Here is a 53,999-nt window from a genome sequence, read left to right as displayed (position 1 = left end):
CGCGGCGCTTGTTCTGGCCGGCGAAGTCGTAGAAGCTGGCCTTGCCGGTCTGGGTGTCCTGGAACCACACCGCCTGATGGGTGCGGCCGGCATTGACGAACTCGGCCGCCAGCACGCGGCCCTGACCCCAGGGCACGGGCTCACCATCGGCGGTCAGGCTTTCGAACACCAGGGTGAAGCGGTCGCCCTTGCGCAGGTCGCGGTGGAAGTCGATCTCGCCGGCAAACATGTCGGCCATCTGCGAGGCCGCGCTGTCGGGCAGGCCAACTTCATCGGTGGCGGCGAACAGCGAGCTCTGGATGCTGCCGCTGGCCAGGCGCACCTGCGGCTCCAGCCGGCCCAGTTCGACGCGGGCGCTGAGCACGCCGGATTCGCTGCGGTCGACGATCAGGCGGTTGAAGTGCGTGCCGGCCACTTCGCTGGTGCCATTGGGATAGCGCGCAATCAGCTGCTGGACCTTGCCCTCGGCGTCGGCGCTCAGCTCCACGCGCTTGCCGGCGCGGCCGCTCAGCAGCTGGCGCGCGGTGCCGTCCTGGCGCAGGAAGGCGGCGAACTCGGGGTCGAAGGCGCCCAGGCGGCCGAGCAGGCTGTCGACGGTGTCGCCGCTGCGGGTGGTTTCGAAGCGGCGCAGCGCCTGGCTGTGGGCGGCCAGGGCATTGAGCTGGTCTTCCAGCGCCAGTGCGGGCAGCGCCTCGACGACGGCGTTCTTCGGCAGCTCGTTCGGATTCGGCACCAAGGGGGCGATACCGAAGGCCGTCACCGCAAAGCCGCCCAGCAGGGCCAGCACGCTGCCGGTGAGCGCCCGCGGGTAGCGGGCGGCAAAGTTTTCCAAGGGCTGGAGCAGGGGCGCCAGCCGGGTCATCCAATTCATGCCAGAACCACGAGGTGTGGGGCGCGGTCGCCTTGTGGGCAGCGCAGCCACCAGGGGTTGCAGGGGTCGGCCTCCCGGGCCAACGGCGGTCGGGGGCTTGGCCTCGGGTCGCGTGCTCGACCGGCCGTGCAAGCCGGGAGCGCGCCGGGGGCGGTCACCTAGAATTCCGGCCTTTCGCCGTTGGCGCCGCTGCTGGGCAGACGGGCCGGCGGGGCCGGAACGAAGGCGCGATTCTATCGGCGGGGTGCTGCCGTGGCAGCCGGGAAACTCCGGGCAATCTCCCGTTACAGATCCAGTTTCAAGGGTAAACCCTTGACTTAGGCCACCCATGAGCCCCACCGAACACCCGATCACCGACGCCGTGCGCGAGGCCATGGCCATCAGCCTGCGTGGCGCGCAGGAACTCTTGCCCGAGGATGCCTGGCTCAAGAAGCTGGCCCGTTCGGCCGCCACCGGCCAGCCGCTGCGCATCAAGCTGGGCCTGGACCCGACGGCACCGGACATCCACATCGGCCACACCGTGGTGCTGAACAAGATGCGCCAGCTGCAGGACCTGGGCCATCAGGTGATCTTCCTGATCGGCGACTTCACCAGCCTGATCGGTGACCCCAGCGGCCGCAACAGCACCCGCCCGCCGTTGACGCCCGAGCAGATCAAGGCCAATGCCGAGACCTATTACAAGCAGGCCAGCCTGGTGCTGGACCCGAGCAAGACCGAGATTCGTTACAACTCCGAATGGTCGATCGCCCTGGGCAGCATGGGCCTGATCCAGCTCTCGGCCAAGACCACGGTGGCGCGCATGCTGGAGCGCGACGATTTCACCAAGCGCTATGCGGCGCAGACGCCGATCTCGCTGCACGAGTTCCTCTACCCGCTGATGCAGGGCTATGACTCGGTGGCGCTGAAGAGCGATCTGGAGCTGGGTGGCACCGATCAGAAGTTCAACCTGCTGATGGGGCGCCAGCTGCAGCAGGAATACGGCCAGGAGCCGCAGTGCATCCTGACCATGCCCCTGCTCGAGGGCCTGGACGGCGTCGAGAAGATGTCGAAGAGCAAGAACAACTACATCGGCATCACCGAGCCGGCCAACACCATGTATGCCAAGGTGCTGTCGATCTCGGACGAGCTGATGTGGCGCTGGTACGAGCTTTTGAGCTTTGAGTCCCTGGCCGCCATTGCCAAGCTCAAGGCCGAGGTGGAAGCCGGCCGCAACCCCAAGGACGCCAAGGTGGCGCTGGCGCGCGAGATCACCACGCGCTTCCACGGCGCGGCGGCGGCCGAGGCCGCGCAGGAAGACTTCGAGCGCCGCGCTCGTGGCGGCATTCCCGATGAAATCCCCGAAGTGACCGTGCACGGCGCCCCCATGGGTATCGGCGCGCTGCTGAAGTCCGCCGGCCTGGTGCCTTCGAATGGCGAGGGCCTGCGCAAGGTCGAGCAGGGTGGTGTGCGCGTGGACGGCGTGGTCATCAGCGACAAGGGCCTCAAGCTGGAGCCGGGCACCTATGTGCTGCAGGTCGGCAAGCGCCAGTTCGCGCGGGTGAGCCTGCATGCGGCCTGAAGCCCGCTTCACCGCCAAGCATCCGCGCAGCGCGCTGCGCCATGGCTGGTGGGCGCTGCCGCTGCTGGTGGGCTTGATCCTGCTGATCCTGCGCCCCTGGGACGCCGCCACGCCCCTGGTGTTTCGCCTCAAGCCCATGCCGGCGGCCTCGGCGCCGGCGGCGAAGGCCTCCGGCCCGCAGCCGATCGATGTGCGCATCATCCCGGCGCGGCCGGCCAGCGCGCCCGCCTCACGCTGATTCACCCCGTTCGGGGCGCTGCTGCGTACAAGGGTTCAAGGTCTGCCAGCCCGGCGGGCCAGAACCCCTGACCAGGAGAGCCTCATGACCCGCACCCGCCGCACCTTTTTGCTGGCCGCCGCCCTGCTCGGCAGCCTGAGTTCGGGCTGTGCCCAGGCCATCAGCCCGCCGCCGGCGCCGCTGGACTGGCAGCTGATCGACCGCGCCAGCGGCCAGGCCCTGCCGCGCCATTGGCACCGCGGGCGCGGCTACAGCGCCGGCGAGCCCGGTTCGCGCTACGCCATCCGCCTGCACAACCGCGGGGGCGAACGCTTGCTGGTGGTGCTCTCGGTCGATGGCGTCAATGTGGTCAGCGGCGAAACCGCGGCCTGGCACCAGACCGGCTATGTGCTGGACCCCGGTCAGGTGGCCGACATCGCCGGCTGGCGCAAGAGCGACAGCCAGGTGGCGGCCTTCGAGTTCGCCGCCCTGCGCGACAGCTATGCCGCGCGCACCGGCCGGCCCGACCATGTGGGCGTGATCGGCGTGGCGGTGTTCCAGGAAGCCTTGCCCGAACCGCCGCCGCTGCCTGCACCGCAGGTCAACGCGGCGCCCGCGGCGGAAGCGGCAGCGCGCGACCAACTCGCCAGCCAGGCCGCCGGCAAGTCAGGCGATGCCCGCGCCGAGCGCCGCGAGCGCCTGGGCACGGCGCATGGCCAGCGCGAGTGGTCGCCCGTCAGCCGCACCGACTTCGAGCGCCGCAGCGCCCAGCCCGCCTGGGTGCAGCAGCTCTGGTACGACAGCCGCGCCAACCTCGTCGCCCAAGGCGTGCTGCCGCGCCCGCCGGTGGCGCAGTGGACGCCGAACGCCTTCCCGGCCAGCCCCGGCTATGTGCCCGACCCGCCCGCACGCGGCTGGTGACACACTGCCGCGATGGAGGAGCCCAGCGATGCCGAACTGCTACGCCGTCACAGTGCCGGCGACGCCCAGGCCTTCGCGCGGCTCTACGACCGCCATGACCGCAAGAGCTTCGACTACCTGCGCCGCCTGCTGCACCCTGCCGACGCCGCCACCGCCGAAGACCTGCACCAGGAGGTCTGGCTGGCGGTGGCGCGGGCGGCCGCGCAGTACGACGAGTCCAAGGCCCGCTTCGTGACCTGGCTGTTCACCATCGCCCGCAACCGCGTGCTCGACTGGCAACGCCAGCAGGGCCGCGCCGGCTGGGAACTGCTGGAGAGCGCCGAAGCCCTGCCCGATGCGCCGCGCCTGCAGCCGCCCGAGCGGGTGGAGGCTGGGCGCATGGCCGAGGCGGTGGTCGAGGCCGTTGAGGCCCTGCCGATCGCCCAGCGCGAGGCCTTCGTGCTGTTCAGCTTTGACGAGCTCAGCCTGCAGGAGATTGCGGCGCTGACGAAGGTGCCGCTGGAAACCGCCAAGACCCGGCTGCGCTACGCCCGCGATGCGCTGCGCCAGCGCCTGCAGGCCTGGAGGACGGCCGATGTCTGATCCGCGCCGCGAGCTGCCCCCCGAGTTGGAAGGCCTGGACGAATGGGGCCAGGCCTACCGCGAACAGGTGCAGGCCGAACCCGAGGCCGCGCGTGCGGCGCGCCGAGCGCGGCTGCTGGCGGCCCTGCCGGCGCCGCAGGCCCAGGCCGAGCCGGTGTTGCAGGCCGCCGGGCCGCACCCGGCGCCGCGGGGGCACGGCCGCTCGCTGCTGCCTCTGGCGCTGGGGGCGGGGCTACTGATCGGCGTGCTCTGGGTCCTGGCGCCCTGGCGCGCGGGCGCGCCGGCGGCCGACTGGCGCCTCGCCGAGCAGAAGGCGCCGGCCAACCGACCCGAGCCGGCCTCGGCCGTGGAGATCGCCCAGGCGAATGTCGAACCCCTGCCGTCAGCCGCGCCGGCGGAACGCGCTGACGCGGTGCGCAGCGGGGCGGAGCCGGCGGCCGGCCCCACCCCGCCCGCCCGCTCGGCCGAGGCGCAGCCCGAGGCGTTCCCGGCCAAGCCGCCCGTCGTGGCCGCTGTACCGGCCCCGGTGGTCGAGGAACGCCCGGTGGTCGTGGCCGCGGCACCGCCTGCCGTGATGGCGCCCCCCGCACCGGCCGCACCCGCGGCGCAGGCCGGACCCGCGGCCGACCAGGTGGCGGAGCGGGTGGCGCTGGCCGAACCCATGGCCAAGAAGGCCGAGGCCCGAGACCGCCAGGCGCCGAGCATCGCCAGCACGATGCCGGCCCCGCCGCCAGCCGCGCGCGGCGACCTGGGCCTGGCTGCCGGCTTGGCGAGCCAGCCGCTGGACCGGCCCGACGCCCAGGGCCGCACGGCCCTGATGCGGGCCGCGCTGCTGGGCCATGTCGACGCGGTGGAGGCGCTGCTGCGCCAGGGCGCGAACCCCAGGCTGCGCGACCGTGAGGGCTTGGACGCCGCCGCGCTGGCGGAGCGCGCAGGCCACAAGGCCTTGGCCGTCAGCCTGCGCGCGGCGGTGGCTTCCGCCCCTCAGCCTTGATTCGAGATGCCGGCGGCCACATGGCCGCTGGGCACATGCTGGCTGGCGTGGGTGATGTGGCCCAGCTGGTCGTCGAAGAAGAAGTCGGGCTCGAACTCGCGCAGGAATTCTCCTTTGGGCAGGCCGCCCAGGAACATCGCCTCGTCGATCTCGATCTTCCAGCTCATCAAGGTGCGGATGGCGCGCTCATGCGCCGGGGCGCTGCGTGCGGTGACCAGCGCGGTGCGCACGCGCACGGCCTGGTTGCGCTGCTGCTGCAGGCCGTGCAGGGCCAGCAGCAGGGGTTTGAAGGGGCCGGGCGGCAGGGGCTCGAGCGCGTGGTGGGTTTCGTGGCGCTGGAATGCGTCCAGGCCTTCGGACTGGAACACGCGCTCGGCTTCGTCGCTGAACAGCACGGCGTCGCCGTCGAAGGCGATGCGCAGCTCGTCCGGGTGGGCGTCGCTGGCGCGCGCGCTGGTCGGGTAGACGCGCGCCGCCGGCACGCCGGCGTCGAGCGCGGCGCGCACATCGGCCTCGTTGGCGCTCAGGAAGAGTTGGGCGTGCAGGGGTTTCAGAAAGCGCCAGGGCTCGCGCCCGCGCGTGAACACGCCGCGCTGGATGGGCAGACCATAGGCCTGGGCCGAGCGGTAGACGCGCAGGCCCGACACCGGGTCGTTGCGGCTCAGCACCACCACCTCCACGCGCGGCGCCTCGCCGGCCTCGTTGAAGCCCAGCAGCTTCTTCACCAGCGAGAAGGCCACGCCCGGCTTGGCGGGTACGTCCAGGCGCTGCTGCTGCAGGGCCATGTAGGCGTGGTCGTCGCGGGCCTCGAAGAGCTGGTTCTCCTCCTCGAAATCGAACAGCGCGCGCGAGGAGATCGCGACGACCAGGCAACCGTCGAGTGAAGCCGGCATCTCAGGGCTTCAATCCAAGCGCCTTCCAGCCTTCGATCCCCAGCTTTTCCAGCGTCTCCATGTTCGCCTCGAAGATGGACTCGGCCTCGGGGAAGGCGGCCACGGCGCGGTCGATCGAGTCCTCGCGCAGCAGATGCAGCGTGGGGTAGGGCGAGCGGTTGCTGTAGTTGGTGATGTCGTCGGGCGCGGTGCCCTCGAACTGGTACTGGGGGTGGAAGCTGGCGACCTGCAGCACGCCTTCCAGGCCGATGTCGGCCACCAGGGCGTCGGCGGCTTCGAGGAAGTCGTTGTAGTCCAGGAAGTCCGTCAGCACCTGGGGGTGGATCAGCAAGGTGGTGTCGGTCTCTTCGGGCGGCGTATCCACCAGACGGTTCAGCTCATTGGCCAGTTCGTAGAGCAGGTCCTCGACCTTCGTGGCCTGGCTCACCACATAGCGCACCTGGCCCTTGACCTGCACCTGCTTGGCAAAGGGGCAGAGGTTCAGGCCGATGACGGCCTTGTCCACCCAGGCACGCGTCTCAGCGATGACTTGGTCCTCGTTCATGCCTGCTGCTCCTTGAACCAGGCCTCGACCAGATTCACCCACATCGAGCCGCCGACCGGAATCAGCTGGTCGTTGAAGTCGTAGCTGGGGTTGTGCAGGGTGCAGGGCCCCAGGCCATGGCCGCCCTCGCGGTGCTGGCCCTCGCCATTGCCGATCAGGAAGTAGCAGCCGGGCTTGTCCAGCAGGTAGTAGCTGAAGTCCTCGGCGCCCATGGTGGGCTCGAAGCGCTCCACCTTGGCGCCCATGCCCTCCAGCGTGCGGCGCACGAACTCGGTTTCGCGGGCGTGGTTCACCGTGGGCGGGTAGTTGCGGCGGAACTGGAACTCGCACTGCAGCTCGAAGCCGGCAGCCAGGTTCTCGCTCAGCTCCTTCATGCGGCGCTCGATCAGGTCCAGCACCGCCACGGTGAAGGTGCGCACCGTGCCTTCCAGCGTCACCGTCTCGGGGATGACGTTGGTGGCCTCGCCGGCGTGGATCATGGTGACGGAGATGACACCGGTGTCGATCGGCCGCTTGTTGCGGTTGATGATGGTCTGGAAAGCCTGCACCAGCTGGCAGGCGGCCGGCACCGGGTCCAGGCCGAGGTGGGGCATGGCGCCATGCGCGCCCTTGCCCTTGAGCACGATCTTGAACTCGTTGCTGCTGGCGAACACCGGGCCGCTGGCCAGCGAGAAGGTGCCGGCCGGCATGCCGGGCCAGTTGTGGATGCCGAACACGGCGTCCATCGGGCAGCGCTGCCACAGCCCGTCCTTGATCATTTCGCGCGCACCGCCGCCGCCTTCCTCGGCGGGCTGGAAGATCAGGTAGACCGTGCCGTCGAAATTGCGGTGCTGGGCCAGGTGCTTGGCCGCGGCCAGCAGCATGGTGGTGTGGCCGTCGTGCCCGCAGGCGTGCATCTTGCCGGGGTGCACGCTGGCATGCGGGAAGTGGTTGTGCTCGGTCATCGGCAGGGCGTCGATGTCGGCCCGCAGGCCGATGGCGCGCGGGCTGTCGCCGCCCTTGACGACGCCGACGACGCCGGTGGTGCCGAGGCCGCGGATCACCGGAATGCCCCAGGCCTCCAGCTGCTGGGCAATCAGGTCCGAGGTGCGCTGCTCCTGGAAGCAGAGTTCGGGGTGCTGGTGGATGTCGCGGCGGATGCGGGTCAGGTCTTCGCCGGCGGCGAGCAGGGTGTCAAGCAGCTTCATCGTCAATCGTCCAGGTCAGTCCTGCGTCGTGCAGCAGGGGCAGGGCCTCGGGCCCGAAAGCGGCGCCGGGGCTGAGCACGCCGGCGCGGCCGCGGCCCAGGCGCCCCTCGGCCAAGGCCAGGCCCACGGCCGCCATCATCTCAGGGGTGGAGCGGTAGCCCGGGTGGCCGCGGGCGCTGAGCTTGCCGCTCAGCGCGGTGCCGGCCTCGCCGCGAGCCTGCCAATGCAGCTCGTAGCCCATGGCGTCCAGCGCGGCGTCCGAAGGGCCTTCGCCGGGCTTGGGGCCGAAGCGCTCCAGCAGGGTCTGCAGGGCCTGGCGCGCGGCGTCGGACTGCGTGGCCGAGGCAAAGGCCGCCAGCGGCGCAGCGATGGCCGCTGCGGCCGACCACTGCGCCGCCAGGCTGGCGCCGCCCAGGCCGGCCAGGGTCCAGCGCGCCAGCAGGCTGTCGCTGTCCGGGGCGTGGCGGCTGAAGGGGGCGAGCAGGCGCTCGGCCAGGTCGCGCATCGCCAGGCCCTCGCGGTAGCGGAAGCTGGGCGCAAAGCGCGCGGGCGCCAGCGCGGCCGAGCGCAGCAGCAGCGGCGGGTTGACGAAGGGCGCGGGCAGGGTGGGCGCCAGCACGGAGCCGGCGGCGTCGTCCCACCAGGGCGAGAGCGGCGCGGCATTGGCCAGGGCCACGGCGTTCGCGTTCCAGCCCTCGGGCAGGTCTTCGGGCAGCAGGCAGTCCATGCGCTGCAGGCTGTTGCCGTGGTCGTGCGCCAGCACCATGCGCATCGAAGCCAGGGTGCCGCCGCTGATGGCGTCGCCCAGGCGAGCCAGCTGCGGACCGGTGAAGTGCACGGCGATGTTCAGGCCGGCCAGGCGCTCGCCGCCGCGGTCTTGCAGGGCCTGGGCCGCGCCCTGGGCGCAGAGGTCGAAGGGCAGGGCCTCGTAGCCGCAGCTGTGCACGGCCAGGGTCTTGCGGCGCAGCGCCAGCGCGTGGTGGCGCTGCACCATGCGGCGCATCCAGAAGGTCTCGCCGCTCAGGTCCAGGTGATGGCAGTTGGCCTGCAGGCAGGCCAGCAGCACGGCCTCGCCGCGTTCGGCATACGGCCCGGCCAGGTTCAGCAGCACGCGGCCGCGGCGCGCCAGGGCTTCGATGGATTCGGGCTGGTCCAGGTCGGCCGGCAGGGCGGCGAAGTCGGCACCGGCCAGTTCGGCCAGGGCCTCGGGGCGGCGCCCGGCCAAGGCGAGCTTCAGCCCGCGGCCGGCGGCCTGGCGGCGCAAGGCCCGCACCAGCTGGCGCCCGGTAAAGCCGGTGGCGCCGAGAACAATCAGATCAAAACGTGACTTGGGCATGGAGAAAACCTTCTCTGCCATCATGCCCGCATGAATGCGAGTCCCGATGTGCGCGTGGTCAATGGCGCCTGCCCCCACGATTGTCCCGACACCTGCGCGCTGCAGGTGCATGTGCAGGCCGGCAAGGTCATCAAGGTGCAGGGCCGGGCGGACCACCCCAGCACCCATGGCGCGCTGTGCACCAAGGTCAGCCGCTACCCCGAGCGCACCCACCATGCCGAGCGTTTGCTCTCGCCGCTCAAGCGCGTCAGTGCCAAGACGGAGCCGCCGCGTTTCGAGCCGGTCAGCTGGGAGGCCGCATTGGCTGACATCGCCGCGCGCCTGGGCGCCATCGCCGCGCGCGACCCGCAGCGTATCCAGCCTTACTCCTACGCCGGCACCATGGGCCTGCTGCAGGGCGGCTCGATGGCCGACCGGCTCTGGAACCGCCTGGGCGCGGCGCGCCTGGATCGCACCATCTGCGCCAGCGCCGGCGCCACCGCGCTGAACCTGACCTATGGCTCGCGCGTGGGCATGCACCTGCGCTTCTTTGCCGAAAGCAAGCTGATCCTGATCTGGGGCAGCAACAGCATCGCCAGCAATCTGCATTTCTGGACCTACGCCAACCAAGCCAAGCGCAACGGCGCCAAGCTGATCTGCATCGACCCGCGCCGCACCGAAACCGCCGACAAATGCCACGAGCACCTGGCCCTGCGCCCGGGCAGCGACGGCGCGCTGGCGCTGGCGCTGATACATGAGCTGATCCGCCACGACTGGCTGGACCATGACTACCTGGAGCGCTGCGTGGACGGCTGGCCCGAGCTGCGCGAGCGTGCGTTGCAGTGGTCGCCCGAGCGGGCGGCGCCGCTCACCGGCCTGACGGTCGAGCAGATCCAGAACCTGGCGCGCGACTACGGCACGACGGCCCCGGCGGCCATCCGCCTGAACTACGGCATGCAGCGTGTGCGCGGTGGCGGCAATGCGGTGCGCCTGATTGCGCTGCTGCCCTGCCTGATCGGCGCCTGGAAGCACCGGGCCGGCGGCCTGCTGCTTTCCACCTCCGGCTACGCCGCGCCCTACAAGAACAACGACGCCCTGGAGCGCCCGGACCTGCTGGGCGACCGCGCGCCGCGCTTGGTGAACATGAGCGCCATCGGCGACGCGCTGCTGCGCGCCGATCCACCCATCGAGGCTCTCGTCGTCTACAACAGCAATCCGGCGGCGGTGGCGCCCGAGAACGGCCAGGTGGTGCGCGGCCTGCAGCGGCCGGACCTGTTCACGGTGGTGATCGAGCAGTTCATGACCGACACGGCCGACCTGGCCGACTACGTGCTGCCGGCCACCACGCAGATGGAGCACCTGGACGTGCACACCAGCTACGGCCACACCGATGTGCTGATCAACGAGCCGGCCATCGCGCCGCTGGGCCAGGCCAAGCCGAACACGCAGATCTTTCGCGAACTGGCTGCCGCCATGGGCTTTGGCGCGGAGGCCTGGGCGCAGGAGGACGACGAATCGCTCGCCCGCTCGGCGCTCAGGGGCATCGACTTCGAGCAACTGCGCGCCAACGGCTTCGTGCCCTTGCCGCTGCCCGAGGCGCCCTTCGCCGCGGGCGGCTGGCCCACGCCGCATGGCAAGGTCTGGGCCGACCACCCCGAGATCGGCCTGCCCGACTTCGTGCCCAATTTGGAGAGCGCCGAAACCGCCCCGGCCCTGGCCACGCGCTACCCGCTGGCCATGATCTCGCCGCCGGCGCGCAACTTCCTCAACAGCAGCTTCGTGAACGTGCAGAGCTTGCGCGACATCGAGCGCGAGCCGGTGTTGGAGATGCATGCCAGTGACGCCGCCGCACGCGGCCTGAGCGACGGCGCCTGGGCCCGCGTGTTCAACGCCCGTGGCGAGCAGCGCCTGCGCGTGGCCCTGAACGGCCGCGCCCGCCCTGGCGTCGTCAACGGCCTGGGCGTGTGGTGGCGCAAGTTCGGCGTGGACGGCAAGAACGTCAACGAACTGACCCACCAGGGCCTGACCGACCTGGGCGGCGGGGCCAGCTTCTACGACTGCCTGGTCGAGGTCGAAGCCGTACCCGCATGAAGCGGCGCGCGCTGCTGGCCCTGCCCCTGCTGGGAGGCTGTGCCGAGTGGCGTTACCGCGCGAATGCCTTGGGCAGCCACCTGGACCTGCTGAAGCAGGCCCGGCCGATTGACGACTGGCTGGCCGACACCAGCACCCCGGCCGCGCTGCGCGAGCGCCTGGCCCAGGCCCAGCGCCTGCGCGCCTTTGCCAGCCAGGCCCTGGCCCTGCCGGACAACGCCAGCTACCGCCGCTATGTGGAGCTGCCGCAACCGGCCGTGGTGTGGAACGTGGTGGCCGCGCCGGTGTTCGCCATCGAGCTCAAGCGCTGGTGCTTCCCGGTGATGGGCTGCGTGGGCTACCGCGGGTACCCGAACAAGGCCGAGGCCGAGACGCTGGCCGCGCAACTGAAGGCCGAGGGCTGGGATGTCTACAGCTACGGCGTGCCGGCCTACTCCACCCTGGGCTACAGCAACTGGCTGGGTGGCGACCCGCTGCTGTCCACCTTCCTGCGCGGCGGCCTGGCCGAGACGGCGCGCCTGATCTTCCACGAGCTGGCGCATCAGGCCGCCTACGCCGCCGACGACAGTGGCTTCAACGAGGCCTACGCCACCGCCGTGGAGCGCCTGGGTCTGCAGGCCTGGTGGGCCGCCCACCCCGACGCGCAGCTGCAGGCGCTGGACGAGGCGCGCGAACAGCGCCGCGCCCGCTGGCAGGCGCTGGCCGTGCAGGCGCGCGACGAATTGCGCGCGATCTATGCCGACGACCGCCAGGATCGAGCGCGCGCCAAGGCGGAGCGCTTCACCCAACTGCGCGAGCAGATCGACGCCCTGGCCGCGCAGGATCCGGGTTACTCGGGTTACCGCGCCTGGGCGCAGGCTGCCAACAATGCGCATCTGGCCCTGCTGGCCACCTACCACCAGCGCGTGCCGGCCTTCGAAGCCCTGTTTGATCGATTGGGGCGGCGCTGGCCGGATTTCCACGCCGAAGTGGCCCGGTTGGCCCGCCTTCCCCGCGCCGAGCGCGATGCCTTGCTACCCTGAACACCATGTCCACCATCCACATCCACCGCGATCACCACCTCGGCATGGAGCGCGCCCGCGAAGTGGCCTGGCAATGGGCCGAAGACGCCGAAGCGCGCCTCGGCATGGAGTGCACGGTCTACGAAGGCGACGACAGCGACACCATCGAGTTCACCCGCAGCGGCGTCAAGGGCGAGCTGGTGGTGACGGCCGACACCTTCGAGCTCAAGGCCAAGCTGGGCCTGCTGCTGGGTGCGCTGCGCGGCACGATCGAGGGCGAGATCGAGAAGGAACTCGACAAGCTGCTGGCGGCCAAAGCCAAGGCGCCCAAGAAAAAGAAGTGAGCGTGGCCATGCCGGATGGCATGTCCTGCGAGTGCCGAGCGAAGCGAGGCCGCAGGGTGGGCAGCTCCGTTCATGTCCGCCGCCCTGCGGGCTCCCCCTTGACTTCACTGCGCTGCCCACCCTACGCCCGCGCTCCACACGACCGGGCGTGACGGAGAAGGAGCCTGACAGCGGGCGCGTCAATGAAAACGGCCCCGAAGGGCCGTTGTCTTGGAAGCTGGACGGACTACTTCAAGGATTCAATGAGGTCGATGTACTCCTGCATCGCCTCTTCTTCGCCCTTGCCCTTGAGCTCGTCCCAGGCGCCCCACTTGGCGCGGCCCACCATGTCCATCATGCCGGGCTTCTTGGTCTCGTTGTCGCCTTCGGTGGCCTGCTTGTAGAGCGCGTACAGCTGCAGCAGGGTGGCGTTGTCCGGGCGCTCCGAGAGCTTCTTGGAATCGGCCACGGCTTTTTCGAATTTCGCTTTCAGGCTCATCGTGTCTCCTTGGGTCAACAGCCCGGCTAAAGAGGGAAGGGTGCGGGCCATGTTAGCGACAGAATCCCGGCGAATCCCCCCTTAGAGCCCGCACTCCATGAGCCTCAGCACCGAGCGCATGAGCCGTGTCGACACCGCCTGGCTGCGGATGGACACGCCCGAGAACCTGATGATGATCGTCGGGGTCTGGTTCCTGAAGCCCAGCATCTCGCTCGATGCGCTGCGCCAGCGCTGCATCGAGCGCCTGCTGCCCTACCGGCGCTTCCGCCAGTTTGTGCGCGAGGACGTGCTGGGCGCCGAGTGGGTCGAGGACCCGGATTTCGACATCAGCCGCCATGTGCAGCGCGCCGTGCTGCAGCGCGAGCCGGGGCAGACCGCCACGCAGGCCCTGCAGGCCCATGTGGGCGCGCTGGCCTCCGAGCCGCTGGACCCGAGGCACCCGCTGTGGAAGTTCGAGCTGATCGAGGACGTGGAGGGCCAGTCGGCGCTGGTGGCGCGCATCCACCACTGCATTGGCGACGGCATCGCGCTGATCGCCGTGATGCTCTCCATCACCGATGGCGGCGCCCCGCCGCCGCGGCGCCGCCGTGAGCCCGAGCCCGAGAGCGAGGCGGACTGGATCGTCGACACCCTGCTGCGCCCCATCACCGACATGACGGTGAACGCCGTGCACCTGGCGGGCAAGGGCGCGGCCAAGGGCATGGACCTGCTGATCGCCCCCGACACGCCGGTGGACGCCACCCTGCACATGGCCAAGCTGGGCTACCAGGCGGTGAGCGACGTGACAGCCTTTGCGCTGATGCCGGATGACTCGCACACCCGGCTGAAGGGCAAGCCCGGCCCGAGCAAGACCGTGGCCTGGGCCGATGGCCTGGGGCTGGACCAGGTCAAGGCGGTGGGCAAGGCGCTCGGCGCCTCGGTGAACGATGTGCTCTTGAGCTGCGTGGCTGGTGCCATTGGCGCCTACCTGCGCGCCAAGGGTGACGATCCCGAGGGCCAGGAGATCCGCGCCATGGTGCCGGTGAACTTGCGGCCGCTGGAAAAGGCCTACCAGCTCGGCAACCGCTTCGGCCTGGTGCCGCTGGTGCTGCCGATCGGCATCGCCAACCCGGTGGAGCGCCTGTTCGCCGTGCGCGAGCGCATGCAGGAACTCAAGGGCAGCTTCCAGCCCATCATGGCCTTTGGCTTGCTGGCGGTGGCGGGCCTGCTGATCAAGCCGGTGCAGCACGCCATGCTGAACATCTTCGCCAAGAAGGCCACGGCGGTGATGACCAATGTGCCGGGCCCGCAGAAGGCCCTGAGCTTCTGCGGCAGCACGGTGGAGAAGGTGATGTTCTGGGTGCCGCAGAGCGGCGACATCGGCATGGGCGTCAGCATCCTGACCTACGCGGGCAAGGTGCAGTTCGGCCTGATCACCGACGCCGGCCTGTGCCCCGACCCCGAGGCCATCATTGCCCAGTTCGAACCCGAGTTCGAGAAGCTGACCCTGCTGACGCTGATGCTGCCCTGGGGTGACGAGGCCGCCTGATCAAGCCTGCAGCCCGAACGGGTCGTCCACCGCGTGCGCCGGCGGCGTGAACCAGCGCGGGCCCGCTTCGGTCATGTAGAAGTGGTCTTCCAGCCGGATGCCGTAGCGGCCTGGCACCACGATCATGGGTTCGTTGCTGAAGCACATGCCGGGCGCCAGCGGCGTGCGTTCGCCGCGCACCAGGTAAGGGCGCTCGTGGATGTCCAGGCCGATGCCGTGGCCGGTGCGATGCGGCAGGCCGGGCAGGGCGTAGTCCGGCCCCAGGCCGCCGGCTTCCAGCACTTGGCGGGCGGCGGCGTCGGCCACTTCGCACGGCTGGCCCAGCCGGGCGGCGGCAAAGGCGGCGGCCTGCGCGGCTTTCTCCAGGTTCCACAGGCGCCGTGCCTCGGCGTCGGGCGTGCCGAACACATAGCTGCGCGTGATGTCCGAGCTGTAGCCATGCACATAGCAGCCGGTGTCGATCAGCACCATGTCGCCGTCCTTCAAGACCTGGGGCTCCTTGACGCCGTGCGGGAAGGAGCTGGCCACGCCGAAGAGCACGATGACGAAGCTGTTGCCGGCCGCGCCCGCGCGCCGGTGCGCCTGGTCGATGAAGGCCTCGACTTCGTCGCTGCGGATGCCGGCGTGCAGCATCGAGGCGGTGGCACGGTGCACGGCCAGCGTCATGTCAAAGGCGCGCTGCATCAGCGCCAGCTCGGCGGGCGATTTGTGCATGCGGCACTCGGCCGTCAGGTCGTGCGCATTGCGCAGCACCAGGCCGGCATGCTGCAGACCATCGACGACAAAGAAGGGCGCCGCCTCGTCCAGCGCCAGCAGCACCGGGCCAGGCACCAGGCGGCGGATCAGCGCGTAGGGGCTCTCGTGCTCCTCCCAGGTGTGCAAGGGGCCGGGCAGCATCAGCAGCTCTTCCACCGTGCCGCGCTCGAAGGCCGGGGCGATGTACTGCAACGGGCCCTCGGCCGGCAGCAGCGCGCCCACGAAGCGCTCGCTGGCGCGCCAGCGCAGGCCGGTGAAGTAGCGCAGGTTCGTGCCCGCAACCAAGAGCAGGCCAGCCAGGCCCTGTGCGCGCAGCAGGCCTTGCACTTTCTCGATGCGCGCCTGGTACTCGGCCGGCTGGATGTCTTGCACACCGGCCATCATGGGCTGCAGTGTTTGCAGCGCGGCTTCGGGGCTCAGGCCCCCCACTCCGATCGTCATCTCAGCATCTCCGGATAATTGGATCCATTATGCAATCGAGGTCTCTATGTGCACCGTGATCTTCGTCGGCCCCGGCGCCAGCGCCGACGGCAGCACCCTGCTCAGCCATTCGGACACCGGCCAGGATTCGCGCGTGCGCCGCATACCGGCCGCCACCCATGAGCCCGGCAGCCAAGCGCGCTTGTACGCCGGCATTCAGGAGGTGCGCCCCGACCCGGAGGACTTCGGCGAGGTGCTCGGGCAGATCCCCCAGGTGGCGCTCACCCATGCCTACCTGCACAGCGCCTATCCGCATTTGAACGAGCACCAGCTGGCCCTGGCTGAAAGCACCACCAGCCAGCGCCCCGAGCTGGTGGCGCTGCGCGACGAGGGGGAGGGCTGCCTGACCATCGAGCAGGCCATGGCCCTGGCGCTGCAGCGCTGCACGAAGGCGCTCGAGGCCGTGGAGCTGATCGGCCGGCTGATGGAGGAGCAGGGCTTTCTGCCTTCCTGCGGCGACGGCGGCGAGCTGCTGCTGCTGGCCGACCCGCAGGACGCCTGGGTGATGGAGGTGTTCGGCGTGGGCAAGGGCTGGCGCCGCGACAGCGGCCAGCCCGGCGCGCTGTGGGCGGCGCGCCGTGTGGGGCGCGACCAGGCCCTGGTGGTGGCCAACTGGAGCGTGCTCACCGAACTGGACCCGGCCGACCCGGACGTGCGCATCGGCCGCGGCGTCATCGCGTTCGCGCAGGCGCGCGGCTGGCTGGCGCCCGGCCAGCGCCTGAACTGGCGGCTCGCCTTCACGCCGTTGCCTCGCGAATGGGCGCTTTCGCGCCTCTGGCTGTTCCACCAGCGCTTTGCCCCCAGCCTGCGCGAGTGGCCGCAGCGCCAGCTCGGGCCCGACCCGCACCAGACCCTGGATGCCTACGTGCAGGCGCTGGAGTCGATCGACCTCTACCCCTTCTCCATTCGCCCCGAGCGGCCGCTGGCGCTGGCCGATCTGATGGCCTTCCACCGCGACACCTTCGCCGGCACGGTCTACGACCTGACGGCCCAGCCGCAATGGACGGTGCAGGACGCGCAGGGCCAGAGCCGCAAGAGCGAGCTGGCCACGCCCTTCCCCGGCCCGGAGCTGACGCGCCTGCTGCGCCTGACGCGCCGCCGCCCGGTGGCGCGGCATTTCGGCCATTACGCCGCCATCAGCCAGCTGCGCAGCGACCGCGCGGATGACGCCGCCGGCGTGTACTGGCTGGCGCTGGACAACCCGATTGCCGCGCCCTGGCTGCCCTTCTCGCTGGCCACGCGCCAGATGCCCGAGCCGGTGCGCGACTACGACCCCGATCGCTTCAGCACCGGCTCGCTGCGCTGGGCGGTGGACTTCGTGGACAACCTGATGCGCCTGGGCTGGCAGCGCGCGCTGCCCCTGGTGCAGCAGCGGCGGGATGCCTTCGAGGCCGCGGTGCAAAGCGAGTGGCTGCTGCTGGACGACGCGCTGGCGCGCGAACCCGATGCCGCCAAGCGCAGTGCCCAGGCCACCGCCTTTGCGGAAAGCACGGTGCAGCGCGCGCTGCAGCGCTGGGTGGAGCTGCGCCACGAGCTGCTGGTGCAGCTGACGAACAACCGCTGGGTTTGAAAAGCCACAAGGCCCCTCGCGGGGCCTTGTGATTTATTGAGCTTTGCCGAGGTGCTGCAGCCAGAAGGCCTCGTACTTGCGGTGCCAGCCGGCGGTCTTCACCGCGCCACCCATGCCGTGCTCGCCCTCGGGGTCGAGGAACAGATCGACCAGCGGTTCCTTGCCCGATTCGAGCAGCGCGCGGTAGACGTTGACGGTGTCCTGGTACAGCACGTTCGGATCCATCATGCCGTGCACCAGCAGCAGGGGCTTCTTCAGGTTCTTGGCCAGCGGCAGCAGCGAGTACTTGCGCAGATTGGGCTTGCTGCGGTCCACCTTGCCGATGGTGCGGCCGCTGTACCAGCTGTTGTAGTTCTCCCATTCGGTGGGGCCGGCACCGGCAATGCCGGCGGCGTACAGATCGGGCTTCGTGTACAGGGTGTGCTGGGTCTGGAAGCCGCCGAAGCTCCAGCCGTTCAGGCCCACACGCGTGCCGTCCACGCCCAGGTTCTGCACGATGTGGCGGTGCAGGTCTTCCAGGTCCTCGGTTTGCGGCACGCCAGGGTTCTCCCAGTTGGCGCCGCTGAAGCGGCGGCCGTAATTGGAGTGGCCGCGCGTGTCCAGGGTCACCGTCACGTAGCCATGCTTGGCGGCCATGTACATGCCGAACTGGTAAGCGGTGGGCTGGTAGCTGTCGGTCTCCACGCTGTGGCGGTCGTTCAGCGGGCCGCCGTACACGTAGACGACGGCCGGGCGGCGGTCGCTGGCTTGCCAGCCCTTGGGCTTGAACCAGTAGGCGTGCAGGGTGTCGCCATGGCGGTTCTTGAAGCTGAAGCGCTCGGGGGTGAGCGTGGTCATCAGCGGGGTCAGCGCCGGGTCGTGGCTGCTGGTGAGCGTGCGGGGCTTGGCGCCCAGCAGCTTGAGTTCGGGCGGCACGGCCCAGTGGCCGGCCACGGCGGCGGCCTGCTGGCCATCGAAGCTCACCGCGGCGTTGCGGTGGTAGTCGGGCGCCTGGCCCAGGGCCAACATCTGGCCGCTGGCCATGTCCACGCGGTAGACATTCATGGCCGCCAGGTCGTCCTTGTTGGCCAGCACGAACAGGGCCTTGCTGTCGGGCGTGAAGCCGAGCACCTGGTGGGCCTCGAACTCGCCCTTGAGCAGCGGGCGCAACTGCTTGCTGGCCAGGTCCAGCGCGTAGGGCTGGCGCCAGCCGGCTTCGTCCAGCACGGTCACCAGGGTCTTGCCGTCGGGCGTGAACTGCGGGTTCAGCACGCTCACCACTTCATGGCCCACGTCGCCGCGGCGCTCGATCACCACCTCCGGCTTGGCCTGCTCGTCGGCGCGGCCCAGGTAGACGCGCAGCAGCTCCTTCTCGCGCTCCCAGGTGGCAAAGCTGTAGTGGCGGCCGTCCTCGCTCCAGGCCACCGGGCTCATCTCGAACCAGACGTCGCCGCCCTTGTGGGTGAACACCGGCTCGGGCTGCTTGGGCAGCGCGCCCGCACCTTGCGGCACGGCGCGGATGTAGAGCGCCGTGGGCGGCACCATGCGCTTGTCGTCCGAGACCTCGCGGTCCACTTTCTTGGCGGTGGCGAAGCGCTGGTCGTAACCCATGATCTCCACCTGGCGGCCGGGCTTGGGCGGCGGCTTGCCTTCCTCGCCCAGCGGGGCGCGGGCCAGCAGGGCCATCCAACGGCCGTCCTTGCTCAGCGTGGTGGCCTCGATCTTGTACTTGCGCTCGGCGTCGTCCGGGTGCACCAGCTCGTGGTTCAGCACCTGCACGCCGCCCTGCGCGAAGCGGGTGCGCAGCACGCGGGTTTCGTCCTGGAACACCAGGCCCAGGTCGTCGCGGCTGTAGGCCACGGCGCGCAGGTTGCGGCCCAGGGCCAGCAGGGGCTGGGCCTGGCTTTGGCCGGCCTGCCAACGCAGCAGCTGGCCGCGGTACTGGAACACCAGCTCGTCCTTCTCATGCGCCCACACGAACTGGGCCACGCCGGGGTAGAGGTCGGTGGGCTTGAGCTTGTCCTTGGCGAGCTTTTTCTTCAGCTCGTCGCGCCACTCCCAGTCTTCCTTCTCCAGCGGCTTGGGCGGGGTGGGGGCGGCGGCGGACGCGGCTGCGGCCGGTGGCAGCGGCTTGCCGCTGCGCTTGGCCTCCAGCTCGGCCATGGCGCGCTTTTCGGCCTCGGCTTCGAGCTTGTCGGCGGCCTTCTGGGCGTCCTCGCGGTCCTTCTTGGCCTGCAGTTCCTTCTTCAGCGCGTCAATCGCCTCGCGCTCCCAGCGGTTCAGGTCCACGGCCTCGCCGCGCAGGTAGGCCGCTTGCGCCTCCTCGCGGGCCTGGCGCTCGGCCCATTCGCGTTCGCGCTGGCTGCGCTTCTTGTGGAAGCGCTCCAGGTTTTCGGGCGTTTCCACCGCGGCCATCAGGGTGGGGGAGCTCAGGCGCAGGGTGTTGCCGCTGCGGGTGTCGTGCACGTACAGGTCGTTGCCCGGCTCGCCATGCGGGTTCCACAGGTAGGCCAGGTAGCGCCCGCTGCGGCTGAAGGCCGGCTGCTTGGCCGCCTCGCCACGCAGCGGCTGGGCGCGGAACAGCTGTTCCAGGCTCAAGGCCGGGGCCTGGACGGGGGCCTGGCTGTGCGAGGGCAGGGAAACGGCGGTCAAAAGGACTGCCAGCAGCCCGACGGCTGCTTGGTGATGGATGCGCATGGGGAGGGGAGGGCCGTGATGCCCGAGCTGGGCGGCCGTGGGGCGAAATTCTAGGAATCGGGGCCTGCGCGCAGCAGGGCCGAAAGGCATGGTTGGTGCCTGCGAATCGGCACATTTGCGCCAATTGTTCGTGCTCGGCACCCTTTGGGCTCAGAGCTGGCGTGCGTGAGGCTCCGTTCCTGCCGCGGCTTGGCGCGGCGAGGGCGCGGGGTGGGTGGCTCCGTTCATGTCCCCCGCCCTACGGGCTCCTCCTTGACTTCACTGCGCCACCCACCCCACCCCCTCGCTTCGAGCCACCGAGATCCTCGGACTGGCGGGGGGCGTTCCAGAAATGAAAACCCCCGGGCGAGCCGGGGGGCGGTGCTGAGGTGGCGAGGCTTACTCGGTAGCAGCCGCCACAGCCTTCTTGCGGGCCGGTGCCTTGCGCGGCGCTGCTGCTGGCGCAGCGGCGGCCTTCTTCGCCGCCTTTTTCGCGGGCTTGGCCGCAGGTTCAGCGCTGCCATTGCCCACCACCTTCGCACGCGTCGCCTTCTTGGCCGGCTTGGCGTCTTCCACGCTGCCGCCAGCCTTCCAGGTCTTGCGGGCCTCGAGCGCGAGCTTGACGACCTTGGCGATGTCCTTGTCGGTGAACACGCCGTTCACGCCCGAGATGGCGGCCAGCTTCATGCCGTGCTTCAGGCCCAGCTTGTAGATCTCCTTGACCTTGGGCCATTCGGTGTCGCGGCCGATGGTGAAGACCTCGAAGCGGCCTTCCAGCGCCAGCACGATGGTCTCGGCCAGGCAGGCGTAGATCACGTTGTTGGGCAGGCCGATGCTCTTCATGCCGCGCACCTTGGTGGGCAGCTCGATCTCGCCACTCTCGATCACCAGCACGTCCGGGCGCTTGGCCACTTCCTCGGGCGGCAGGTCCAGCGGGCGGGCCACATCGGTGATGACGCAGCCGGGCTTGACCTTGGTGATATCGAGGATCTTCTTGCCGGCACCCGAGGTGCTGGTGACGATCATGTCCATCTCGCCCAGCAGGCTGTCGTAATCGGTGGAGCAGACCACCTTGGCGTCGGGCGTGTCCTTGAGGATGCTCTTCTTCAGCTCCTCCAGCTTCTTCATGTCGCGACCGGCGATGACGACCTCGTCGAAGGCCATGGCCAGCAGGCGCGCCGAGACGGAGCCGATCGAGCCGGAGGCGCCGATCACCATGGTCTTGGCGGGTACGCGCTTGTCGCCCTTCTTGACCTTGACCAGGCCCATGCGGCGCATGGCATCGGCCGCGGCCCAGAGCGCGCCGGAGGCGGAGTAGCTGTTGCCGGTGGTGATGGGGATGCTGGAGCGCCGCGCCACGGTGATGCCGGCGTCGCCCACCACCTTGGTGAAGGCGCCCAGGCCCATGATCTGCGCGCCCAGCTTCTCGGCCATCTTGGCCGCCTGCAGCAGGCGGCGGTAGGTGAACTCGGGGCTGCGCGCCAGCATTTCCTTGGGCGTGCCGCCCACGCTGATCAGCCAACCCTCGGCCTCGGCCCCGGTGGGCGAGACGATGTTCTCCATCTTGCAATAGACCATCGGCGGCATGTGCGCGGCCAGGGTCTCGACCTGGTTCATGATGAACTTCGGTGTGCCCTTCGGGATGGGGAAGCCTTTGCGGATGAACTCCTGCGAGAGCGGGTGGATCACGAAGGCGAAGCGGCGGATGTTGCGGAACTTGCCGGTGGGGTGCAGCAGGCGCGGGGCGATCTGCAGCTCGTCCAGGATTTCGGTGAAGTCGTCGTCCGACACGGCCTCGGGCGGCTTGCCCAGCGCGGCCAGGATCATGGCCTCGATGACGTTGATGCCCACCACCTGATCGAACAGCTTGGGGCTGACGTCGATGACGAGGTTGACCTTGCACTGCTTGAAGAACTTGAGGCGGTCGTCGTCCACCGCGGAGGTGATGACGGTCTTGCCGTTCAGGTTGTCAGCATTGCCCACCGCCTTGATCTCGGCGAAGGTGCCGACGATGAGGTGGGCGCGCTCGACCTCGGACATCACCTTGCGCTTCTTCAGACCCGAGAGCGAAGCCTCGAGGATCTCGCGCGGCTTGCCCGGCAGCACCCAGCGCGTGCCCTTGGCGAACAGCTCCAGCTGCTCCAGCGAGTGCAGCATGGTGGGCGCGCCGGTCTGGAACAGCGCGTCGGCAAAGTTCAGGTTCTTGGTGTACTCGGACAGGGCCACGGCCATGTCGTAATTGCGCATGCCCGAGAGGAACAACACGATGTTGTTGTTGAAGTAATTGCCCAGCTCGTGCTGCACATGACGTACCGCGCGCACCTGCAGCAGGCGGCGCAGGGTGGCGCCGGTGGTGGCGGGCACGCGCGTCACCACGTTCAAGAGGCGCCGGGTCTCCTTGTTGACGACCGAGTTCAGGCCGACCTGGTAGTGGTCGCCGATCTCGCCCAGGCCCACGGCGTCGGCCTCGGCCTGGTGGCGGCGCAGCAGCTCCCAGGCCTGCGTCAGGTCGTCGTCGGCGCCCAGGCGCTGGACCTCGAAGTCCTGCCCCAGGAAGCGGGTCTTGAAGGAGAAATCCTGCTGGGAAGAGCCCAGGGTGACGGTGATGACTTTCTTCATGAGTCGGGTCCTTGGCGGGGGAGGGTCAGGCGGTCTTCTTGCGGGGGGCGGCCTTCTTGGCAGGGGCGCTCTTGGCAGGCGCGGCCGCCTTCTTGCGTGCGGGCTTGGCGGCGCCCTCCGCGGCCGGCGGCAGCACCTGGCGGATCAGCAGCTCGCATTGCTCCTGCGTCATGTAGCGCGGCACGGGGTAGCCGGTATCGGCCTCCAGGCGCGCGGCGCGGGCGATGTCGGGGATGTCGGCTTCCTGCAGTGCGGCCAGCTGGGTGGGGATGCCCAGGTCGCGGTTCAACTGCTCGATGGCCTCCAGGAAGCGCTCGGCCAGGTCGTCGTCGCGTTCGTAGGCCTCGCCCAGCTTGGCGCGCACCGCCAGCTTGGCCAGGCGCGGCACGATGGCCGGGGCCGAGAAGCGCAGCACCAGCGGCAGCATGATGGCGTTGGCCAGGCCATGGGGCGTGTGATAGCGGCCGCCGAACTGGTGCGCGATGGCGTGCACGTACCCCACGTTGGCGCGCGTGAAGGCCATGCCGGCGTAGGTGGAGGCCAGGGCCATGTTCTCGCGCGCCACCAGGTTTTTGCCGTCGCGGTAGGCGGTGCGCAGGTTGCCGAAGATCAGCCCGACGGCGGCCAGGGCCAGGCCATCGGTGTACTCGGTGGCCCAGTTCCCCACAAAGGCCTCAACGGCGTGCGTGAGGGCGTCGATGCCGGTCGCGGCGGTGATGTGCGGCGGCAGGCCGGTCATCAGCTGCGGGTCCAGCGCCGCCATGCGGGGCACCAGGCGCGGATCCACCACCACGATCTTGTCCTTGCGCTCGGGGTCGGAAATGACGGCGGCGACCGTCACCTCCGAGCCGGTGCCGGCGGTGGTGGGCACGGCGTACAGCGTGACCGGGTTGTGCCGGCCCTTGAAGTAACCCGCCAGCTTGCGCAGCGGCTTGGGGTTGGCGATGGCCATGCACATGGCCTTGGCGGCGTCGATCGAGGAGCCGCCGCCGAAGGCCACGATGGCGTCGCAATCGTTGTCCTTGAAGGCCTTGATACCGCGCTCGATCAGGGGGATCGGGGCGTCGGGCGTGATCTCGTCGAACACCACGAACTCGGCGCCGCCGGCGGTCAGGGCGTCGGTCAGGCCCTTGAGCAGGCCCATCTTGGCCAGGATGGCGTCCGTCACCACCAGCAGCTTGTGGTGGCCGAAGCCGGCCACGGCCTCGCCCAGCCGGGTGCTGGAGCCAGGGCCCACCAGCAGCGTGGGTTGGGGGATGGGGATGTAGCGCGTCACCTTGCCGGCGCCCTTCATCAGGGCGCCCAGGCCGGCGGCGCGGGTGGCTTCGGGGATGAAATCGAGGATCACCAGGGTCTCCAGGGGCAAGCGTGGGTGCGGCCCATTCTGTAGCACCGGCCGCACGCTGCCCGGGCCCTGTGCAGGCGCGCAACAGGACAATGCCCCCGTTGGCCGCGTGGTGCGGCAGTTTTTCAAGGTGGCGCGTTTGTCGATTCAATGGTTCCCGGGGCATATGCATGCCACCCGCAAGGCGATTCAGGATCGCGTCAAGGAAGGCATCGATGTCGTCATCGAATTGCTGGACGCGCGCTGCCCGGGCTCCAGCGCCAACCCGCTGCTGGCCGAGATGACCGGGCACAAGCCCACGCTCAAGCTCTTGAACAAGCAGGACCTGGCCGATCCGGTGCGCACCGAGGCCTGGCTGGCGCACTACAACGCCAAGCCCGCCACGCGCGCCATTCCCCTGGACACCGCCATGCGCGCGCCGGTGGCGGCCCTGAGCAAGGAATGCCGCGCCTTGGCGCCGAACCGCGGCGGCATGGCCAAGCCGCTACGCATCCTGATCTGCGGCATCCCCAATGTGGGCAAGAGCACGCTGATCAACCGCATGCTCGGCCGCAAGGCTGTCAAGGCAGCGGACGAGCCGGGCGTCACCAAGGTCGAGCAGAAGCTGGTGCTAGAGAACGACGTCTATTTGTTCGACACGCCCGGCATGCTGTGGCCGCGCATTGCCATCCCCCAGGCCGGCCAGAACCTGGCCGCCAGCGGCGCCGTGGGCCGCAATGCCTTCACCGAGGAGGTGGTGGCCCTGGACCTGCTGCAGACCCTGCGCAGCGATTACCCGGATCTGCTGGAGGCGCGCTACAAGCTGGGCGAATTGCTGCACACCGGGGACGAAGAGCAGGTGCTGAGCCAGATCGGCCGCCAGCGCGGTGCCATGCAAAGCGGTGGCCGCGTCAATCTGCAGAAGGCCGCCGAGGTGCTGATCTACGAATTCCGCCAGGGCGTGCTGGGGCGCATCACGCTCGAAACCCCCGAGCAGTTCGCCGCCTGGGCCGCGGCCGCCGTGCTGTTGGATGCGGAGCGCGAGGCCAAGCGCGAGGCGCGCGCGGCCAAGCGGCGCAAGGGCTCCGGGCTGCGCGAGGACCCGGGCGCTGAACAGCAGGACGAGGAGGCCTGAGGCGCCTGGGCCTCAGCCCTGCAGCTTCTGCTGGATCTGCTCCAGCGTGGCGCCACGCGTTTCCACGCCGCTGCGCGCTAGCAGCCAGGCCGAGGCGGCCATGGGCAGGGCCAGCACCAGCGCGCTGATCAGGAAGTGGTCGAAGAAGCCCGTCAGCGCCATCAGCGCGGCCAGGATGCCGCCCAGCTTGGAGCTGGCCGCCACCACGCCCGAGCCGCTGCCGCGCAGTTGCACGGGGTAGATCTCGGCCGCATAGGGGATCAGCATCGCGATGACGCCGCTGACGCTGACCAACAGCGCTGCCGTGGCCGCCGTGGTTGCGGCGCTGGAGCGCAAGTCCAGCCACGCCAGCAGGGCAAAGAGCAGCAGGCACAGCGTGCTCAGCGCGATGAACAGCACCAGGGTCTTGAAGCTGCTCCAGCGGTGGTAGAGCCAGATCACCAGTGCGATGCCCGGCAGGGCCAGCAGCGAGGACTTGGCCAGCAAGGCATTGGCGGCCGAGGCGTCCACGCCGAGTTGCTGCAGATTGCTGGGCAGCCAGAGCAGGAAGCCGAAGTTCACCAGCCCCCAGCCCGTACCGCAGACGAGCAGCGCCGAGCTGATGCGGGCATGGGCCCCGCGCAGCAGTTCGCGGGCGCCGGCCACGGGGTGTGCCTCATCGTCGATCGGCGGCGCGCCCGGGTGGCGGGCGTCGTCGGGCTCCAAGCCGGTGCGGCTGCCGGCAAAGCGGGCCAGCACCGCGCGGGCCTGCTCGGTCAGCCCGGCCTGCGCCAGGAAGCGGGGGGATTCCGGGATGAAGCGGTTCAGAAAGATGATCACCGCCCCGGTGGGCAGGCCCAGCAGCCACAGCACGCGCCAGCTGAACAGCGGCTCCAGCCAGGCCGCCGAACCGGCCGCCAGCAGATAGCCCGCCGAAGTGCCCACGCCGCCCAGCAGCACCAACAGCCAGCCGCGGTGGTGCGCGGGCACGGTCTCGGCCATCAGCGTGAAGGCGATGGGCAGCAGGCCGCCGGCCGAGGCGCCCATCAGGAAGCACATCGCCAGGTTCCACTCGAAGCTGGGCATGGCGCCGCAGATGGCGGTGCCGATGAACATCAGCGCCGACAGCAGGATGGCGGCGCGGCGCCCGAAGCGATCGGCCACGCGCCCCCAGACCACCGAGCCCACGGTGGTGCCGGTCAGGGCGAACAGCGCCAGCAGGCCGGCACGCGCGCGGCTGATCTCGTACTCGGCGCTCATGCCCGGCATCACGAAGCCCAGGGTGGCGGGCTTCATGACGTCGATGGCCAGCGTCACGATCAGCACCAGCACCAGCTTCCAGTGCTCGCGGTTCAGCGCCACGCCATCGGCCACATGGAACTGCAGACCGCCGGCCAGTGGCAGGCTGCCGGGCCGGCGCGGCATCAGGCCGTAGCAGGAGAGCGCCACGCCCAGCGGGATCAAGGCCATGCCGACCCACATCTCCCAGGTCATCGGCATGCCCACCATGCGCCAGTGCGTGTGCTGGCCCATCAGGAACATCGGCCCATGCGAGAGCACGCCCAGGGTGATGAGCGCGCAGCCCAGCCAGAAGGCCAGCGGGTGGTGGAACAGCGAGAGCGCCGGCGCCGGGGCGCGGGCCGCCTTATTCCTCAAGCTCGGCCCGTGCCATCTCGATGTCCAGGCAGTCCATCGCGTCGATGGGCTCGCAGGCGGCAGCGTCGGCGTAGAGTTTCTCGGCCTCGGCCATGCGCTTCTCGCCTTCGATCATCACCAGGCCGTTGGCGCGCTCCACCATGGCGATGGCGCTCTTGGGGTTGAGCTTGAGCGCCTGCTCGAACATCTTCAGGCCGGTGGCGGCGTCCGCCCCCTGGGTGCGGGCCAGCAGGCGGCCCACCTTGTCGATCACCTCGGCGTGGAAGGTGCCCAGCGCGATGTGGGCGTCGGCATGCTTGGGGGCCAGTTCGATGGTGGTTTCCAGCGCGCTCTTGATCGTCACGCCCAGGCCCTCGGCCAGCGCCTCGGCCACGCTAATGCCCTGGCCATAGCGGCCCAGCGCATAGGCCTGCCAGTAGAAGGCGTTGGCGTTCGCGGGGTCCTCGGCCTGCAGCGCCTCGGCGCGCTGGGCCACGGCCAGGAACATCTCCAGCTTGGTCTTCTCGTTCTTTTCGAGGTAGTTGGCGTAGATGGCCTGGGCCTTGTTGGCGCAGTTGATGCCGGCCGAACCGCCCGCCTTCAGGCCGGCGTCAAAGGCCTTCTTGAAGTCGCCCGCATGGAAGTGGATCCAGGCCTGCTGCACGGCTTCGTCCTTGGGCCAGGGCTCGGCGTCGCCCTTGTGCAGCTTGGGCCAGGCTTTCTTCAAGCTGGCCGGGGTCTGGACGAAGGCGCTGTTGTCGTAGGGGAAGGCGGTCCACTTGGCCATGGCGGCTCCTCAGGCGTTGTAGTTCCCCGCCAGCTTGAACAGGTGCTCGCGAGAGTTGGGTTCGAGATAAGGCATCAGCAGGCTGAGCACATGGAAGGCGCCGCGCAGCAGGGCCGAGCCGGCGCGCTCGGGCTCCAGCGCGTGGCGCGGGTCCTTCACGTACTCGTAGCTCAGCCAGTAGCTCAAGAGCACCACCATGCTGGCGCCCACCGGGGCGGCCTCGCGCGGGTCCATCTTGAGCGCGCCGCCGATCTTCAGCCCCGCCAGCACCCCGCGCATGGCTTCCTGCTTGCGCGCCAGCACGGTCTGGAAATGCGTTTCCAGCTTGCGGTTCTTGGAGAGCAGGTCGTTGAGGTCGCGGTAGAGGAAGCGGTGCTTCCAGATCAGCTCGTACAGGGTGTGGAAGAAGAACCAGGCGTCTTCCACATTGCGCACGTTGTCGGCGGCCAGCAGCAGGTCGGCCAGTTCGGTGTCGAAGCGCTGGAACAGCGCGTTGATCAGCTCATCCTTGGCCGGGTAGTGGTAGTAGAGGTTGCCGGGGCTGATGTTCAGCTCGGCCGAGATCAATGTGGTGGACACATTGGGCTCGCCAAAACGGTTGAACAGGTCCAGCGTCACCTCCAGGATGCGCTCGGCCGTGCGACGGGGCTTCTTGGGTGGGGCCATAGCTTCTTCTTGGGCGTGAGCGCTGCACGATAACCCCGTAATTCGGGCTTTCCACAGGGGGTTTCTAGAATCACCTCCCATGACCGCGACCCCTGCCATCCGCTTCGAGCGGGTGCACAAAACCTATCGCGGCGCCTCCCAACCCGCCCTCAGCGATGTCAGCTTCGACATCGCCCCCGGGGAGTTCTTCGGCCTGCTCGGCCCGAATGGCGCCGGCAAAACCAGCCTGATCAGCATCCTGGCGGGACTTTCGCGCGCCGATTCCGGCCGCGTCAGCGTGCTGGGCCACGACGTGGTCGATGACTACGCCGCCGCCCGCGCCCGCCTGGGCGTGGTGCCGCAGGAGCTGGTGTTCGACCCCTTCTTCTCGGTGCGCGAAACCCTGCGCTTCCAGTGCGGCTACTTCGGCATCCCCGCCGATGAGCGCTGGATCGAGGAACTGCTGAACGAGCTGGGTTTGCTCAGCAAGGCCGACGCCAATATGCGCCAGCTCAGCGGCGGCATGAAGCGCCGCGTGCTGGTGGCCCAGGCCTTGGTGCACCGCCCGCCCGTCATCGTGCTGGACGAACCCACCGCCGGCGTGGACGTGGAGCTGCGCCAGACCCTGTGGCAGTTCATCGCCCGCCTGAACCGCGAGCAAGGCACCACGGTGTTGCTGACCACGCATTACCTGGAAGAGGCCGAGGCCCTGTGCGGGCGCATCGGCATGCTCAAGGGGGGCAAGCTGGTGGCGCTGGACCGCACCAGCGCCCTGCTCTCGGGCCGCAGCCACCAGGTGCTGCGCTTCAAGACCGATCAGGCCCTGCCCGAAGGCCTGGATGCCCGAGTCACCGGCCGCATCGCGCAGATCAAGGCGCATGACGCCGCGGAGGTCGAGCAGATCCTGGCCCGCCTGCGCGCCGGCGGCGTGACGGTGGAAGACCTTGAGATCGGCCGGGCCGATCTGGAGGATGTGTTCCTCGAAATCATCCACGCGGAGCACGCATGAACGGCGGCTGGACTCTCTTCAAGAAGGAGCTGCTGCGCTTCTGGAAGGTCGCCTTCCAGACCATTGCCGCGCCCGTGCTCACCGCCGTGCTCTACCTGATGATCTTTGGCCATGTGCTGGAAGACCATGTGAAGGTGCACGGCGTGCCCTACGCCAGCTTCCTGCTGCCCGGCCTGGTGATGATGAGCGTGCTGCAGAACAGCTTTGCCAACAGCAGCTCCAGCCTGATCCAGAGCAAGATCACCGGCAACCTGGTGTTCCTGCTGCTCACCCCGCTCTCGCCCCGCGCCTGGTTCGCGGCTTATGTGGGCGCGGCGGTGCTGCGCGGCCTGAGCGTGGGCCTGGGCGTGGCCCTGGCCACCGCCTGGTTCGTGCCCTGGCAGGGCTTCCAGCTCGCGCACCTGGGCTGGGCCCTGGTGTTCGGGGTGCTGGGCGCGGCCATGATGGGTAGCCTGGGCCTGATTGCCGGGCTGTGGGCCGACAAGTTCGACCAGCTCGCGGCCTTCCAGAACTTCATCGTCATGCCGATGACCTTCCTGGCCGGTGTGTTCTATTCGGTCGATTCGCTGCCGCCGGTGTGGAAGGCGGTCTCGCACCTGAACCCCTTCTTCTTCATGGTGGACGGCTTCCGTCACGGCTTCTTCGGCGTCAGCGATGGCTCGCCCTGGTTGAGCTTGGGCGTAGTCGGAACGAGCTTCGTCGTCGTCGCCACCGTGGCGCTCCAACTCCTCAAGCGCGGCTACAAGATCCGCCACTGACATGCCCGATCCGACCCCCCAAGAAGTGCGCGACTTCATCGCCGCCGGCCTGCCCTGCATCCATCTGGAGGTGGAAGGCGACGGCCGCCACTTCTTCGCCACCATCGTCTCAAGCGAGTTCGAGGGCCTGCCGCGCGTGCGCCGCCACCAGCGCGTCTACGCGGCGCTGGGCGAGCGCATGAAGGAGCAGATCCACGCGCTGTCGATGAAGACCCTGACCCCGACCGAATTCCAGCAAGGCGCCTGATGGACAAGCTCAAGATCCGCGGCGGCCGCCGCCTGAACGGCACGGTGGTCATCTCCGGCGCCAAGAACGCCGCCCTGCCCGACCTCTGCGCCACCCTGCTGACGGCCGAGCCGATGGTGCTGCACAACGTGCCGCGCCTGCAGGACGTCAGCACCATGATCAAGCTGCTGCGCAACATGGGTGCGGCGGTGGATTGGGTGGAGGGCGAGAGCAACGCACTGCGCCTGGACGGCGGGCCGGTCAACAACCCCGAGGCGCCCTACGAGCTGGTGAAGACCATGCGCGCCAGCATCCTGGCGCTGGGCCCGCTGCTGGCGCGTTTCGGCAAGGCCAAGGTCTCGCTGCCGGGCGGCTGCGCCATCGGCTCGCGCCCGGTGGACCAGCACATCAAGGGCCTGCAGGCGATGGGTGCGGAGATCCGCGTCGAGCACGGCTACATCCTGGCGGAAGTTCCCGGTGGGCGGCTTAAGGGCGCGCGCATCACCACGGACATGATCACCGTCACCGGCACCGAGAACTTCCTGATGGCCGCCGCCCTGGCCGAAGGCGAAACCGTGCTGGAGAACGCCGCCCAGGAACCCGAGGTGGTGGACCTGGCCGAGCTCTTGATCAGCATGGGCGCGCAGATCGAGGGCCATGGCACCAGCCGGGTGACGATCCGCGGCGTCGAGAAACTGCACGCCCCCAAGACCCCGCACCACATCGTGCCGGACCGCATCGAGGCCGGTAGCTTCCTCTGCGCCGTGGCCGCCGCCGGTGGCGAGGCCCTGCTGCAGGGCGCGCGCGCCGACCACCTGGACGCCGTGATCGACAAGCTGCGCGAGGCCGGTGCGCAGATCGAGCCGCGCGTCGACGGCATCTGGATCCGCATGGATGCGCGACCGAAGGCCGTGGGCTTCCGCACCAGCGAGTACCCGGCCTTCCCAACCGATATGCAGGCCCAGCTGATGGCGGTGAACTGCGTGGCCGAGGGCGCCGCGAAGATCAGCGAGACCATCTTCGAGAACCGCTTCATGCACGTGAACGAGTTGGTTCGCTTGGGCGCCCGTATCGAGGTGGACGGCCACACGGCCGTCGTCACCGGCGTGCCGCAACTCAGCGGCGCCACGGTGATGGCCACCGACCTGCGCGCCTCGGCCAGCCTGGTCATCGCCGGCCTGTGCGCCGAGGGCGAGACCCTGGTGGACCGCATCTACCACCTGGACCGCGGCTACGAGCAGATGGAAGCCAAGCTGCGCGGCCTCGGTGCCGACATCGAAAGAACGAAGTGAGCGGATTGACACTCGCCCTGTCCAAGGGCCGCATCTTTGACGACACCCTGCCGCTGCTCAAGGCCGCCGGCATCGAAGTGCTGGACGACCCCGAGAAGAGCCGCGCGCTGATCCTGCGCACCAATCTGCCGGACGTGCGTGTGGTGCTGGTGCGCGCCAGCGATGTGCCGACGTACGTGCAGCATGGCGGCGCCGATGTGGGCGTGGCCGGGCTGGACGTGCTGCTCGAACACGAGGCCGGCCCCTATGGTGGCGGCGCGCTGCTGCGCCCGCTCGACCTGCAGATCGCCCGCTGCCGCCTCTCGGTGGCCACGCGCGCCGACTTCGATTACCAGGCCGCCGTGCGCCAGGGCGCGCGCATCCGCGTGGCCACCAAGTACACGCAGCTGGCCCGCCAGCACTTCGCCGACAAGGGCGTGCACGTCGATCTGATCAAGCTCTATGGCTCGATGGAACTGGCCCCGCTGACCGGCCTGGCCGATGCCATCGTCGACCTGGTGAGCACCGGCAGCACGCTCAAGGCGAATGACCTGGTCGAGGTAGAGAAGATCCTGCCGATCTCCTCGCACCTGGTGCTGAACCCGGTGGCGGCCAAGCTAAAGCGCGAGCGCATCCGGCCGCTGCTGAACAGCCTGCAGGCGGCCGTCCAGGCGCGCTGATGGACCTCATCCGCCCCGCCCGGGCGGTGGATGCGCCCCTGCTGGCCGCGCTGGGCGCGCAGGTGTTCTTCGACACCTATGCCACCGACGGCGTGAACCTGGCGATCGCCCGCGAGGTGGCCGAGTTCTTCACCCCCGAGCGTTTTCTGGCCCTGCTGCAGGAGCCCACGGTGGAGCTGCTGGTGCTGGCGCGCGGGGAGGGCTTGCTGGGCTTTGCGCAAAGCCAGCTGGGTCTCACCCACCGGCTGCTGCCGCCGGGCCGGCCGGCCGAGTTGCAGCGCCTCTACCTGCAGCGCCGCTGCCATGGCCAGGGCCTGGGGGCGCGGCTGCTGCGCGCGGCCGAAGCCGGCGTGGCCGCCCGCGGCGCCGAGCTGCTGTGGCTGGACGCCTGGGTGCACAACCAGCAGGCGCGCGCTTTCTACGCTGCCCAGGGCTATGCCGAACTGGGTGCCGATGTGTACCGCTACGAAGAGGATGTGCACGAGACACGGATCTACGCCCGTGGTCTCGGCCCGGAGAATCGCACCCCATGAAGATCACCCGCCTTGCCACCACCGCCCCCGACTTCGACGCGCGCCTGCAGCAGCTGCTGCATTGGAGCGAGGACACCGACGCCGGCATCGAGCAGGCGGTGGCCGGCATCCTGGCCGAGGTGCGCATGCAGGGCGACGCTGCCGTGCTGGCGCGCACCGCGCAGTTCGACGGCGTGCAGGCCGCCTCGGTGGCTGAACTGGAGATTTCCGCTGCCGAGCTGAAGGCGGCCTTCGATGGCCTGCCCACCGCCCAGCGCCAGGCCCTGCAAACGGCGGCCGAGCGCGTGCGCCGCTACCACCAGGCCCAGGCCCAGGCCTGCTGCCAGGGCTTCGAGTTCACCGACGACGAGGGCAACCGCCTGGGCCAGCAGGTCACCCCGCTGGACCGCGTGGGCATCTACGTGCCCGGCGGCAAGGCCGCCTACCCGAGCTCGGTGCTGATGAACGCCATCCCTGCCCAGGTGGCCGGGGTGGGCGAGATCATCATGGTGGTGCCCACCCCGCGCGGGGAGCGCAACGCCCTGGTGCTGGCCGCCGCCCACCTGGCTGGCGTGCACCGGGTGTTCACCATCGGCGGCGCCCAGGCCGTGGGCGCGCTGGCCTACGGCACGGCCACCGTGCCGCGGGTGGACAAGATCACCGGCCCCGGCAATGCCTATGTGGCCGCTGCCAAGCGCCGTGTGTTCGGCCAGGTCGGCATCGACATGATTGCCGGCCCGAGCGAAATCCTGGTGCTGGCCGACGGCACGGTGAACCCGGACTGGGTGGCCATGGACCTGTTCAGCCAGGCCGAGCACGACGAGCTGGCGCAATCCGTCCTGCTCTGCCCGGACGCGGCCTACATCGACGCCGTGGCTGCGGCGATGGAACGCCTGCTACCCGAGATGCCGCGTGCCGCAGTGATCCGCGCCAGCCTGGAAGGCCGCGGCGGCCTGATCCACACGCGTTCGATGGCCGAAGCCTGCGCCATCAGCAACCGCATCGCGCCCGAGCACCTGGAGGTCAGCGCCGACCAGCCGCGCCAGTGGCTGCCGCATCTGAAGCACGCCGGCGCCATCTTCTTGGGCGCCTTCGCCAGCGAGAGCTTGGGCGACTACTGCGCCGGCCCCAACCACGTGCTGCCCACCAGCGGCACGGCGCGTTTCTCGTCGCCCCTGGGCGTGTACGACTTCGTCAAGCGCAGCAGCCTGATCGACATCAGCGAGCAGGGCGCCCAGGTGCTGGGCCCGGTGGCCGACACCCTGGCCCAGGGCGAGGGCCTGCAGGCGCACGCCCGCTCGGCCACGTTGCGGCTCACCATGTAGTTCTGCGCGCCAATGAGCGCGTGCAAGGAGTCCGCGCGCCAGCAGCGGATCCCCTGGTGTCAGTTTGCGCCGGACATGTGTGGAGCTGGCGTGGCACTCAGCTGCCACGACATGTTCAGTCTTTGGATTCCAGAGGCGCGTCGCGCGCGCTCTCGAAGGGTGCTGCCGCGCTGACTCCCAGGAGAAACCCCGACAGGATGAGGGTGTGCGCCTGTTGGACACTCCGCGCCCTTTGCCGGCCCCGTCGTGGGGCCGGTTTGCATCCAAAACAGGGAGACTTCGATGCGTAGTTGGCTGATGGTGGCCGTTCTGGCCATTTCTGGATTGACGACCGGTTGTGCCGTGCAGGTGCAGAACCCGGTGGCGCTTGCGCCCGCGGCGATTGGTCCTAGCGCCGGCAAGGTCGGCATTGCGATGACCGAACTGCCCAAGGTGGACACCGCCTTCCCCGGTGCGGGCTGCTTGCTCTGTCTGGGCGTGGCCAATCTCGCGCACAGTGCCTTGAACGCGCATGTGAGCACCCTGTCGTACGAAGACCTGCCGGAGCTGAAGAACCAGGCGGGTCAGCTGATTGCGCAGCGCGGCGGCCAGCCGGTGGTGCTGGCCGAGGCCTTCAAGTTCGACGGCCTGGAGGAGTTCAAGACCGACAAGCCCAACTTCGCGCGCCGCGACTTCCGTCCCCTGCGCGCCAAGCATGGCGTCGACAAGCTGCTGGTGGTCGAGGTCCAGGCCTTGGGCATCTGGCGAAACTACGCCTCCTACGTGCCGACCGAGCCGCCGAAGGCCGTCTTCAACGCGCTGGCCTATATGGTGAATCTGCAGGACAACTCGCTCGAGTGGTACCAGCCGATCGCGATCCGCAAGGCGGCCGAGACCTGGGATCAGGCGCCCAAGTTTCCCGAGCTGACGAATGCCTATTTCCAGGCGCTCGAGCTGGGCAAGGACGCCGTCCTCAAGCCCCTGCAAGCGCAATGAGCCGCGGCCTGCTGATGAAGCGGGCCCTTCTGCTCTCGCTCTGGTTGCTGCTGGGGCTGGCCCACGCGGCCCCGGAGCCGGTGCAGAGCTGGCCCCTGGAAGCGGGCTGGCGGCTGAAGTGGTCGGACAAGCTCGAGCCTCGGATCCCGTTTCGGGGCCTGGTCAATCGGGACGCGGAAGGCTCCGGCCCTGGCGCCATGATGTATCCGGCGCCGAGCGCGGCAGGCTTCCTGGTGGCCATCCTGACCCATGCGGCCATCAATGAGTCGGTGCAGTCCAGTCAGCGCGCCAAGGCGCAGCTGCAAGCCGACAAGGTGCTGGATGACTACCGCGGCGTGCTGGACGCGCTCACGCCCGAGCGTCTGATGGAGCGCACCCGATCCCGCATCAAGGACATGCCGGATCCCTTGTTCGCGTCGCTGCGCGAAGCGACCGAGGACACGGCCTGGACCCTCGAGCTGCTGCCGCTGTTTTCGATGACGCAGGACAAGCGCGCGCTGATCCTGGATGCGGCGGTGCAGGTGCGTGGCAGGGGCACCGAAACGCGCAGGCGCCAGCTTGGAATGCGGGTTGTGTCGAGCCCCTTGTCGGAAGCCGATGTCGGCAAAGCCTGGCTGGACGACGAGGGGCAGGCCCTGCACGCGCAGGCGGCCAATCTACTGGCCGAGGCGGTGCAGACCCTGGCGCAGGAACTGAGCGGCCATTGGGCGGACCCCACAGTGCCGCAACGCACCCTGCGCTTCCCCGAGGGCGGTCGGGAGCGCATCGAGCGCGCCCAACTGCTGAAGCGTGATTGCCGCCGAGCGCTGCTGCGCACGCTCAAGGGAGAGCTGCTGTCGGTGCCGGTTGGTTCAGGGGCCTTGAGCGCTGAGTGCGGGCCGGTTGCGCCGACGCCGGTCTCGGCCCAGGCCTCCGCACAAACGGAACCTGCCGGCGCGAATCCCTAGGACCCGTTGGGCGGCTTGGTCTGGGGCGTTCTTCCAAGTGTGGAGTCGCAAGTGAGACCCGGCAGGGCAGGTGGTCTTCTTGTTTGTCTAGGACAAACAAGGCGAGTGCCCGCAGAATCGACTGATGACAACCGCCCTGGTCTGGCTCAAGCGCGACCTGCGCCTGCACGATCACGCCCCGCTGATGCAGGCCGCCGCCTGCGAGCGGGCGGCGGCGGTGTACCTCATCGAGCCCGAATGGCTGGCCAGCCCGGAGTTCGATCCCCAGCACCTGCGCTTTGTGCTGGAAAGCCTGGCCGAGTTGCGCGTGCGCCTGCAGCGGCGCGGCCTGCCCCTGCATGTGCGCGTGCGCCCGGCGGTGCAGGGTCTGGCGGAGTTGCAGCAAGAACTGGCCTTCACCCATTTGTTCAGCCACGAAGAGACCGGCCCCGGCTGGACGTACTCGCGCGACCTCGCCGTGGCCGCCTGGTGCCGAGCCCAGGGCGTGGCCTGGCTGGAAACGCCGCAGCACGGGGTGGTGCGGCGCCTGCGCAGCCGCGCCGGCTGGGCTGCGCGCTGGCAGGCGCGCATGGATGCGCCCGAGTGCGCGCCGCCGCCGGGCTGGCGCGCCGCCGGCGCGCTGTGCGACGAGCCGCTGCCGAGCCCGGCCAACTTGGGCCTGGAGCCGGACCGGCGCGCCGGCCAGCGTGGCGGTGAGCGTGCGGCGCGCGCCACGCTGGAGAGCTTTCTGCAGGCGCGCGGGCAGGACTACCGGCGCGCGCTCAGCAGCCCGCTGAGCGCCGAGGGAGGCTGCAGCCGGCTCTCGCCCCATCTGGCCTTCGGCACGCTGAGCCTGCGCCGCGCCCACCAGGCCACCGAGCGCCGCATCGATGGCGCGCGGGGCTTGGGCGAGCGCGACTGGGCCTACGCCCTGCGCGGCTTTGCCGGCCGCCTGCGCTGGCATTGCCACTTCATGCAAAAGCTGGAGGACGAGCCGGCCATCGAGTTCCGCGCCTTCGCGCCTGCCTATGACGGGCTCAGACCGGGTGACGCGCACCCCGAGGCACCGCCCTGGGTCGCTGCGGCCCAGGCGCGCTTCGACGCCTGGTGCGCGGGCCGCACCGGCTGGCCGATGGTGGACGCCTGCATGCGCAGCCTGTGCGCCACCGGCTGGCTCAACTTCCGCATGCGCGCGCTGCTGGTGAGCGTGGCGGCCTACCCCTTGTGGCTGCACTGGCGCCCGGTGGGCCTGCACCTGGCGCGCCAGTTCCTGGACTTCGAGGCCGGCATCCACTGGAGCCAGCTGCAGATGCAGAGCGGCTGCACCGGCATCAACGCGCTGCGCGTCTACTCCCCCACCAAGCAGGCGCGCGACCAGGACCCCGAGGGGCACTTCATCCGCCGCTGGGTGCCGGAGCTGGCGGGCGTGCCCACCGAGTGGCTGGCCGAGCCCTGGCGCATGCCCGCCAGCGTGCAGCAGCGCGCCGGCTGCCGCATCGGCGCTGACTACCCGGCCCCGCTGGTGGATGAGCGCGCGGCGATCCGCGACGCCAAGGACCGCCTCTGGGCCGCCCGCCGCAGCCCGCAGGCCCGCGCCCAGGCCGACGCGGTGCAGCAGCGGCATGGCTCGCGCAAGAGCGGTTTGCCGCCCAGCCCCAAACCACGCGCGCCACGCAAAGCAGCGCGTGCTGCCACCCAAGGAGAGCTGTTCTGAACTGGAAAGGCAACAAGCAGGCCCTGCCGACCAAGCCCTGCAGCACCTGCGGCAAGCCCATGAGCTGGCGCAAGGCCTGGGCCAAGAACTGGGCGGAGGTGAAGCATTGCAGCGAGCGCTGCCGCCGTGCGGCCCAGGCAGGCCGCCCATGAGACATCTCGTCATCGTGCTGGGCGACCAGCTGGACCGGGACGCCGCGGCCTTCGACGGCTTCGATCCGGCCCAGGACGCGGTGTGGATGGCCGAGGTGGCGGAGGAGTCCACGCATGTGTGGAGCAGCCAGCCGCGCATCGCGCTCTTCCTGGCCGCCATGCGCCACTTCGCCGAAGCCCTGCGCGCAGCCGGCCGCCCGCTGCACTACCGCCGCCTGGACGACCCGGCCACCCGCGCCAGCCTGTCCGAACAGCTGGCCGCCGACCTGGCCCAGCTGCGCCCGAGAGCCCTGCGCCTGACCCGCCCGGGCGACTGGCGCGTGCTGCAGGCCTTGCAGCAGGTGGCGCAGCAGCAGGGCCTGCCGCTGCAGCTGCTGGAGGATCGCCATTTCTTCACCACGCCGGCCGACTTCGCCGCCCATGCCCGCGGCCGCAAGGGCCTGCGCATGGAGTACTTCTACCGCGAGCAGCGCCAGCGCCAGCGCGTGCTGATGGACGGCACCGAGCCCCTGGGCGGCCAGTGGAACTTCGATGCCGACAACCGCGCCGCCTTCGGCCCCGCGGGCCCGGGCTTCGACCTGCCGCAGCCACCCCGCTTCGCACCCGACGCCATCACCCGCGAGGTGCTGGACCTGGTGCGCACCCGCTTTGGCGATCACCCGGGCCGGCTCGATTCCTTTGCCTGGCCGCTGACCCGCGCGCAGGCGCTGCAGGCCTTGGATGCCTTCATCACCGAGCGCCTGCCGCTGTTCGGGCCTTACCAGGACGCCATCTGGCCCGGCGAGCCCTGGCTGTACCACGCGCAGCTTTCTGCCGCGCTGAACCTCAAGCTGCTCACGCCGCACGAGGTGGTGGCGGCGGCCGAAGCCGCGGTGCGCGCCGGCCGCGTGCCGCTGAACAGCGGCGAGGGCTTCATCCGGCAGATCCTGGGCTGGCGCGAGTACGTGCGCGGCATCTACTGGACGCGCATGCCGGCCTACGCCGAAGCCAACGCGCTGGACGCTACGGCGAACCTGCCGCCCTGGTACTGGACGGGTGAGACCGACATGGCCTGCCTGCGCGACGCCATCACCCAGACGCTCGAACACGGCTACGCCCACCACATCCAGCGCCTGATGGTGACGGGCCTGTACGCGCTGCTCTACGGCGTGCAGCCGCAGCAGTTGCACACCTGGTACCTGAGCGTCTACGTGGACGCGGTGGAGTGGGTGGAGCTGCCCAACACCCTGGGCATGAGCCAGTACGCCGATGGCGGCCTGATGGCCAGCAAGCCCTACATCGCCAGCGGCAAGTACATCGCCCGCCAGAGCCCGCTGTGCAGCGGCTGCCGCTACCGGCCCGACGAGCGCACCGGGCCGCAGGCCTGTCCCTTCACCACCTTGTACTGGGACTTCCTGCTGCGCCACGAGGCCCGCTTTGCCCATCACCCGCGCCTGGCCCTGCAGGTGCGCGGCGTGGCGCGCGTGCCGGAGGACGAGCGTGCGCGCATCCGTGCCCAAGCCGAGGCTTTGCGCGCCGCATGATCGACACCGCCTGGCCCCCCACCCGCGCGGCCGCTCTGCAGCGCCTGGCCGCCGTGGATGCCGCGGCCTATGCACGCAGCCGCAACCATCTCGACGGGGCGGTGACCGGCCTGTCGCCCTACCTCACGCATGGCCTGTTGAGCGTGCCCGAGTGCCTGGAGGCCCTGCGCCTGCCGCCACAGCACAAGCTGGTCTATGAATTCGGCTGGCGCGAGTACTTCCGCCATGTCTGGGCGCACCGGGGCGCGGGCATTCTGCGCAGCCTGCACCCTGGGCCCCTGCCCGACGAGGCCTATGCCGCCGAGTTGCCGCAGGACATCCGCCGCGGCGCCACCGGCGTGCCCGTGGTGGACCAGGCGGTGCGCCTGCTCTACGCGCGCGGTTGGCTGCACAACCATGCCCGCCTGTGGCTGGCCAGCTATGTGGTGCATGCGCGCAAGGTGCATTGGCGCGCCGGGGCCGATTGGATGCTGGCCCATCTGCTGGACGGCGACCTGGGCAGCAACCACCTGAGCTGGCAGTGGGTGGCCGGCACCGCCAGCCACAAGCCTTACCTCTTCGACGCCGCGAATGTGGCGCGCTTTGCGCCGCCGTCCTGGCACAGCGAGGGCAGCGCCATCGACCTGGACCGCGACGCGCTGGAAGCCCTGGCCCGCGAGCCGCGCAGCGTGGCGGCGGGTCGCGGCGGGGGGGGGTGGACGCGCCCGTCCTGGCGAACTTGCCGCATGAGGAATCGCCCGCCACGCCCATGCCGGGGGCGGATTTGTGGCTGGCCCACCCCTGGGCCCTGGGCGAGCCCCCGGCGGGAACGACGGTGGTGGGGCTCATCCTGAAGGAGGCCCATGCGCACCAGCCCTGGGGCTCGCGGCGCTGGGCCTGGGTGCAGGCGCGCATGGCGGCATTGAGCCCGCGGCTCTGGGTGCTGGACCGCGCGGGTCTGGCCGCCGTGCTCACCGGTGCGGCGCGCGTGCGCACCCTGGCCCATCCGCACATCAGCCCCTGGTTGCCGGAGGGCGTGCAAGCGCTGCCGGAGCCGCGCCACTTTCCCGCGCTGGAGCACTACTGCGCCTCCTTTTCCAAGTGGTGGCGCCAGGTGAGCGGCTGAGCCCCTTCCAGAACGGGCTGCACAGCAGCCGCCGGGCGGGGTACGCTGCGCGGGTCCCGGCAACCACTTGTTACAGGCATGGGCGAAAACCTCTGGGTCCTTGAAGGGTTGGGCGCTGACGGCGGCCATGTGCGGCACGAACTCAGCCAGTTCCCCTGCCATATCGGGCGCGATCCGGGCAATGAGCTGGTGGTGCCGTCCTCGGGCCTGTCGCGCCGGCATGCCGAGTTCCAGCTCGATGTCTCGGGCCAGCTGCGCCTGATCGACCTGAACAGCAGCAACGGCAGTTTCGTCAACCGGGAGCGCATCAATGGCTCGGTGCTGCTGAACGAGGGCGATGTGCTGCACTTCGCCACCGTGGAGTTCCGACTGCTGCGGCGCGGCAACTTCCAGGAAACCGCGCCCTACGAGGACATCGGCCGCACCGTCATCGTGCCCAGCGGCCTGAGCCTGCCCGCGCACTTCGTGCCCAAGGAGCGCCAGTTCTTCGAGTTCCTGCAGGGCAAAGGCCTCTCGGGTGCCATCCAACCCATCGTGCAGGCGCGCGGCGGGCAGCTGTTCGCCTGGGAACTGCTGGGCCGCAGTACCCACCCGGAGCTGCCCAGCTCGCCGATCCGGCTCTTCAACATGGCCACGCAGCTGGGCCGCGAGGTGGAGCTGAGCGCGGCGCTGCGTGAGTTCGGCGTGCGCTCGCTCGCGCCCCATGCGCGCGACATGCCGCTGTTCGTCAACACCCACCCCAAGGAAACCTTCGAGGAGACCTTTCTCGAATCCCTGGCGCGCCTGCAGCAGGACTGCCCGCAGCTGCAGCTGGTGGTGGAAATCCACGAGAACGCCGTGATGGAAGTGGACCGCATGCGCGAGCTGGCGGCGCGCCTGAACGGCATGGGCCTGCGCTTCGCCTACGACGACTTCGGCGCCGGCCAGGCGCGCCTGAACGAGCTGGGCGACGTGCCTCCACATTTCGTCAAGTTCGACATGGGCCTGGTGCACGACATCCACCTCGCCAGCGAGCGCAAGCAGCTGGTGGTGGCCGATCTGGTGAAGCTGGTCCATGAACTCGGCTCCCAGGCCTTGGCCGAGGGCGTGGAGCTGGAGCAGGAGGCGGCGGTATGCCGCCAGATGGGCTTTGACCTGATCCAGGGCTACCTGACCGGCCGGCCCGGCCCTCTGCCCGGCGGCTGAGCATGGCTTGACACGAAGTTCGTGTGACACGAAACTCGTGGTGCACTGTTTTCGTGGAGCAAGCCATGCGCAACGTCACCATCACCATGGAAGACGCCGTCGCCGACTGGGCGCGGATGGAGGCGGCCCGCCGCAACACCAGCGTCTCGCGCCTGGTGGGGGAGCTGCTGGCCGAGAAGATGCGGCATGACGACGCCTATGAGCGCGGCATGCGCGAAGCGCTGGAGTTCAAGAGCTTTGGCGAATCCACCGGACGCTACTTCTCACGCGACGAGATTTACGACCGCAAGGCTCAGCGCACATGACGCAGCTGGTCTTCGTGGACACCAATGTCCTGCTCTACGCCTTTGACGACAAGGATCCGGTCAAGCGCGATGCTGCGCGGCAATGGCTGGTGCATTGCTGGAGCTTGCGCTGCGGGCGGGTCAGCACCCAGGTGCTGCACGAGTTCTACTGGAACGCCCGCAAGAAGTTCCCCACCGCCCTGTCCGCTGGTGACGCGCGCGCCGAAGTGCGCCGCTACCAGCTGTGGCAGCCCTGGCTGGTGGACCATGCCACGGTCGAATCCGCCTGGGCGGTGGAAAGCCGCTGGGGGCTGAACTACTGGGATGCGCTGATGGTGGCCGCCGCGCAGCAGCAGGGCTGCGAGCTGCTGCTGACGGAAGACTTGCAGCACGACCAGCAGATCGACAGCCTGCGCATCGTCAATCCTTTCAAGACCGGGCCGGAGACGCTCCATGCTTGACGTGATCCGCCCCGACATCCAGAACCTGCACGCCTACGCCGTGCAGCCCAGCACCGGCTTCATCAAGCTGGACGTGATGGAGAACCCCCACCGCCTGCCGCCGGATCTGCAGGCCGAGCTGGGCGCGCGCCTAAGTGCCGTGGCCCTGAACCGCTACCCGGCCGAGCGCCTGGACGACTTGCGCGCCGCGCTGGCCCGCCACGCCGGCCTGCCCGAGGGCTGCGCGCTGATGCTGGGCAATGGCTCGGACGAACTCATCAGCCTGCTGACCCAGGCCATCGCCCGGCCCGGCGCGGTGGTGCTGGCGCCGCAGCCCAGCTTCGTGATGTACCAGCTGAGCTGCCAGCTGCTAGGCCCACGTTTCGTGGGCGTGCCCTGCCGCGCCGAGGACTTCGCGCTCGACCGCAACGCCCTGCTCGACGCCATCGCCCTGCACCGGCCCGCCTTGCTGTGGCTGGCCTACCCGAACAACCCCACCGGCACCTTGTGGGACGACGAGGTGATCGAGGCGCTGATTGCCGCCATGCAGCACCACGGCCTGGTGGTGATGGACGAGGCCTACCAGCCCTTTGCCGCGCGCGACTCGCTCGAGCGCCTGCGCCGCCACCCCCATGTGATGGTGATGCGCACGATGAGCAAGTTCGGCCTGGCCGGCGTGCGCATCGGCTACCTGATGGGCCGCACCGAGCTGGTGGCGCAGGTGGAGAAGCTGCGCCCGCCCTTCAATGTGAGCGTGCTGAACGCCGAGGCCGCGCTGTTTGCGCTGGAGCACGAGGCCGTGTACGCCGCGCAGGCGGCCGCCATCCGCGCCGAGCGCGAGCGCCTGTTCGCCGCGCTGCAGGCGCTGCCCGGCGTGACACCGTTTCCCAGCCAGGCCAATATGGTGCTGGCGCGCTTCCCGGATGCCGCGGCCACCTTCGCCCAGCTCAAGGCGCGCGGCATCCTGGTCAAGAACGTCAGCGCCATGCACCCGCTGCTGCACAACTGCCTGCGCCTGACCGTCGGCACCCCCGAAGAGAACTCCGCTTTGATCAAGGCCCTTCAACCATGAGCCGCCAAGCCAGCGTCCAACGCGACACCGCCGAAACCCAGATCCGCGTCGCCCTCGATCTCGACGGCACGGGCAAGGCCCAGCTGAACACCGGCATCGGCTTCTTCGACCACATGCTCGACCAGATCGCCCGCCATGGCCTGATCGATCTGACGATCGACGCCAAGGGCGATCTGCACATCGACGGCCACCACACCGTGGAGGACGTCGGCATCACCCTCGGCCAGGCCTTTGCCCAGGCCCTGGGCGACAAGCGCGGCATCACCCGCTACGGCCATGCCTACGTGCCGCTGGACGAAGCCCTGAGCCGCGTGGTGCTCGACTGCTCCGGCCGGCCCGGCCTGCACATGGACGTGCGCTTCACGGCCGGCATGATCGGCCAGCTCGATACGCAACTGGTGTTCGAGTTCTTCCAGGGCTTCGTCAACCACGCGGGTGTGAGCTTGCACATCGACAACCTGAAGGGCCAGAACGCGCACCACCAGTGCGAGACGATCTTCAAGGCTTTTGCGCGCGCGCTGCGCATGGCCATCACGCCCGATCCGCGCGCTGCCGGCACCATCCCCAGCACCAAAGGCACGCTGTGAGCAAGACCGTTCTGGTGCTCGACTACGGCATGGGCAATCTGCGCTCGGTGGCGCAGGCCGTGCGCGCGGCCGCGCAGGGCAGCGGCGTTGACGTGGTGGTCGGCCACGATCCCGCCCAGGTGCGCGCGGCCGATCGCATCGTGCTGCCGGGGCAGGGCGCGATGCGCGACTGCATGGCCCACTTCGAGGCCACGGGCGCGCGCCAGGCCGTGCTGGACGAGGTGAAGAACGGCAAGCCTCTGCTGGGTGTCTGCGTGGGCATGCAGATGCTGCTGCAGCACAGCGAGGAGCAGGACACGCCGGGTCTGGGCCTCTTCGAGGGTCAGGTGCGGCGCTTTCGTTTGAGCGGCCGGCTGCAGCCCGATGGCAGCCGCTACAAGGTGCCGCAGATGGGCTGGAACCGCGTCGACATCGAGCGCCCCCATCCGGTGTGGGAAGGCATCCCCAGCGGCAGCCACTTCTACTTCGTGCACAGCTACCACGCCCAACCCAAGCACCCGGAACAGGTGGCGGCTACCACCGAATACGGCGATCGCTTCGCCTGCGCGATCGCACGGGATACCATTTTTGCCACCCAGTTCCACCCCGAAAAGAGTGCCGACCTGGGCCTGCGTCTCTACCGCAACTTCCTCATTTGGCAACCCTGAAGCCATGCTCCTGATCCCCGCGATTGACCTCAAGGACGGTCACTGCGTCCGCCTCCAACAGGGCGACATGAATGCCTCCACGACCTTCGGTGAGGACCCGGCCGCGATGGCGCGGCGCTGGCTGAACGCCGGCGCGCGCCGCCTGCACCTGGTCGATCTGAATGGCGCGTTCGCTGGCAAGCCCGTCAACGAGGCCGCGGTGAAGTCCATCCTGGCCGAGGTGGGCGACGAGATCCCGGTGCAGCTGGGCGGTGGCATCCGCGACCTCGACACCATCGAGCGCTACCTCGACGACGGCATCAGCGCCGTCATCATCGGCACCGCGGCGGTCAAGAACCCCGGCTTCATCCGCGATGCCTGCACGGCGTTTGGCGGCCATATCTGGGTGGGCCTGGACGCCAAGGACGGCAAGGTGGCCACCGATGGTTGGAGCAAGCTCAGCGGCCATGAGGTCGGCGATCTGGCCAAGAAGTTCGAGGACTACGGCATCGAAGGGGTGATCTACACCGACATCGGCCGCGACGGCATGCTCAGCGGCATCAATATCGATGCCACGGTGCGCCTGGCGCGCCAGCTCAGCATCCCGGTGGTTGCCTCGGGCGGCCTGGCCGGCTGGGCCGATATCGAGGCCCTGTGCAAGGTGCAGGACGAAGGCATCAGCGGCGTCATCTGCGGCAAGGCCATCTACACCGGCGCCCTGGACCTGAAGGACGCGCAGGCCAAGGCCGACGCGCTGACGCCATGAAGGCCACGACCGCGCTGCTGAGTCTGCTCTGCCTGGCCGGCTGCGCGGTCATGGATGCCGACGACTGCGCGCAGGCCAACTGGCGCCAGCTGGGCGAGCGCGACGCCCTCGACGGCCATACCGCGGATCGCTTCGGCAAGCGTGCCAAGGCCTGCCGCAAGCACCAGATCGGTGCCGACCAGGCCGCCTACGAGAGCGGCCATGCGGTGGGCCAGCGCGCCTACTGCAGCGCCCCGCGCGGCGAGACCGATGCGGCCGCCGGCCGCAGCCCGGCCGCGCTGTGTCTGGCGCCGCTGCAGCCCGCCTACGATCAGGGCTTCACGCGCGGGCTGCAAACCTTCTGCCGTCCACGCAATGCCTACGAGCATGCGCGCGGCGGCGGCAGCGACCCGCGCACCTGCCCCGAGATCAGCCGCCTGGGCTTCGAAGCCGGCTGGCGCCTGGGCCGCGAGGTGCACGAGCTGGAGCAACGCCGCCAGCGTCTGCTGAACGATGCCGCGGCACAGCGCCGCCGTGCCGGCGACGACAAGCTCAAGCCCGAGGAGCGCCAGCAGGCCAGCCGCCGCGCCAGCGAACTGGAAGCCGAAGCCAGCCGCGCGCGCAGCCGCCAGCGCGAGGCCGAGCTGGACGCGCTTTCCCTGCCGCGCTGAACCCGACCCGACACGCTGCAAGTCTTCACCCCCGCAGGCCCCCAGGCCCCACATTCCAGGAACTCACCATGATGCTGAAACCCCTGCTTGCCGCCCTTGCTCTCGCCGTGGCGAGCCTGGGCGTGGCGCCCGCGCCGGCCCAGGCCGCTGCCCATTCGGCACAGGCCAAGGCGGGCGTGCACGGCGCCCAGACCCTTGCGAAGAAGAAGGGGGCCAAGAAGGCCAAGAAGTCCGTCAAGAAGAAGTCGACCAAGAAGCACAAGACCCTGCACCGGGCCAGCCGACTGCGCTGATGGCTTCGCAGGGGCGTGGCCCCTGGCGCTGGCTGCTGCGCCCGTTCATCGGGCTGCTGGCCCTGCTGCTGCTGGCCGAGGAATGGCTGTGGGATGCCCTGCAACGCGGCATGCGCCGCCTCGGCCTGGCCCTGCACCTGCAGCGCCTTGAAGCCTGCTTGCGCAAGCTGCCGCCCTGGCCGAGCCTGCTGCTGCTGGCCGCCCCGGCGGCCCTGCTGCTGCCCTTCAAGCTCGCCGCGCTCTGGGCCCTGGCCCATGGCTACAAGGTCCTGGGCTTGCTGGTCTTCGTGGCCGCCAAGCTCTGCGGCACGGCGCTCGCGGCCTACCTGTTCGACCTGGTACGCGACAGCGCGCGCCGCCTGCGCTGGTTCGACCGCTTCTATGGCTGGGTGATGGGCTGGCTGGCGCGCGCCCGCGCCTGGTTGCACGCGCAAGCCGCCTACCAGCAGGCCCGCGCCAGCGCCCGCGAGTTCAAACAGCGCCTGCGCCAGGCCCTGGCGCGGCGGCGCCCCGCAGCCTGGCTGCGCTGGTGGCGTTCCGCGCGCGCGCGCCGTCACCGTTCCGGATAGCTCTACCGAATCCCATGCTTGCCAAACGCATCATTCCCTGCCTGGACGTCAAGGACGGCCGAGTCGTCAAGGGCGTCAACTTCGTCGGCCTGCGCGACGCCGGTGACCCCGTCGAAGCCGCCGCCCGCTACAACGAGCAGGGCGCGGACGAACTGACCTTTTTGGACATCACCGCCACCAGTGACGGTCGCGACCTGATCCTGCCCATCATCGAAGCCGTGGCCGACCAGGTCTTCATCCCGCTGACCGTGGGTGGCGGCGTGCGCGAGGTGTCCGATGTGCGCCGCCTGCTCAACGCCGGTGCCGACAAGGTCAGCTTCAACTCCGCCGCGGTGGCGAACCCGGAGCTGATCCGCGCCGCCAGCGACAAGTACGGCTCGCAGTGCATCGTGGTGGCCATCGACGCCAAGGCCAATGACTCGGGTGGCTGGAACGTCTACACCCATGGCGGCCGCAAGGACACCGGCCTGGACGCTGTGGCCTGGGCGGTGCGCATGCAGGCGCTGGGGGCGGGCGAGATCCTGCTCACCAGCATGGACCGCGACGGCACGCGCGCCGGCTTCAACCTGGCGCTGACCAGGGCGGTCAGCGACGCCATCGACCTGCCGGTGATCGCCAGCGGCGGCGTGGGCAGCCTGCAGCACTTGGTGGATGGCATCCGCCTGGGTGGCGCCGATGCCGTGCTGGCCGCCAGCATCTTTCATGATGGCCAGCACACCGTGGGCGAGGCCAAGGCTTTCATGCGCGCCGCGGGCATCGAGGTGCGGCTGTGAACAAGAAGCCCGGCGCTGTCGGCGAAGTCCGCATCGTTGGCGGGCGCTGGCGGCGCAGCAAGCTGCCGGTGCCCGATCTGCCCGGCCTGCGCCCCACCGGCGACCGCCTGCGCGAGACGCTCTTCAACTGGCTGGGCCAGGAGCTGGGCGGCTGGAAGGTGCTGGACGCCTTTGCCGGCAGCGGCGCACTCGGGCTGGAAGCGGCCTCGCGCGGCGCCCAGGTCACGCTGGTGGAGCAGGACCCTCGCGCGCTGCGCAGCCTGCGCGAGGTGGTCGCCCGGCTAGAAGGCGCGGCGGACACCGTGCGCCTGCAGGCCGGTGACGCTTTCGCGCAGATCGGCCCGGGCTGGGACCTGGTGCTGCTCGACCCGCCCTTCGGGGCGGACCTGTTCGAGCGTGCCCTACACGCTGCCTGTGGCTCGGCCTGGATCTATCTGGAAGCGCCGCGCGAGTTCGCGCCTCCAGCGGGCTACCGGCTACACCGCCACTTGAAAGCAGGTGCCGTGCACGCCCATTTGTTCGCCCGGGACAATTGAGCGCATGAAAGCCATCTACCCCGGCACCTTCGACCCACTGACCCGCGGGCACGAAGACATCCTGCGCCGCGCCGCCAAGCTCTTCCCCACCGTCATCCTGGCGGTGGCCACGGCCCACCACAAGAAGACCCTGTTCACGCTGGAAGAGCGCCTGGCGATGGCGCGCGAGGCGCTTGCCGATGTGCCCCAGGTGCAGGTGGTGGCCTTCGAGGGCCTGCTGAGCCGCTTCGTGCTGGAGCAGGGCGGCCAGGTGGTGGTGCGCGGCATCCGCGCGGTGAGCGATTACGACTACGAGTTCCAGATGGCCGGCATGAACCGCCAGCTGATGCCCGAGGTCGAGACCGTGTTCCTGACGCCGGGCGACGACTACCAGTTCGTCAGCGGCACCTTCGTGCGCGAGATCGCGATGCTGGGTGGCGACGTGTCGAAGTTCGTCAGCCCGGGCGTGCTCGCGCGCCTGATGGCGAAGCGGAGCTGAGCATGGCGCTCAAGATTACTGATGAGTGCATCAACTGCGACGTCTGCGAGCCCGTCTGCCCGAACCAGGCGATCTCGATGGGGCCGGAGTTCTACGTCATCGACCCGAACCGCTGCACCGAATGCGTGGGCCATTTCGACACCCCGCAATGCGCGCTGCTGTGCCCGGTCGCCTGCATCCCCAAGGACCCGGCCCGTGCCGAGGATCACGAGACCCTGATGCAGAAGTACCTGCGCCTCAGCGCGGAAAAGACGGCCTGATCAGAGCTCGGCGCTGATGCTGGTGTCGGGGAAGCGCTCGTAGATCGCGCGCACGGCGTCCAGGCGGTTCATCAGCAGGGTCACCAGGCGCGGGTCGAAGTGCAGGCCGGCCTGGCTCTCGATGTAGTCGATGGCGGTCTCGAAGTCCCAGCGCTTCTTGTAGACGCGGTCGGACATCAGCGAGTCCAGCACATCGGCCAGCGCCACGATGCGCGCCGGCAGCGAGATCGTTTCGCCGAACAGGCCCTGCGGATAGCCCTGGCCATCCCAGCGCTCGTGGTGTTCCAGCGCGATCTGCGCGCCCATGCGCAGGATGCGCCGGTCGCTCTGTGCCAGCAACTCGTGGCCGATGCGCGCGTGCTGCTGCATCTGCGACCACTCATCGGCGTCCAGCTTGGCGGGCTTGTTGAGGATGTGGTCGGGGATGCCGATCTTGCCGACATCGTGCAGCGGCGCGGCCTGGCGCAGGTGCTCCACCTCCATCGGCTCCAGCCCCCAGGCCTGGCCGAGCAGCGCGGCCAACTCGGCAATGCGGCGCACATGGGCGCCGCCCTCGTTGGAGCGCCGCTCCACCGCTTCGCCCAGGATGTAGACGGTGGCGCGCTGCGTCTCCTGCACCTCTTCGCGCAGCAGCAGGGCCTCGTAGGTGATGGCCACGTTGGAGCAGAAGATCTCCAGCAGCTCCTGGGCCTCGTGGTCCACCGGGTCGGAGAACTCCATGTAGAGCAGGCTGACGCTGCCGCCGCTGGTGCGGTAGTAGCCCACGCAGTGGTGCGGGTCGAAGTGGCTGCGCTGCTCGCGCTCGGCGCGGTCCAGCGCCTGCTTGACCTTCTCCGGCAGCTGCATCAGGCCCTGTTCGTCGAGCAGGCCGGCGTACTCGGGCGTGGCGGCCAGCACATGCAGCCGGCCTTCCATGTGCGAGGCGGCGTAGGCGGCGATGCGGTTGGCGCACAGGCCCTGGGCCTCGTAGCCCAGCAGATGGGCGACCTGATCGAGCACGGCCGAGGCGAAGACCTTGAGGTTGTGCGAGTCGTAGATGCGCTGGATGGCCTCGATCGAGCGACGCAGCGCCATCTTGCTCTGCTCGATGATGAGGATGTCGCGGTAGGAACGCAGCGCCGCGAAGAAGACCGTATTGAGCTTGCGCTTGGTCAGCTCGGTCTTCTCCTTGTAGTCATTGATGTCGTAGTTCTTGATGACATGCTCTTCCGGCGCCTGACCGGGCTGGCCGGTGCGCAGCACGATGCGCGAGCGGTGGTTGCGCATCTGCTCGCGGATGTCGCGTGCCAGGTCCAGGCCGGCGTGCTCGGTTTCCATCACCACATCGAGCAGGATCAGCGCGACATCGCTGCGGCTGGCCAGCACCTGGCGCGCCTCGGCGGCGCTGTAGGCATGCAGGAAGAGCAGGTGACGGCCGGCGAACTCGAAGTCCGCCATCACCAGCTCGGTCACTTCGTGGACCTGGGGCTCGTCATCGACGATCAGCACCACCCAAGGGTCAAGCGGATGCTCGGTAGGTACCAGCACCGACTCGGGCGCGAACAGCAGGTCGTGATCGTCTTCGTCGTGTGAGGACATGGCGCGGGAACCGGTCCAAGGTGCCAGCGATCATGCCAGAAGCATCGGCCGGGCTGCGCCGGGTGCGCTTCAGCGCTTGATGGCAGGCGAGCGCGCCGTGCGCGTTTTCTCGTCTTTGCGCGGTTTGTTGCGCGCGGGCCGATCGGGCCGTTCGGGCGGGGTGCCTCGGGTGTCGGCCGGGGCCTTGTTCACCCCCTGCGAGCCCGCCGGCTGACTGGCCGGGGGCGCGCTGGCTTCGAAGCGCTCGCGCTCGCGTTGTAGCCGGGCGGCTTCGCGGGCCTCGGCCGCCTGGCGCTGCAGGGCGGCGGCGCGGTCGCTCTGGCTGGGTTGATCGTAGGAGAGCGGCGCGGATGCCCCCGATTCCGCGGGGCAGGGGCGGTCACGCAGCTCACGCCCGCCGGGCCCGCAGCGGAAGATCGGCGGGCCGCTCTGCCGCCGCGTCTGGGCCAGCCCGGACAGGCTAGTCAGCAGCAGGGGCAGCAGGGGCAGCAGGAGCAGGGGACGGCGACGCAGGGTCATGGCTGGGGCTCCGGGGCGGGCGCGGCGGCTTGGGCCGCTGGGGCTTGGCGTGCAGGCGCTGGGTGGCGCTGTCGAACTGGCCGGCCAGCAGCAGGGGCAGGGCGGGCAGGCTTTTGTCGATGCAGGCCTGCAGCAGCTCGCGCTCCGGCCCCGGCGCCCGGCGCAGCACATAGCCGGCCACGGCATCGCGCTGGCCCGGGTGGCCAATGCCTAGGCGCAGGCGCCAGAAGTCGTTCGAGCCCAGCTGGGCCGCCATGTCCTTGAGCCCGTTGTGCCCGGCCGCGCTGCCGCCGCGCTTGAGCTTGAGCTCGCCCGGAGGAAGGTCGAGCTCGTCGTGCGCGACCAGGATCTGCTGCGGCTCGATCTTGAAGAAGCGCGCCAGCGCCGCCACCGACTTGCCGCTCAGGTTCATGTAGGTCATCGGCTCCAGCAGCCACACATCCCCCGTGGACGTGCGGGCCCGCGCGGCCAGCCCGAAGTAGCTCCGTTCGGCCACCAGCGAGACCTTGAGCTCGCGGGCCACCGCATCGATCCAGGCAAAGCCGGCGTTGTGCCGGGTGTCCTCGTATTCAGCGCCCGGGTTGCCCAGGCCCACCAGCAATCTCAGCATGCGGGGGATTATCCCGGGGGGGCACAGAGAGAATGCCCTGAAATACTGTTGCTCACAAACCCCTCGCCCGGCTCAGCGAGGGCGCGCCGGCCGCCGCAGCTGCGGCCCGGCGCCCTGACGGAGTTCCTGCCCTTGCCCTTGCTGCGTGCCCGCACCGAACCTGGTTGGACGGCCCTGGTGCCCCAGGGTGACACCCTGCGTGCCGCCCATCTGCTGCCTGCTGCCGCGGGCCGACCAGCCCGCCTGGCCTGGCATTGGCAGGGGCCCTGGGGCGAGCAGGAGGCGGTGCGCAGCGCCAGCCTGGCCGCCCTGCACAAGGCCCATGGCGGGCGCGCCCGCCGCGTCTGGGTGCTGGAGCGCGGCCACTACCAGATCGTGCCCACCGAGGCCCCGCCCGACGTGCCACGCGAGGAATGGAAGGACGCGCTGCGCTGGCAGCTCAAGGGCCAGCTCGATTTCTCCGCGGAGGACGCCGCCCTGGACCTGTTGATCCTGCCCAGCGACCAGCACCAGCGCCGCCAGACCCAGCTGCTGGCCGTGCTGGCGCCCAAGCACCGCTTGCGCGAGTTGGCCGCGCAGGCCGACGCCCAGCGCCTGGGCCTGGAGGCGATCGACATTCCCGAGACGGCGCTGCGCAACCTCAGCGCCCGCCTCGAGCCCGAGAACCGCGCCCAGGCGCTGCTGAGCTTCGGCAGCGGCCAGGGCAGCCTGGTCATCACCCAGGGGGGTGAGCTGCTGATGTTTCGCCAGATCGAGCTCGCGGCCGAGGCCCTGGCCCATGAAGACGATGCGCGCCGCGACGCCGCGCTGGACCGCGCCGCGCTCGAGGTGCAGCGCACGCTCGACAACTTCGACCGCATGTTCAGCCACCTCAGCCTGGCGCGCGTGCTGGTGGCGCCGGGGCCGGGCATGGCCGGCCTGGTGGGGCATCTGGGGCGGCTGGTGACGGTGCAGGTCGAGGCCCTGGATGTGCAGGCCGTGTTGGACCTGAGCGCTGCGCCCGACCTGCAGGGCGCCGAGGCCGCCCGCTGGCTGCTGGCCCTTGGCGCGGCCTTGCGCGAGTAAGGGGGCCGCATGCAGCACCTGAACCTCTTTGATGCCAGTCTGCGCCCCGAGCGGCGTTGGCTGAACCTGCCGCGCCTGGCGCTGGCCATGAGCCTGCTGCTGGCGCTGCTCTGGGGCGCGAGCCAATGGATGGCGCAGCGCACCCGCGCGCAGCTGGAGCGCAATGCCGCCGCCGAGCTGCAGATCCGCCAGCTCGGCCAGCAGGCACCGGCCCAGGCCGCCGCCGCGCAGCAGCAGGAACTGGACGCGCTGCGCCAGCGTCTGGCGCAGGCGCGCTTGTTCGAGGTGCAGCTGCAAAGCCTGCCGCCGAGCGAGGCCGCCCCCGAGCTGCTGGAAGCCCTGGCACGCGCCGCCGGCCCCGAGGTGTGGCTGACCGCCGCGCACTGGGCCGCGGCCGAACCGCGCCTGGAGCTGGAGGGGCGCCTGCTGGACGGCCGCCAGCTGCCCGCCTACCTGCGCCGCCTGGAGCAGCAGCCGGCCTTCAAGGGCCAGCGCTTTGCCCAGCTCAGCCTGGGTGAGCCGGAAGCCGGCGGGGTGCAGAAGTTCCAGCTGCGCAGCAGCAGCACGAGCGCCAGCGGGAGGGCCCGATGAAGAACAGCCCCTTGCTGCAGCGCTGGCAACAGGCCAACAAGGCCTTTGATGCCCGGGTGCCGCGCGAGCGCTGGTTGCTGGCGGTCGCCGGCCTGGCCTTCGTGCTCTGGCTGGGCGACCGGCTCTGGCTGGCGCCGGCGCAGCGGCAGCTGGCGCAGGCCCGCCAGCAGGCCGAGCAGACCGAGAGGGCGCTGGCCGAGCTGCGCACGGCGCAGCAGCTGGCGCGCGATCAGGCCGAGCTGCAGCACAAGCAACGCGAGGACGAACTGGCGCGCCTGCGCACCGAGTTGCAGGGCCTGGAGGGCCGCCCCGGCGCGCTGGAAGGGGCGCGCATGCTGGCGCTGCTGGAGGAACTGGTGCAGCGCCAGCAAGGTGGCCTGAAGCTGCGGGCCCTGACGGCGCTGCCGGATGCCGCCGCCGCGCCGGCGTCGGCCGCGGCCCCTGCGGCCGGCCCGCGCCTTTACCGCCACGCCATCGAACTCGTCGTCAGCGGCTCCTATGGCGCTCTGCACCAGTACCTGCGCGATCTGGTGCAAAGCGAGGCCCGGCTGCGCGTGCGCCAGCTCTCCTTCACGGTGCGCGAGCACCCGGACATCGAAATGACCCTGCAGGTCGAGACACTGAGCCCGCAAGCGGCCTGGCTGACGCTATGAAGCGCTGCATTGCCGCCTGCATCGCCGCCGGTCTGCTGCCGCTGGCTCTGCCCTGCGCGGCGCTGCCGGACCCGACCTTGCCGCCGCCCGCCTGGCGCACGGCGGCCAGCGGCGTGGCGCCGGACGCCCCCGCGGCCCAGCCCGCGCGGCCCCAGCTGCAGGGCCTGCGCCTGGGCCCG

The 53,999-nt window shown here is 69.8% G+C and carries 59 protein-coding genes (1 of these 59 running past the window's edge); 43 read left to right on the top strand and 16 right to left on the bottom strand.

All coding sequences use genetic code 11. The features are described from left to right. On the bottom strand, positions 1 to 871 hold the 5' portion of the coding sequence (locus I7X39_RS19360) for a M23 family metallopeptidase (RefSeq protein WP_232352069.1). The gene continues 506 nt to the left of window position 1, outside the view; 871 of the gene's 1,377 nt are visible here — the first part of the coding sequence; its start codon is at positions 869 to 871; the stop codon falls past the left edge of the window. Positions 872 to 1,199: 328 nt separating this feature from the next. Between I7X39_RS19360 and tyrS the strand changes: the two genes are divergently transcribed. From tyrS to I7X39_RS19335, 5 genes are all read left to right on the top strand, one after another. Beyond that, positions 1,200 to 2,429, top strand: a complete 1,230-nt coding sequence (gene tyrS, locus I7X39_RS19355) for a tyrosine--tRNA ligase (RefSeq protein WP_198112822.1) — start codon at positions 1,200 to 1,202, stop codon at positions 2,427 to 2,429. Further along, entirely contained in the window at positions 2,419 to 2,667 is a 249-nt protein-coding gene (locus I7X39_RS19350) for a hypothetical protein (RefSeq protein ID WP_198112821.1), read from the top strand. The genes tyrS and I7X39_RS19350 overlap by 11 nt, the downstream gene beginning before the upstream one ends. A gap of 84 nt (positions 2,668 to 2,751) precedes the next feature. Continuing rightward, positions 2,752 to 3,567 (top strand): hypothetical protein, encoded by an 816-nt coding sequence (locus I7X39_RS19345; RefSeq protein WP_198112820.1) that lies wholly within the window; start codon positions 2,752 to 2,754, stop codon positions 3,565 to 3,567. A gap of 12 nt (positions 3,568 to 3,579) precedes the next feature. Continuing rightward, positions 3,580 to 4,149 (top strand): sigma-70 family RNA polymerase sigma factor, encoded by a 570-nt coding sequence (locus I7X39_RS19340; protein WP_198112819.1) that lies wholly within the window; start codon positions 3,580 to 3,582, stop codon positions 4,147 to 4,149. Continuing rightward, positions 4,142 to 5,143, top strand: a complete 1,002-nt coding sequence (locus I7X39_RS19335) for an ankyrin repeat domain-containing protein (RefSeq protein ID WP_198112818.1) — start codon at positions 4,142 to 4,144, stop codon at positions 5,141 to 5,143. The genes I7X39_RS19340 and I7X39_RS19335 overlap by 8 nt, the downstream gene beginning before the upstream one ends. Here the strand turns inward: I7X39_RS19335 and I7X39_RS19330 are convergent. Genes I7X39_RS19330 through I7X39_RS19315 form a run of 4 tightly spaced genes read right to left on the bottom strand, consistent with a single transcriptional unit; the run spans position 5,134 to position 9,103 of the window. Next, positions 5,134 to 6,036 carry a 5'-nucleotidase gene (locus I7X39_RS19330; RefSeq protein ID WP_198112817.1) on the bottom strand — a complete coding sequence of 301 codons (903 nt, stop codon included), beginning with the start codon at positions 6,034 to 6,036 and terminating at the stop codon, positions 5,134 to 5,136. The two genes, I7X39_RS19335 and I7X39_RS19330, sit on opposite strands and share 10 nt — an antisense overlap. A 1-nt stretch (position 6,037) precedes the next feature. Next, positions 6,038 to 6,580, bottom strand: a complete 543-nt coding sequence (locus I7X39_RS19325) for a DUF1415 domain-containing protein (RefSeq protein WP_198112816.1) — start codon at positions 6,578 to 6,580, stop codon at positions 6,038 to 6,040. Beyond that, positions 6,577 to 7,767: a M20 aminoacylase family protein gene (locus I7X39_RS19320; RefSeq protein WP_198112815.1), complete on the bottom strand. Its 1,191-nt coding sequence runs from the start codon at positions 7,765 to 7,767 to the stop codon at positions 6,577 to 6,579. Before I7X39_RS19320 ends, I7X39_RS19325 begins: the two co-directional genes overlap by 4 nt. Then, the gene (locus tag I7X39_RS19315; protein ID WP_198112814.1) at positions 7,754 to 9,103 is read right to left on the bottom strand and encodes a saccharopine dehydrogenase NADP-binding domain-containing protein; all 1,350 of its coding nucleotides are present in this window, start codon (positions 9,101 to 9,103) and stop codon (positions 7,754 to 7,756) included. Before I7X39_RS19315 ends, I7X39_RS19320 begins: the two co-directional genes overlap by 14 nt. 30 nt (positions 9,104 to 9,133) lie before the next feature. Between I7X39_RS19315 and I7X39_RS19310 the strand changes: the two genes are divergently transcribed. From I7X39_RS19310 to I7X39_RS19300, 3 genes are read left to right on the top strand one after another with little or no spacing between them, the layout of a single operon-like run. Beyond that, positions 9,134 to 11,173 (top strand): molybdopterin-containing oxidoreductase family protein, encoded by a 2,040-nt coding sequence (locus I7X39_RS19310; protein ID WP_198112813.1) that lies wholly within the window; start codon positions 9,134 to 9,136, stop codon positions 11,171 to 11,173. After that, on the top strand, positions 11,170 to 12,195 hold the full coding sequence (locus tag I7X39_RS19305; RefSeq protein ID WP_198112812.1) for an aminopeptidase: 1,026 nt from the start codon (positions 11,170 to 11,172) through the stop codon (positions 12,193 to 12,195). The genes I7X39_RS19310 and I7X39_RS19305 overlap by 4 nt, the downstream gene beginning before the upstream one ends. 5 nt (positions 12,196 to 12,200) lie before the next feature. Beyond that, the gene (locus I7X39_RS19300; protein ID WP_198112811.1) at positions 12,201 to 12,518 is read left to right on the top strand and encodes a polyhydroxyalkanoic acid system family protein; all 318 of its coding nucleotides are present in this window, start codon (positions 12,201 to 12,203) and stop codon (positions 12,516 to 12,518) included. A gap of 226 nt (positions 12,519 to 12,744) precedes the next feature. Here I7X39_RS19300 and I7X39_RS19295 read toward each other — a convergent pair whose 3' ends face one another. Beyond that, the gene (locus I7X39_RS19295; protein WP_198112810.1) at positions 12,745 to 12,996 is read right to left on the bottom strand and encodes an acyl-CoA-binding protein; all 252 of its coding nucleotides are present in this window, start codon (positions 12,994 to 12,996) and stop codon (positions 12,745 to 12,747) included. A 97-nt stretch (positions 12,997 to 13,093) separates the two neighbouring features. On the opposite strand from I7X39_RS19295, the gene I7X39_RS19290 reads away from it, so the two are divergent. After that, a complete protein-coding gene (locus I7X39_RS19290) occupies positions 13,094 to 14,524 on the top strand; it encodes a wax ester/triacylglycerol synthase family O-acyltransferase (protein ID WP_198112809.1) in 1,431 nt (476 codons plus the stop codon). Here I7X39_RS19290 and I7X39_RS19285 read toward each other — a convergent pair whose 3' ends face one another. After that, positions 14,525 to 15,721: a M24 family metallopeptidase gene (locus tag I7X39_RS19285; protein WP_198112808.1), complete on the bottom strand. Its 1,197-nt coding sequence runs from the start codon at positions 15,719 to 15,721 to the stop codon at positions 14,525 to 14,527. It lies immediately after the preceding gene. A gap of 46 nt (positions 15,722 to 15,767) precedes the next feature. Between I7X39_RS19285 and I7X39_RS19280 the strand changes: the two genes are divergently transcribed. Next, on the top strand, positions 15,768 to 17,330 hold the full coding sequence (locus I7X39_RS19280) for a dipeptidase (protein WP_198112807.1): 1,563 nt from the start codon (positions 15,768 to 15,770) through the stop codon (positions 17,328 to 17,330). 33 nt (positions 17,331 to 17,363) lie between these two features. On the opposite strand, the gene I7X39_RS19275 is transcribed toward I7X39_RS19280, so the two are convergent. The 3 genes from I7X39_RS19275 to I7X39_RS19265 all read right to left on the bottom strand — a co-directional run bounded on the left by I7X39_RS19275 (position 17,364) and on the right by I7X39_RS19265 (position 23,952). After that, positions 17,364 to 19,961: a S9 family peptidase gene (locus I7X39_RS19275; protein ID WP_198112806.1), complete on the bottom strand. Its 2,598-nt coding sequence runs from the start codon at positions 19,959 to 19,961 to the stop codon at positions 17,364 to 17,366. 423 nt (positions 19,962 to 20,384) lie between these two features. Beyond that, on the bottom strand, positions 20,385 to 22,604 hold the full coding sequence (locus I7X39_RS19270) for a DUF8754 domain-containing protein (protein WP_198112805.1): 2,220 nt from the start codon (positions 22,602 to 22,604) through the stop codon (positions 20,385 to 20,387). A gap of 25 nt (positions 22,605 to 22,629) precedes the next feature. Next, complete coding sequence (locus tag I7X39_RS19265) at positions 22,630 to 23,952, bottom strand: iron-containing alcohol dehydrogenase (RefSeq protein WP_310739947.1); 1,323 nt, start codon at positions 23,950 to 23,952, stop codon at positions 22,630 to 22,632. Positions 23,953 to 24,088: 136 nt separating this feature from the next. On the opposite strand from I7X39_RS19265, the gene ylqF reads away from it, so the two are divergent. Then, entirely contained in the window at positions 24,089 to 25,063 is a 975-nt protein-coding gene (ylqF, locus tag I7X39_RS19260; protein WP_198112804.1) for a ribosome biogenesis GTPase YlqF, read from the top strand. A gap of 12 nt (positions 25,064 to 25,075) precedes the next feature. Here ylqF and I7X39_RS19255 read toward each other — a convergent pair whose 3' ends face one another. Genes I7X39_RS19255 through I7X39_RS19245 form a run of 3 tightly spaced genes read right to left on the bottom strand, consistent with a single transcriptional unit; the run spans position 25,076 to position 28,130 of the window. Then, positions 25,076 to 26,698 (bottom strand): MFS transporter, encoded by a 1,623-nt coding sequence (locus tag I7X39_RS19255; RefSeq protein ID WP_232352068.1) that lies wholly within the window; start codon positions 26,696 to 26,698, stop codon positions 25,076 to 25,078. After that, entirely contained in the window at positions 26,688 to 27,464 is a 777-nt protein-coding gene (locus I7X39_RS19250; protein ID WP_198112803.1) for a tetratricopeptide repeat protein, read from the bottom strand. The genes I7X39_RS19255 and I7X39_RS19250 overlap by 11 nt, the downstream gene beginning before the upstream one ends. 9 nt (positions 27,465 to 27,473) lie before the next feature. Then, the gene (locus I7X39_RS19245) at positions 27,474 to 28,130 is read right to left on the bottom strand and encodes a TetR/AcrR family transcriptional regulator (protein WP_198112802.1); all 657 of its coding nucleotides are present in this window, start codon (positions 28,128 to 28,130) and stop codon (positions 27,474 to 27,476) included. Between the two features lie 79 nt (positions 28,131 to 28,209). Between I7X39_RS19245 and I7X39_RS19240 the strand changes: the two genes are divergently transcribed. The 28 genes from I7X39_RS19240 (at position 28,210) to I7X39_RS19110 (ending at position 48,804) form a co-directional block, all read left to right on the top strand. Beyond that, complete coding sequence (locus I7X39_RS19240; protein WP_198112801.1) at positions 28,210 to 29,118, top strand: ABC transporter ATP-binding protein; 909 nt, start codon at positions 28,210 to 28,212, stop codon at positions 29,116 to 29,118. Beyond that, entirely contained in the window at positions 29,115 to 29,876 is a 762-nt protein-coding gene (locus I7X39_RS19235) for an ABC transporter permease (RefSeq protein WP_198112800.1), read from the top strand. The genes I7X39_RS19240 and I7X39_RS19235 overlap by 4 nt, the downstream gene beginning before the upstream one ends. A gap of 1 nt (position 29,877) precedes the next feature. Beyond that, a complete protein-coding gene (locus tag I7X39_RS19230; RefSeq protein WP_198112799.1) occupies positions 29,878 to 30,123 on the top strand; it encodes a BolA family protein in 246 nt (81 codons plus the stop codon). Next, positions 30,123 to 31,394, top strand: a complete 1,272-nt coding sequence (gene murA / locus I7X39_RS19225; protein WP_198112798.1) for a UDP-N-acetylglucosamine 1-carboxyvinyltransferase — start codon at positions 30,123 to 30,125, stop codon at positions 31,392 to 31,394. The genes I7X39_RS19230 and murA overlap by 1 nt, the downstream gene beginning before the upstream one ends. Then, positions 31,391 to 32,053 carry an ATP phosphoribosyltransferase gene (gene hisG / locus I7X39_RS19220; RefSeq protein ID WP_198112797.1) on the top strand — a complete coding sequence of 221 codons (663 nt, stop codon included), beginning with the start codon at positions 31,391 to 31,393 and terminating at the stop codon, positions 32,051 to 32,053. The genes murA and hisG overlap by 4 nt, the downstream gene beginning before the upstream one ends. After that, positions 32,053 to 32,586, top strand: coding sequence for a GNAT family N-acetyltransferase (locus I7X39_RS19215; RefSeq protein ID WP_198112796.1), 534 nt, complete (start codon positions 32,053 to 32,055; stop codon positions 32,584 to 32,586). The genes hisG and I7X39_RS19215 overlap by 1 nt, the downstream gene beginning before the upstream one ends. Further along, a complete protein-coding gene (gene hisD, locus I7X39_RS19210; protein WP_198112795.1) occupies positions 32,583 to 33,890 on the top strand; it encodes a histidinol dehydrogenase in 1,308 nt (435 codons plus the stop codon). The genes I7X39_RS19215 and hisD overlap by 4 nt, the downstream gene beginning before the upstream one ends. Before the next feature lie 282 nt (positions 33,891 to 34,172). Next, positions 34,173 to 34,865: a hypothetical protein gene (locus I7X39_RS19205; RefSeq protein ID WP_198112794.1), complete on the top strand. Its 693-nt coding sequence runs from the start codon at positions 34,173 to 34,175 to the stop codon at positions 34,863 to 34,865. After that, on the top strand, positions 34,862 to 35,812 hold the full coding sequence (locus I7X39_RS19200; protein WP_198112793.1) for a hypothetical protein: 951 nt from the start codon (positions 34,862 to 34,864) through the stop codon (positions 35,810 to 35,812). Before I7X39_RS19205 ends, I7X39_RS19200 begins: the two co-directional genes overlap by 4 nt. Before the next feature lie 124 nt (positions 35,813 to 35,936). Beyond that, entirely contained in the window at positions 35,937 to 37,505 is a 1,569-nt protein-coding gene (locus tag I7X39_RS19195) for a cryptochrome/deoxyribodipyrimidine photo-lyase family protein (protein ID WP_198112792.1), read from the top strand. A gap of 59 nt (positions 37,506 to 37,564) precedes the next feature. Continuing rightward, on the top strand, positions 37,565 to 37,657 hold the full coding sequence (locus tag I7X39_RS23840) for a DUF2256 domain-containing protein (RefSeq protein ID WP_375140805.1): 93 nt from the start codon (positions 37,565 to 37,567) through the stop codon (positions 37,655 to 37,657). Continuing rightward, positions 37,654 to 39,180 (top strand): cryptochrome/photolyase family protein, encoded by a 1,527-nt coding sequence (locus I7X39_RS19185; RefSeq protein ID WP_198112791.1) that lies wholly within the window; start codon positions 37,654 to 37,656, stop codon positions 39,178 to 39,180. Before I7X39_RS23840 ends, I7X39_RS19185 begins: the two co-directional genes overlap by 4 nt. Continuing rightward, complete coding sequence (locus tag I7X39_RS19180) at positions 39,177 to 40,013, top strand: FAD-binding domain-containing protein (RefSeq protein ID WP_232352067.1); 837 nt, start codon at positions 39,177 to 39,179, stop codon at positions 40,011 to 40,013. The genes I7X39_RS19185 and I7X39_RS19180 overlap by 4 nt, the downstream gene beginning before the upstream one ends. Then, a complete protein-coding gene (locus tag I7X39_RS23350; RefSeq protein WP_232352066.1) occupies positions 39,995 to 40,285 on the top strand; it encodes a hypothetical protein in 291 nt (96 codons plus the stop codon). Before I7X39_RS19180 ends, I7X39_RS23350 begins: the two co-directional genes overlap by 19 nt. Before the next feature lie 78 nt (positions 40,286 to 40,363). Further along, on the top strand, positions 40,364 to 41,470 hold the full coding sequence (locus I7X39_RS19175) for an EAL domain-containing protein (protein ID WP_198112790.1): 1,107 nt from the start codon (positions 40,364 to 40,366) through the stop codon (positions 41,468 to 41,470). 65 nt (positions 41,471 to 41,535) lie between these two features. Next, positions 41,536 to 41,775 (top strand): CopG family transcriptional regulator, encoded by a 240-nt coding sequence (locus I7X39_RS19170; protein ID WP_198112789.1) that lies wholly within the window; start codon positions 41,536 to 41,538, stop codon positions 41,773 to 41,775. Further along, positions 41,772 to 42,215 carry a PIN domain-containing protein gene (locus I7X39_RS19165; RefSeq protein ID WP_198112788.1) on the top strand — a complete coding sequence of 148 codons (444 nt, stop codon included), beginning with the start codon at positions 41,772 to 41,774 and terminating at the stop codon, positions 42,213 to 42,215. Before I7X39_RS19170 ends, I7X39_RS19165 begins: the two co-directional genes overlap by 4 nt. Then, positions 42,208 to 43,266 carry a histidinol-phosphate transaminase gene (gene hisC / locus I7X39_RS19160; RefSeq protein ID WP_198112787.1) on the top strand — a complete coding sequence of 353 codons (1,059 nt, stop codon included), beginning with the start codon at positions 42,208 to 42,210 and terminating at the stop codon, positions 43,264 to 43,266. The genes I7X39_RS19165 and hisC overlap by 8 nt, the downstream gene beginning before the upstream one ends. After that, the gene (gene hisB, locus I7X39_RS19155; RefSeq protein ID WP_198112786.1) at positions 43,263 to 43,853 is read left to right on the top strand and encodes an imidazoleglycerol-phosphate dehydratase HisB; all 591 of its coding nucleotides are present in this window, start codon (positions 43,263 to 43,265) and stop codon (positions 43,851 to 43,853) included. Before hisC ends, hisB begins: the two co-directional genes overlap by 4 nt. After that, a complete protein-coding gene (gene hisH, locus I7X39_RS19150; RefSeq protein ID WP_198112785.1) occupies positions 43,850 to 44,500 on the top strand; it encodes an imidazole glycerol phosphate synthase subunit HisH in 651 nt (216 codons plus the stop codon). Before hisB ends, hisH begins: the two co-directional genes overlap by 4 nt. Positions 44,501 to 44,504: 4 nt before the next feature. Further along, positions 44,505 to 45,245: a 1-(5-phosphoribosyl)-5-[(5-phosphoribosylamino)methylideneamino]imidazole-4-carboxamide isomerase gene (hisA, locus tag I7X39_RS19145; protein WP_198112784.1), complete on the top strand. Its 741-nt coding sequence runs from the start codon at positions 44,505 to 44,507 to the stop codon at positions 45,243 to 45,245. Next, positions 45,242 to 45,895: a DUF2799 domain-containing protein gene (locus I7X39_RS19140; RefSeq protein ID WP_198112783.1), complete on the top strand. Its 654-nt coding sequence runs from the start codon at positions 45,242 to 45,244 to the stop codon at positions 45,893 to 45,895. Before hisA ends, I7X39_RS19140 begins: the two co-directional genes overlap by 4 nt. 68 nt (positions 45,896 to 45,963) lie before the next feature. Continuing rightward, entirely contained in the window at positions 45,964 to 46,188 is a 225-nt protein-coding gene (locus I7X39_RS19135; RefSeq protein ID WP_198112782.1) for a hypothetical protein, read from the top strand. After that, on the top strand, positions 46,188 to 46,757 hold the full coding sequence (locus I7X39_RS19130) for a hypothetical protein (RefSeq protein ID WP_198112781.1): 570 nt from the start codon (positions 46,188 to 46,190) through the stop codon (positions 46,755 to 46,757). The genes I7X39_RS19135 and I7X39_RS19130 overlap by 1 nt, the downstream gene beginning before the upstream one ends. A 14-nt stretch (positions 46,758 to 46,771) precedes the next feature. Further along, positions 46,772 to 47,530: an imidazole glycerol phosphate synthase subunit HisF gene (hisF, locus tag I7X39_RS19125; protein ID WP_198112780.1), complete on the top strand. Its 759-nt coding sequence runs from the start codon at positions 46,772 to 46,774 to the stop codon at positions 47,528 to 47,530. Beyond that, a complete protein-coding gene (rsmD, locus tag I7X39_RS19120) occupies positions 47,527 to 48,066 on the top strand; it encodes a 16S rRNA (guanine(966)-N(2))-methyltransferase RsmD (protein ID WP_198112779.1) in 540 nt (179 codons plus the stop codon). The genes hisF and rsmD overlap by 4 nt, the downstream gene beginning before the upstream one ends. A gap of 4 nt (positions 48,067 to 48,070) precedes the next feature. Beyond that, the gene (coaD, locus tag I7X39_RS19115) at positions 48,071 to 48,544 is read left to right on the top strand and encodes a pantetheine-phosphate adenylyltransferase (RefSeq protein WP_198112778.1); all 474 of its coding nucleotides are present in this window, start codon (positions 48,071 to 48,073) and stop codon (positions 48,542 to 48,544) included. A gap of 2 nt (positions 48,545 to 48,546) precedes the next feature. Continuing rightward, positions 48,547 to 48,804 (top strand): YfhL family 4Fe-4S dicluster ferredoxin, encoded by a 258-nt coding sequence (locus I7X39_RS19110; RefSeq protein WP_198112777.1) that lies wholly within the window; start codon positions 48,547 to 48,549, stop codon positions 48,802 to 48,804. Here the strand turns inward: I7X39_RS19110 and I7X39_RS19105 are convergent, their stop codons facing one another. From I7X39_RS19105 to pth, 3 genes are all read right to left on the bottom strand, one after another. Beyond that, positions 48,805 to 50,382, bottom strand: a complete 1,578-nt coding sequence (locus I7X39_RS19105; protein WP_198112776.1) for a response regulator — start codon at positions 50,380 to 50,382, stop codon at positions 48,805 to 48,807. Positions 50,383 to 50,451: 69 nt separating this feature from the next. Beyond that, entirely contained in the window at positions 50,452 to 50,901 is a 450-nt protein-coding gene (locus I7X39_RS19100; protein WP_198112775.1) for a hypothetical protein, read from the bottom strand. Continuing rightward, the gene (gene pth, locus I7X39_RS19095; RefSeq protein ID WP_198112774.1) at positions 50,843 to 51,511 is read right to left on the bottom strand and encodes an aminoacyl-tRNA hydrolase; all 669 of its coding nucleotides are present in this window, start codon (positions 51,509 to 51,511) and stop codon (positions 50,843 to 50,845) included. The genes I7X39_RS19100 and pth overlap by 59 nt, the downstream gene beginning before the upstream one ends. 132 nt (positions 51,512 to 51,643) lie before the next feature. Between pth and pilM the strand changes: the two genes are divergently transcribed. The 4 genes from pilM to I7X39_RS19075 all read left to right on the top strand — a co-directional run. Further along, positions 51,644 to 52,576 carry a type IV pilus biogenesis protein PilM gene (gene pilM / locus I7X39_RS19090; protein ID WP_198112773.1) on the top strand — a complete coding sequence of 311 codons (933 nt, stop codon included), beginning with the start codon at positions 51,644 to 51,646 and terminating at the stop codon, positions 52,574 to 52,576. 9 nt (positions 52,577 to 52,585) lie between these two features. Next, positions 52,586 to 53,167: a PilN domain-containing protein gene (locus I7X39_RS19085; RefSeq protein ID WP_198112772.1), complete on the top strand. Its 582-nt coding sequence runs from the start codon at positions 52,586 to 52,588 to the stop codon at positions 53,165 to 53,167. Beyond that, complete coding sequence (locus tag I7X39_RS19080) at positions 53,164 to 53,820, top strand: hypothetical protein (RefSeq protein WP_198112771.1); 657 nt, start codon at positions 53,164 to 53,166, stop codon at positions 53,818 to 53,820. The genes I7X39_RS19085 and I7X39_RS19080 overlap by 4 nt, the downstream gene beginning before the upstream one ends. Further along, positions 53,817 to 53,999, top strand: a 183-nt coding sequence (locus tag I7X39_RS19075; protein WP_198112770.1) for a hypothetical protein, incomplete at its 3' end; no start/stop codon positions are given. The genes I7X39_RS19080 and I7X39_RS19075, both read left to right, overlap by 4 nt.

This window comes from Inhella proteolytica, from assembly GCF_016093275.1.
GTDB lineage: Bacteria > Pseudomonadota > Gammaproteobacteria > Burkholderiales > Burkholderiaceae_C > Inhella > Inhella proteolytica.
This window is presented reverse-complemented; position numbering and strand designations above follow the sequence as displayed.

Bases quoted from the DNA above. Each gene is read 5' to 3' on its own strand.
- tyrS (WP_198112822.1), top strand. From the start codon at position 1,200: ATGAGCCCCACCGAACACCCGATCACCGACGCCGTGCGCGAGGCCATG.
- I7X39_RS19350 (WP_198112821.1), top strand. From the start codon at position 2,419: ATGCGGCCTGAAGCCCGCTTCACCGCCAAGCATCCGCGCAGCGCGCTG.
- I7X39_RS19345 (WP_198112820.1), top strand. From the start codon at position 2,752: ATGACCCGCACCCGCCGCACCTTTTTGCTGGCCGCCGCCCTGCTCGGC.
- I7X39_RS19340 (WP_198112819.1), top strand. From the start codon at position 3,580: ATGGAGGAGCCCAGCGATGCCGAACTGCTACGCCGTCACAGTGCCGGC.
- I7X39_RS19335 (WP_198112818.1), top strand. From the start codon at position 4,142: ATGTCTGATCCGCGCCGCGAGCTGCCCCCCGAGTTGGAAGGCCTGGAC.
- I7X39_RS19330 (WP_198112817.1), bottom strand. From the start codon at position 6,036: ATGCCGGCTTCACTCGACGGTTGCCTGGTCGTCGCGATCTCCTCGCGC.
- I7X39_RS19325 (WP_198112816.1), bottom strand. From the start codon at position 6,580: ATGAACGAGGACCAAGTCATCGCTGAGACGCGTGCCTGGGTGGACAAG.
- I7X39_RS19320 (WP_198112815.1), bottom strand. From the start codon at position 7,767: ATGAAGCTGCTTGACACCCTGCTCGCCGCCGGCGAAGACCTGACCCGC.
- I7X39_RS19315 (WP_198112814.1), bottom strand. From the start codon at position 9,103: ATGCCCAAGTCACGTTTTGATCTGATTGTTCTCGGCGCCACCGGCTTT.
- I7X39_RS19310 (WP_198112813.1), top strand. From the start codon at position 9,134: ATGAATGCGAGTCCCGATGTGCGCGTGGTCAATGGCGCCTGCCCCCAC.
- I7X39_RS19305 (WP_198112812.1), top strand. From the start codon at position 11,170: ATGAAGCGGCGCGCGCTGCTGGCCCTGCCCCTGCTGGGAGGCTGTGCC.
- I7X39_RS19300 (WP_198112811.1), top strand. From the start codon at position 12,201: ATGTCCACCATCCACATCCACCGCGATCACCACCTCGGCATGGAGCGC.
- I7X39_RS19295 (WP_198112810.1), bottom strand. From the start codon at position 12,996: ATGAGCCTGAAAGCGAAATTCGAAAAAGCCGTGGCCGATTCCAAGAAG.
- I7X39_RS19290 (WP_198112809.1), top strand. From the start codon at position 13,094: ATGAGCCTCAGCACCGAGCGCATGAGCCGTGTCGACACCGCCTGGCTG.
- I7X39_RS19285 (WP_198112808.1), bottom strand. From the start codon at position 15,721: ATGACGATCGGAGTGGGGGGCCTGAGCCCCGAAGCCGCGCTGCAAACA.
- I7X39_RS19280 (WP_198112807.1), top strand. From the start codon at position 15,768: ATGTGCACCGTGATCTTCGTCGGCCCCGGCGCCAGCGCCGACGGCAGC.
- I7X39_RS19270 (WP_198112805.1), bottom strand. From the start codon at position 22,604: ATGAAGAAAGTCATCACCGTCACCCTGGGCTCTTCCCAGCAGGATTTC.
- I7X39_RS19250 (WP_198112803.1), bottom strand. From the start codon at position 27,464: ATGGCCAAGTGGACCGCCTTCCCCTACGACAACAGCGCCTTCGTCCAG.
- I7X39_RS19245 (WP_198112802.1), bottom strand. From the start codon at position 28,130: ATGGCCCCACCCAAGAAGCCCCGTCGCACGGCCGAGCGCATCCTGGAG.
- I7X39_RS19240 (WP_198112801.1), top strand. From the start codon at position 28,210: ATGACCGCGACCCCTGCCATCCGCTTCGAGCGGGTGCACAAAACCTAT.
- I7X39_RS19235 (WP_198112800.1), top strand. From the start codon at position 29,115: ATGAACGGCGGCTGGACTCTCTTCAAGAAGGAGCTGCTGCGCTTCTGG.
- I7X39_RS19230 (WP_198112799.1), top strand. From the start codon at position 29,878: ATGCCCGATCCGACCCCCCAAGAAGTGCGCGACTTCATCGCCGCCGGC.
- murA (WP_198112798.1), top strand. From the start codon at position 30,123: ATGGACAAGCTCAAGATCCGCGGCGGCCGCCGCCTGAACGGCACGGTG.
- I7X39_RS19215 (WP_198112796.1), top strand. From the start codon at position 32,053: ATGGACCTCATCCGCCCCGCCCGGGCGGTGGATGCGCCCCTGCTGGCC.
- hisD (WP_198112795.1), top strand. From the start codon at position 32,583: ATGAAGATCACCCGCCTTGCCACCACCGCCCCCGACTTCGACGCGCGC.
- I7X39_RS19205 (WP_198112794.1), top strand. From the start codon at position 34,173: ATGCGTAGTTGGCTGATGGTGGCCGTTCTGGCCATTTCTGGATTGACG.
- I7X39_RS19200 (WP_198112793.1), top strand. From the start codon at position 34,862: ATGAGCCGCGGCCTGCTGATGAAGCGGGCCCTTCTGCTCTCGCTCTGG.
- I7X39_RS19195 (WP_198112792.1), top strand. From the start codon at position 35,937: ATGACAACCGCCCTGGTCTGGCTCAAGCGCGACCTGCGCCTGCACGAT.
- I7X39_RS23840 (WP_375140805.1), top strand. From the start codon at position 37,565: ATGAGCTGGCGCAAGGCCTGGGCCAAGAACTGGGCGGAGGTGAAGCAT.
- I7X39_RS19185 (WP_198112791.1), top strand. From the start codon at position 37,654: ATGAGACATCTCGTCATCGTGCTGGGCGACCAGCTGGACCGGGACGCC.
- I7X39_RS19180 (WP_232352067.1), top strand. From the start codon at position 39,177: ATGATCGACACCGCCTGGCCCCCCACCCGCGCGGCCGCTCTGCAGCGC.
- I7X39_RS19175 (WP_198112790.1), top strand. From the start codon at position 40,364: ATGGGCGAAAACCTCTGGGTCCTTGAAGGGTTGGGCGCTGACGGCGGC.
- I7X39_RS19170 (WP_198112789.1), top strand. From the start codon at position 41,536: ATGCGCAACGTCACCATCACCATGGAAGACGCCGTCGCCGACTGGGCG.
- I7X39_RS19165 (WP_198112788.1), top strand. From the start codon at position 41,772: ATGACGCAGCTGGTCTTCGTGGACACCAATGTCCTGCTCTACGCCTTT.
- hisC (WP_198112787.1), top strand. From the start codon at position 42,208: ATGCTTGACGTGATCCGCCCCGACATCCAGAACCTGCACGCCTACGCC.
- hisB (WP_198112786.1), top strand. From the start codon at position 43,263: ATGAGCCGCCAAGCCAGCGTCCAACGCGACACCGCCGAAACCCAGATC.
- hisA (WP_198112784.1), top strand. From the start codon at position 44,505: ATGCTCCTGATCCCCGCGATTGACCTCAAGGACGGTCACTGCGTCCGC.
- I7X39_RS19140 (WP_198112783.1), top strand. From the start codon at position 45,242: ATGAAGGCCACGACCGCGCTGCTGAGTCTGCTCTGCCTGGCCGGCTGC.
- I7X39_RS19135 (WP_198112782.1), top strand. From the start codon at position 45,964: ATGATGCTGAAACCCCTGCTTGCCGCCCTTGCTCTCGCCGTGGCGAGC.
- I7X39_RS19130 (WP_198112781.1), top strand. From the start codon at position 46,188: ATGGCTTCGCAGGGGCGTGGCCCCTGGCGCTGGCTGCTGCGCCCGTTC.
- hisF (WP_198112780.1), top strand. From the start codon at position 46,772: ATGCTTGCCAAACGCATCATTCCCTGCCTGGACGTCAAGGACGGCCGA.
- coaD (WP_198112778.1), top strand. From the start codon at position 48,071: ATGAAAGCCATCTACCCCGGCACCTTCGACCCACTGACCCGCGGGCAC.
- I7X39_RS19110 (WP_198112777.1), top strand. From the start codon at position 48,547: ATGGCGCTCAAGATTACTGATGAGTGCATCAACTGCGACGTCTGCGAG.
- I7X39_RS19105 (WP_198112776.1), bottom strand. From the start codon at position 50,382: ATGTCCTCACACGACGAAGACGATCACGACCTGCTGTTCGCGCCCGAG.
- I7X39_RS19100 (WP_198112775.1), bottom strand. From the start codon at position 50,901: ATGACCCTGCGTCGCCGTCCCCTGCTCCTGCTGCCCCTGCTGCCCCTG.
- pth (WP_198112774.1), bottom strand. From the start codon at position 51,511: ATGCTGAGATTGCTGGTGGGCCTGGGCAACCCGGGCGCTGAATACGAG.
- I7X39_RS19085 (WP_198112772.1), top strand. From the start codon at position 52,586: ATGCAGCACCTGAACCTCTTTGATGCCAGTCTGCGCCCCGAGCGGCGT.
- I7X39_RS19080 (WP_198112771.1), top strand. From the start codon at position 53,164: ATGAAGAACAGCCCCTTGCTGCAGCGCTGGCAACAGGCCAACAAGGCC.